A 41,360-nucleotide genomic window follows, 5' to 3' on the forward strand; every position below is an offset into this window, starting at 1 on the left:
CAATGCTTCCATCAAGCTGTGGGTAGCCCTGACTAATTCAACTACCTTCCTAGAGTACCAACGGAAATATATATGTATCTTTACGTAAACACTCTCAAACTTTACAACCACAAGCAAATGTTGAGGCTTTGTTGGGAGTAAATAGAAATGTCCGGTTTAGTCGCTAATTAATTGTCCGCTTTTTTTGTCCTGCCTGGAAACGGCCGATGCGAAGCGGATTTACGCCGCCCCTTCGGTATCATACGTCGCCAACTTACGTGGCCCGTGAAAAATAGCCAAGCTACCGTCCTGATAGCAAGGTAGCCCGTATGAAGTGCAACGTAATACGGTACATCGAAGCCATGAAACCCTGGATTCTGCAAGCTTTTCCAGGCTACTCATCGCAACAATTCATCAACCTTATCAAGCGCAGAAAATTCAAGCTCATACCCAGAATATTTACGGAGATTAATCACCCCGGTATCCAACAACAAATACTGCCCTTTAATGCCTTCCAGAATGCCTGATACTTCTGGGTTAGTATCCAAATTGAAGGATTTGACCTTATCGGGATAACGATTGACGGGATAATGAATATCAACTGATTGTTCATCAGGCAAGCATTCAATGGCTTGCGCCCCAAAGCGTTGGGTAATGTCGGCTAATTCAGTTTTGCAAGTTGCCATCAATTCATCCCGCTTTGCGACCAAATCAAGTGTTTCAACATTATTTTTCAGCATTTGTTGCCAACTAGTTTTATCGCTGATGTGTTTGGCGATGGCGACTTCAACCAAGCCCGAAATATAACGAGATTGCACTTTAAAAATGGGCAAAGCCTGCACTGCGCCCTGGTCTATCCAACGGGTTGGAATCTGGTTCTCACGGGTAATGCCGACTTTGATGCCAGTGGAGTTCGCCAAATAAACGTAATGGGTTTGCATGCAAAACGCCTCACCCCAAGCTGGTTCGCGGCAGGTTCCGGCGGCGTAATGGCAAGTCTCCGGCTTCATGATACACATATCGCATTGTGCTAGCGAAATAAAGCAGGGATAGCAATAGCCTTGATTAAAACTTTTTTTCGTGGATCGTCCGCAATGGACACAAAAGATTTTGCCAGTGTAAGTCAGCTTGATAGACTTGCCGATTACGGGATTCAACGGGATAGCCTGATCGCTTAACAGCAATTCGTACTGCACTGGCTTGTCCAGCTTGACACGCATTTTTCGTAAATGTCCTTGCATTCGGATTCTCTTGTGGGTTGGTGGTGATTGCTTATAGGGGATCTCTAAGAATTCAAAAACCTCCTTTTCCCTCAGGGAGAAGGTCGGGATGATGGATTTATAATCAATCATTTACAACCCTCACCCTAGCCCCCTCGGCAACTGCTCCTGCGTTGCTCTACTATCTACATCCATGTAGGTATCCCTGAGGGAGAGGGAGTTTTTAGAGGGTTCCTATGTATGAAAGTCGAGTTATGTCAAAGATGATTCTTATTTTTACTGCCTTGCTGCGGAGGCTCTGATCACATTTTTTGGTAACCATCGGTATTCTTTTCCACCCAACGCGTTTGACCTGTAGTCAATACCTCTTTTTTCCAAAACGGTGCGGTCGATTTCAAGGCTTCCATGATAGCCCGATTAGCATCGAATGCATCGCCACGATGTGATGTCCAAACTGCAACCAAAACTATCGTCTCATCAGGCTGAATTTCCCCCACTCGGTGGACGATGTAAGCATCAATGATTTGCCAATATTCCCCCGCATCCGTAAGAATTTTCTCCAATTGCTTTTCCGTCATGCCAGGGTAGTAATCCAAAGCCATACTTTGCACAGTTACACCTTCGTTGTAATCCCGCATAGTACCGATGAAAATGCTGGTTGCGCCAAACTTAGGTGAGCCTTCTGTTAAGTTGGCTTGATAATCTTGTATTTCTTGCCAGGGATTGAATGCTTCTGGACAAATCTTAACCTTCACCTCAACCTCCGGTCACGGGTGGAAAGAATGCCACTTCATCGCCATCTTGTACTTGGACATCAAGACCGGCATATTCCATATTGACTGCTGCCAATAGATTTTCAGGAAAAGGCTTTCCTGATGTGTCGAGCTGCCAAACATCCCTTACCGTTAGGTCTTGGACAAAATCAAGATCGCTCTCCGTCTGACCCACACGTTCACCCAAACTTGCAAAATAACGGACTTTAATTGACATAAACATTCCCTCAACCACACAATAACCGCCTAAGTAAATGATGGCTTAACTGTACCAACCCTTAATTCTACCCATAAATGACTTACACACCACATTTTAATCAGGCAGGTGAGGCCCATATTGTCGATATAAGCGAGAAATCGGTTACCCAGCGTATCGCAATCACTGAAGGTTATATTGAGATGCAGCCTGAAACGCTGAGACTCATTACAGACATGGGGCATAAAAAAGGCGATGTCCTTGCCATAGCCCGAATTGCTGGAATTATGGCCTGTAAGAAAACAGCGGAACTGATCCCGCTTTGTCATCCAATTTTTATAACCCATGTCGAGATTGATCTGACCCCGGAACTTGAGAATAACAGGGTTCGATGCCAAGCGACGGTCAAAACCACCGGACAGACGGGCGTAGAAATGGAAGCGTTGACCGCCACCCAAATCGCCCTGCTGACTATTTACGATATGTGCAAGGGTGTGGATCGCGGCATGGTGATTCAATCTGTCCGACTATTGGAAAAAGAGGGCGGTAAGTCAGGTCACTGGTTGAATGTGTAATGGCTTATTTCTCGGATGCACTTTCTATGAGTGAATTACGTTACGTCCCAGTGCAGGTATCATTACCGGATTCGGATGTGCCATTGCCGAAGCGCACAGCTATGATGCTTGGCGGTAACATCCAAGAAGCCAAGCATCCATGCGTCATAGCAAAGGGGAAAGGTAGTTTTGAATTGGGTTTAGCCTTGGGTATTCTGCCTTTGCCGATTGCATTGACTGTCAATCTGTTATTCCACTTGCTGAAAAACAAACCTGAATACTAGACCAAGTCTAGTCTGGATATTTGCTAACCTACGAAAAAATAACAACAGAGGACCCTATGCCAATTACACTAAAAGAACTCGCTGCCTTATGTGATGCTCGCATTGAGGGTGGCGACCCCTCTGCTATCATAAATTCTGCGGCAGACATCACCAGTGCCCAACAAGGCCAAGTCACGCAACTTACTAACGCAAAATACGCTCGGTATATCAAAGGCTCAACCGCAACAGCTTGTTTTGTGGCAGAAGGTTTCCATGTTGACGATATTCCAGAACACATGGCCTTGTTGATTTGCGCCGATCCGGAAATGAGCTTCATTAAAGCCGTCGAACGATTACACCCGGCTAAGGCATATAGCAGCAAGATTGCCAACCAAGCAATTATCGACGATACCGCAACATTAGGTAATGAACTGTTTATTGGCCCTTACGCTGTCATTGGCGAATGCACAACTATCGGCGATAAAACGGTGATATTGGCTGGTGCTTACGTTGGTAGCAATGTGACCATTGGTAGAAATTGCCAAATTCACCCTTATGCGGTGATCTACAACGATACCATTATCGGCGACAACGTTATCATCCATTCCGGAGCGATTATAGGCGCTGATGGTTTTGGCTATAAGTTCAGGAACAATGCCCACATTAAAGTACCTCAAGTTGGCAACGTGGTGATTGAAGACAATGTTGAAGTGGGTGCCAATACCTGTATCGACAGGGGCGCATTGGGCAGTACCGTCATAGGCATGGGTAGCAAAATAGATAATCTTGTGCAAATTGGCCACAACAACAAAGTTGGCAAGCATGTCATTATGTGCGGATTAACCGGTGTTTCCGGTTCCTGTATTATCGAGGATTATGCGATTCTGGCGGGTAGTTCAGGTGTTGCCGATCACGTTACTATCGGGCAAGGCGCAGTTGTTTTGGCTAGATCAGGAGTGGCTGGAGATGTCCAGGCTGGCACTCAGGTTTTTGGCAGTCCTGCTAAAGACAAGAAAACGGCATACAAAGAACAAATCGCCATCAGCAAATTGCCTGAATTGATTAAAAGAGTAAAGGCATTGGAAGAAGAGAGTCGTCGGCTTCAAAGCTAAAACTAGCCAACTTAAGAATATCTAGTATTTTAATAATTACTTCATTCCCAAGGTTCAAAAAAATATACTGCCCTTCAGGTTAAAAACCGACGAAGGGCAGCACTAAACCTCAAAGCTTTATTTGGCGGTGTTGTTGGCGCCTAAGAGAGAGTGTTTTTTTGTTAAGTTAGCATCAACTTCAGCGTTACTAGCTGCAACAGCACCACTTTGTAAATGCTTAGTTTCATCTTTCTTCAGCATTACAACCAACAAAATGATACATGCGATCGCGAAACCAACCCATATCCAGGTGTTATCTTTTTCTTGTGCTTCAGCCATTTTAAAATCCTCTATAGTTATTAATATTTTTTTATCCCCCTCTTTCGAGGGTACAACTCAACAAGTTCTGTGAGTAGGTTGTCGAAGTATTTTCAACGAGGTAATTTTTAACACGAGACAAGGGGTTGTGTCAAAACTATCTATAAAAAAACCAATGAGGAAATGATTTTTTTGTAAAAATTTCCGACATGACCTGCTCACATCTATTAGTAACAGGGTTAACCTTATGAAACATAAAGCTCGTAAACTTAACTTTTACAAACGGCTTTCTTACGGAATAAGCGCAACGCATTCAAATCACCTATCGTTTAATAATCACATTTTCAAAGCCCTAAAATCGTATCAGCTATTGTATTTAGTTCATAATCGCATCATGCGAGCAAACAACTTCTTATATTAAGCAAGTCTGCACTTTCATATTATTGATATTCGGATAAAATAGCGTGTAAACAATTTGTCGATTTCCCGTTTGGACATTACCAAGCTTAATAGTATGATTTTCCGAGGCAATCCTATGCAACAAAAACTTCTCGCCGCTTTATGGGGTATTGTTCTGCTGCTTATCCATCCTATGAGTTTTGCAGCCACCGACTTACCTCCCTCGGCTAAGGTTGACATAGGTCCCGTGGAAGATGTCTGCTCCAACTTTATGTCGCCAGAAGCACGTAAAGAACAGGTTATCGACGGTGTTAAAATCCAGGAATCGCTCTTGTGTGACCCTGATGTGCCCGAGGACATAGCGGCTTTTGTCAAAGGCACCAACAATATTTCCATGGAGACCCTGATGGCAACCCAGTTGGCTTCAGATGCGATAACCATGTCTGATGACATGGATCACGACGGCGACCCCGACAAAATTATCATCAAATTGGAAGTCGTAGAGATCAACGGCCATTCACCTGACGTTAAAGAGCCTATCACGACGTTTGACATTGCCCCCGGCATACAGCCTACTTTTTGGGTATTTGCGCCGAAGACCCGTGATATGTCCACCCGCAGCCTTTATGAGCCGATAGCCAACCGTCTGTTACGGGCGCCATCCCCAGTGATTCGAGTTGAACAAGATGATGTCGTCTGGATTGTTTTGGAAAACACCCACTATTTGCCTCACTCCATTCACTTGCACGGCATTGACCATCCGTTTATGGATCATAGTGGCACGGGTAACGATGGCGTTGGACAAACTAGTAACATGGATACGATGCCAGGCGAAAGTAAAACCTATGTAATCAAGCCTCGCCAGCCCGGAACGATGTATTACCACTGCCATGTGCAGCCGCATACCCACATTCCTATGGGGTTGCAGGGAATTTTTGTTGTTGAGGAAAACAGGGCTAACAACTGGGTACAAACTTTTAATGTCGGCGGTGGACAAGTCCGCCATCCTTCAGTCGCCGTCTTGGAAAAATACACCAGGGAATATGACCTGCACTACCAATCCGTCGATAAGGAATTGCATGAGGTAGTCGCAAGATCAGCCAATGATCCACGTCTAATTGCGAAGCACATGAACATGGAATATGACACCACCGATGCAACCGATGATTATTTCATGCTCAATGGACGTTCCTTTCCGTATACCCTACGTGAGTCGCTCATTCATATGGTCAAGGATGAAAAGGTCAAATTACGGGTTCTGAATGGGCATACCGAATCCCTTGCCATGCATATCCATGGACATAAACCTACCATCACCCATTATGATGGTGTCGATAACGGCCCAAGCTCTTATATCACTCGTGATGTCCACGGTATGGTGCCGGCGCAGCGTATGGACTTGGAACTCAGCGGCGTTGACGACGGCTTACACAGTTTTGGTCAAGGCATCTGGATGTTTCATGATCACGTTGAAAAAGCTTTTACCACCAATGGTGTTGGTGAAGGCGGTGATATCAGCTTAGTGGTTTATAAAGGTTTTGTTGACGATAAGGGCATTCCTGCCTCCCACGGCATGAGCCTTGCGCCTTATTTCACCAAAAACTTCTGGAAGAGCAAGTATCCCATCTGGCAAGATTATGATGCTTGGCGCAGCTTGGGTCTCCCAGACTTAAATGCCGAGGTTGAACCTGCCAAGGTGGCTGTACAAAAAGCGGTCGTTGCACCTTCGGCAGGTGGCGCAATGGCTAATCAACAAGATACCCCAACGGTTAAGTTTTTTTACGGCCTATTGCTCGGACTAATCTGTTATTTTGTCGTTATGAAGTGGAAGTCGATTTTCGCTATTGGTAAATTGCTATTCGAAAAATTGGTTTCCTTAATGCCAAAACAAAGAAGCTAATGGGGATCACTCCTTGTTTATTTAATATCCGATGAAGTGATACCAAAACAATCAGGATGATCAATGCCATTAAGTTAAGCGATTGAGTATCTTCTCCCTTGAGGGAGAAGATAGCGATGAAGAAGAATTTAAAAGCAGTACCCTTTTTATTTTCCTCACGCCAATCCTCTTTGCACACCGCCACGCTGCGACTTTGTTGCCTTATCTTCTGCATACTCGCCGTCGTCCCGTAATTAGAAGTTGCCACCTTAATCTAACAACATTGTCATGATGACGCTTAAACGCCCTGCTATTTTGTCATTTTCCGGTCACGACCCTAGCGGCGGCGCGGGTGTTCAAGCAGATATTGAAACATTCGTTAGCCATCATTGCCATGCTGTTAGCATTATTACGGCGTTGACAGAACAAGATACGCTGAACGTAAAGAAACTGTTTCCCCAAACTCCCGATAATATTATCAACCAAGCGACGACCTTATTGGCCGACATCCCTGTAAAGGTTATCAAAATCGGCTTACTAGGCCATCCCGATACTGCCTTGGCAGTACACCGCATTCTCAAGCAACATCCTCACATTCCGGTTATTTTCGATCCGGTTCTCGCCGCTGGTGGTGGTACAGACTTATCGGGTGATGGCTTAATCAGCGCGATCAACGAGTTGCTTTTGCCGTATACAACCGTATTGACACCCAACAGCGAGGAAGCCCGTAGACTGACCGGATTGACTGACCTTACCGAATGCGGTTTGAAACTACTGGAAAAAGGTTGTAAGTATGTATTGATTACCGGCTCCCATGAAACAACACCAGAAGTCAGCAATCAACTTTTTCACGGCGGACGTAGTGTCGAAACTTATTCCTGGAATCGTTTGCCTTACAGTTATCACGGCTCTGGTTGCACCTTAGCCGCCAGCATAGCGGCTTTACTGGCGCAAGGTTTGGATATATCGGATGCTATTTCCGAAGCTCAGGAATATACCTGGAATTCATTAAGCGCAGCCTACCAGTCCGGCAAAGGCCAACACAATCCTAACCGTTTTTTCTGGGTGGATGATGAATGAAGCCATTTCCAGCCCGTGGCCTTTATGCCATCACCCAATCCCAGAACAACCCAAATAAGCTTAAATCAGTCGATGCTCTTTTTGAAGCGGTGGCTGCTGCTATTCGTGGAGGGGCTTCCGTTATCCAGTATCGGGACAAAAAACCAGTAGATGCACCTTATGTTGCCCGTGAGCTGGTTAAGATCTGCCACCAAAGCGAAGTGCCGCTTATCATCAATGATGATATAGAGCTTGCGATTATATCAAAAGCCGATGGCGTACATCTTGGCAAAGACGATGGCGAAATTATTGAAGCCAGAAAACATTTAGGAACTACAGCTATCATCGGCGTATCCTGCTACAACTCAATCGAACGGGCTTTGACCGCTCAAGCTTTAGGTGCAACTTACGTTGCTTTTGGCCGATTCTTTCCCTCGTCATCCAAACCTTTAGCAGCCCCGGCTGACATTGATACCTTACGCCAAGCAAAAGCAGCATTGAATCTTCCGATAGTTGCTATCGGCGGAATCCTGCCGGAAAATGGCGGTCAACTGCTGGTGGCAGGCGCTGATCTACTAGCCGTTATTGGGGGTGTATTTGACTATGAACCGGAACAATCAACATTGGCTTATCAGCATTTATTTGACGATTGAGCTTTGACGATGCAAGTTATCTTTAAACTAGCCATTTTGCTGCTTGTATCCTGCACCACCACGATGCCAACAACAAAACCAACATCAGACGCAGGCAAACAAATTGCTTTTAGCCGCGAAAAAGGCAATTGCTTGGCCTGCCATGAAATCGAAAACGGCGAATTTCCTGGCAATATTGGCCCTGCACTGAAAAACGTACCATCCCGATTCAAAAATAAACAACAACTGCGCGAACAAATCTGGGATGCCACCCACAACAACCCAGAAACCAGCATGCCGCCTTTTGGAAAAAATAAGATTCTTAGCGAAGATGAAATCGACCTACTCGTTGACTATCTTTGGGGGTTAAAATGAACCCTCGACACCCATAAGAAGAATGGTTATGAAAGCTAGCCGTAGAAAATTTCTGATAACAACTATTGCATTCAGCGCAGCAGGTATAGCCTTGTTCAAATCATCCCTGGCAAATGCGGAATGGCTTTCGGCAGACTTTGAGCCTGGCTCATTTGATGCGACTATGAAGCAATTGCTTAAAGGCAAACCCATTGTTGAAACCGATAAAATTGACCTGAACATCCCTGAGATTGCGGAAAATGGCGCATTAGTCCCAATCACAGTGACCAGCAGCCTGAAAGACATCAAAAACCTTGCCATCGTAGTCGAACAAAACCCCATACCACTCGCTATCGAAGCAGTGCTAATGCCAGAGCTTGAACCTTTTCTGTCAGCTCGCTTAAAGCTTGCCAGCACATCATTTGTATTCGCAATCGCCGAAACTGAAAAAGTCTGCTACAGCGTCAAGAAAAAAGTCAAAGTCACCATCGGCGGCTGCGGGGGTTAACATGTCGAGTATAAAAATACGTACCAAACGGCTGGACGGCAACACCCAAATCCGCACCTTAATTTCGCACCCAATGGAGCATGGCAGGAACAAGGACAAGACGACTAACAAACTGATTCCTGCCCATTACATCCAGGTATTGACCGTTACCCATAATGGCAAACCCATCGCCATTTGCAACATGGGTGCGGGCATTTCCAAAGATCCTTACTTTGCATTTCTGCTGAAAGGAGGCAGCCCGGGGGATCAAATCACCATCGACTGGGTTGATAACTTGGGGAATAAGGATTCTGAAAAGCATACAATTACTTAATACTGCTTTATCAGATATGTTGATCACTGTTTTCCAAATGCTTACTTACCCCAAAAAACTTGCCAGATTAATTATTAGTATTCCTTTGCTGGGCAAACTATCATTCATCATTAGCTTTTTAATTGCCCTTCCCTTATACGCCGCCCCCGAACAAGACCAAGCTGCATTCAGGAAACATTACCAAGAGCGTTTTCCCCAATTAAAACTAACCGACTACGCCAACGGGGTTTACGCAATTGACAGCATAGCCAAACAATCCTGGTTAGCTATTGAAGAATTTCCGCCTTATGAAACTGCAATCGACCAAGGCAAAAAACTTTTTATGACCGCTTTCACAAATGGTAAACATTATGCCGATTGCTTTCCGAAAGGTTCGGCTGTAGCTAACGAATACCCTAAATGGGGCAAAATCCAGGGTGAAGTGATTACCTTAGCCAAAGCAATTAACGACTGTCGGGTTAGCCAACACGAACCTACCCTGCCCTACGAAAAAGGCGAAATGATTAGCCTCTTGGCCTATCTGGCATTCACTTCTCGCGACAAACCTATCGGTATTGCTATCCCTAAAGACGACCCACGCGCCTTGGCCGCTTATGAACAAGGCAAAGCGTTTTATTATCAACGCCACGGCCAGTTAAATTTTTCCTGCGCCACCTGTCATGTACAAAATGCCGGGAAAAAATTACGTTCGGAAATCCTGAGTGCATCACTGGGGCATACCAGCAACTGGCCGACATATCGTTTAAAATGGGGTGAAATGGGCGGCTTACACCGCCGTTTTTCGGAATGTTTGACGCAGACAAAAGCCGAACCTTTTGCCGAACAAAGCGTTGAATTCCGTAACCTGGAATATTTTTTAAGCTATATGGGTAATGGCGTGCCCATCTCTGGGCCAAGTACGCGTAAATGATCAACCGATAGCACAGCAATCCAAGAAATACCTTCTCGTATGCTGTACTGAACCGCCATTTTTACCTAGCAAGGATATCGCTAGGTAAGCTTATGATGACCTTCAAGAAAGGCTCTCATGGATGAAATGGAGCACCATAAGGAGTGTGCCGATGTCATTTGCAATGTGGATTGTCTCGTTTGAGTTTGGTACGTTGATATTCGTGTAGCCTTCTGCGTCGAAAGTAAAACCGCCAAATTCAACCTGTTTGGGTTCTGGAAAGTTTTTCTTGATATAACATTTTACGTTTCCGATTAGATTTCCGCTATTTTCCAGCGATGAAGTGAATACAAAGGATACGGTTCGACCGGCAAATGTCGTCGTAAACAATCCCTGGTCAAGGTGTAATGCAGCGGTAATGCTATGGTTAGCAATTGACGGTGTCTGGATGCAATCTTTAACGAAATTTGCGAATTCATCAAATACTGAGGTAAGTGCTGTATGTTGGTCTGAGGCTTTATCAAGGTTATCATGAAGTTGAGTCAAATAGGGCATGTTATTTTTCCAGTTAAAGTGGTTTTAGCAAGTTGTTTTTTGACTACATAGGTTATTGGTTTAAGGTTAGCTAAAATCAACACTAATAAAATTTATAAGCCAGCTTTTCCTTTTTTTGTTCCTTTTCGATTCAATCAAGAACGATCTGCAACAATTACAATGACTGGTAATTAATACTATTTTTTGTCTCAACAATGAGATTTTTTAAGTTTTAATGCCAGATCCATGATTAAAAAATTGCCCTAGTAGCAACGGCGATTTTAACAACTTTTTTCAAATTGGATATTATGTGTTCCTTAAAGGTAGGGTTGTTATTTTAATTTTCTTTTTTGATTTGGTAGCTCGGCCTTTAGCTTGTTTATTCAACGCTCACTTCGATACCTAAGGCGAGAGTTCAACCTGTTAGGAAATGTTGTTAATCAAATAATATACCAATCCCAATAAGTTCTCATTGATACTTTCTCCAAAAGGAGACGCTTCAGGATGAAGGGATTTCATATAACAACTTATTCGAATTGGTGTAACCATCAGATGCCGAAATGATAAAACCATATCAGCATTTATAAATTTTGTGGGGTGGACATCTCCAGTATCTGGATGTCTCCGACTATCCTCATGGGTCAAGCGATAACGGGTTGAAGGAAAAGATTATGCTACTATGTGGCTTTTGTTCACTTCACATTCATCTTAGCCAGTGTAGTCTTAGAGCCAAGACCTTTTTCTTCTAAAACCATGCCATCAAAACTCATACCGCTTGCTTCTACAGCATTGTTTTATTGCTTATTTTACTTAATCAGTACGTTTAAGTTTGATGTGCAGATAAAGCCACAAGCTGTGCCGTTGGATTTTTTCCTACAGCTATTAGTCGCTTATTTTCTCTATGCCTTATCGAAGAAGGTGTCGGTTTTTTTGGTAATCCAAGCCTTAGTGATGGGGATTTTATATATTGGCAATGCCATAAAAATCGCTTTTTTTGGCGGGCCCATCATGCCGGACGATGTTTTTGCCCTGCGCTCACTCATGTTAATTTTGGAGGGCTGGCGTTTTTTTGCGGCGGCGATTCCTTTGGCGGGTATCGCCAGTTTGCTGTTGTTCAACTTTACCATGCGGCACTGGAGCGCTTACCTTGCGACGTTGGCGGCTGTATTGTTAGGCATTACGGTTGTTTATAAGCCCGCCATGATTGTGGAGCTGATAGACAAAAATACCGGTAATTCCGTGTGGGATCAACGCTCAAATTACATATGGCACGGTGCAACCTTGTATACCCTGCAAGAAGGTTCGCGTTATTTCGCGTTGGCAGACACCGCACCGGATATGGATGTCGCCCAAGAATCTGCCCAAAAGCTATTGGCGGCTATTCCTGCGGAAAAACCCGCCGAAGCTGAGAAAACGTTTATCCCACGTAATATCCATTTGGTGTTGTTGGAATCGTTCTGGGACCCTAATCGCTTAAAAAAAGCCGGATACAACCAGAATCCCTTGACACCAGAATTCCGTAAGCTATGGAAAAGTACAGATTATTCAACAGCAATGCCACCTGTATTTGGCGGTTACACGGCGAATTCAGAATTTGAAGTACTATGTGGATTCCCGGTTACCAAAGACAACGTTAAATTTGAACGGCAGCTTAAGAATTCCGTGCCTTGTCTGCCGCATATCCTCGCCGAAAAAGGTTATCGCACCGTTGCTTCGCACCCGAATGTGCCGGTGTTCTGGAATCGCGTCAACGCCTACCGGAATATCGGGTTTCAGACTTACTGGTCGATTGCGGATTTTGTCCAAGATGACATGAACCGCGAATTTATGGCGGATGCCACTTTGTATCGCCAGGTACAGGAAAAAATCTCAGATTCCTTGGATAAGAAAGAGCCGATTCTGGATTATATCGTGACTTATTTCGGTCACTGGAACTATCCATTGGGCGCAACGCGGGCAAGTAAAATTACCGCAAAATCTAAAGTTGAAGAAGTCGAGACTTACGCCAACACGACTTACTACAAATCAAAGGAGTTGATGGTTTTTATTGACCAGATGCGACAGCGTGACCCCGACAGTATAATCGCGGTATTTGGCGATCACCTGCCGTTTTTGGGCGAAAATTTTGCCGGTTATGTAGATTCGGGTGTACTCGCCGCCAACCGCAGCGACTTTTCCCCAGCGATGTTCAAGTTTTATGTCAGTACCCCGATGATTATTATTGATGGTAAAAAAGGGCCGTTAAAGATTGGCAGTTTGCCGCTTTATCAAGTGCCGAAACTGTTGCTGGATTTGCTGGATGACAAGGAAACCACTATCCTGGATTACAGCCATCCCTTACCGGAAATGCGGGTGCGGCCTTTGCCCGGCTTGCATTTCAATGTGCTGAAAGACGGCAAGATTGATGTTTGTAAAGAACCACCTTTTTCGGAATCTTGCCTAAAGTCCACGCATTGGTTAGGTGATGTAACTACGGTAAGCAATGATTTGTTTATCGGTCAGCAATTTACCCGAATTAAGCATTCGGTTGATGAGATTGTGAAGACTGAATCACCTGAACAAGCCACGGTTGAAAATACAGATAAGCAAGGCAAGCAAACACCGGATAGCGGCGCAAAAAAATAATCCGCATCGTTAACATTAGGAGCAAATACGTGAACAAATATTTTCTAACTTTGGCGATTGGCCTGCTTGCTGGGATTGCAAAAACGGGTGCTGCTGATCCATACAGTTTACCTATCCAATTGGATTACGGCTTAATCAAAAAAGCGGTAGTCAGCCAGCTTTTCACAGGGCAGGGCGGTGCTGCGGAAGTCTGGAATGATAAGCACAACTGTAGTTTTCTAAAATTGTACAATCCCAGAATTTCCGGTGAAGGTGGACAAATCAAGCTAATGAATGATGTTCAGGCGCAACTTGGCAAGTCTTTTGCTGGGCAGTGTATTCCCTTTTTGGCTTGGAATGGTGCGTTGGAAACGTATCAAAAACCGACAATTAGCGCAGACCAGTCGGTTCTCAGTATACCGGTCACCAAGGCGAATGCTTACGATAAGGAAGGCCGTCAATTAGCGATTGCACAATTGCAAGATTTGATATTAAAAGTGGCTGCACCAAAACTGGCTGAAGTTAAGCTGGACTTAAACAAGTCTCGCGGCGATATGGAACGCACCTTGACGGGGTTTTTACCCAAAGAAAACGCAGGTGAAATCAAAAAAATATTGTCTAGCTTAAAGTTTAGTGGTGCGGAAGCTAATGATGCAGGCGTGAACATTAAATTGGCTTTTGATGCGCCCTTAAAAAAAGTGACTCCCAAACCTGAAGCACCGTTTACCGAAGCGGAACAAAAACAGTGGCAAGCGAACTGGCAAGAGTGGGATGGGTTTTTGAGCAAAGCCATCAACCAAGCCGCCAGCGAAACGCAATCGCCAGAACTGCGCGATACCTTGACGGAAATTTTGTTGGAATCACGCAGCGCATTTCAAGCCGGATTGAAAGCGCAAAGCCCAGAAAGCGGCGATCCTGTGAGAGTATTTTTTACCCAAACCTGGCAGAAACTTGCACCGCAACTGCGGACATTGGCAAAACAATTGCCCGAAGTTGAAGGTTTGCGTTATTTGACGTTCATCGCTGCCACTGATGTGATGTACGAGCTGGAAAACGTTGGCGCACCGTTCGGGTTGGAAATTTCATCGGACGGCTTACGACGCCTGGCGCGGATGGTGATGGCTGGGAAACAACAGGCTAAGGCGAAATAATCGTTTTGAACTCGCTTATTCATACAAATTGTAAGGAGATTAAATTATGAAACACTGGAAATATAGCTCAATTCTGTTGATGATTTTGTCTTTATCGGCTAATGCTGAAGTGTTTAAGTGTAAAAACGGTGCAGGGAAAATTATCTATCAACCGGTTGCTTGCTCGCCTGGGGCGGCAATGCAGGGTGTTATCAAAGTACAGGAAATGACCCAAGAGCAAACCGAGGAGGCTAAAGCAAAATTGGAAGCGTGGAAGCGGCAGCAAGCTGTAGATGATGCGGCAAAGCTTGAAGCGGAAAAACAACGGCAAGCAGAGCTGGAAAAGCAAGAAAGCATAGAGTTACAAAGGCGTGGCGTTGTCGCACAAGAAAAACAGGCGATTGCGGAACAACAGCGCCAAAACCCGCCGATCATAGTCGCGCCTCCTTATGGTGGCGGTCGCTATTGGAACAATGGTGGGTTTCCGCCTGATAGTTCATATGATCCGTATATGATGCAGCACCATCCGCACCATCACCACGAGCGAGGGGAGTAGTCTGTGCCGCCGCTATCTTCTCCACCACCTAGTGCATTTGATGTGATGTACGAGCTGGAAAACGTTGGCGCACCGTTCGGGTTGGAAGTTTCATCGGATGGTTTACGACGTTTGGCGCGGATGGTGATGGCTGGGAAACAAGAGGCTGAGGCAAAATAATCGTTTTGAACTCGCTTATTTATACAAATTGTAAGGAGATTAAATTATGAAACACTGGAAATATAGTTCAATTCTGTTGATGGTTTTGTCTTTATCGGCTAATGCAGAAGTGTTCAAATGTAAGAATGCTAAAGGTAAAATTATCTATCAGCCTGCGCCGTGTTCATCTGAAGCAGCGACGCAGGGTGTTGTGAAAGTAAAGGTATTGGATCCACAGAAAGATGAAGAAGCTAGAGCAAAATTAAATGCTTGGCAAGGGGATTTAGCCGCTAAAGATGCGGCAAAACAGGAAGCAGAAAAACAACGGCAAGCAGAATTGGAAAAGCAAGAAAGCCTTGAATTACAACGGCGTAGTATTATAGCGCAAGAGAAACAGGCGGAAGAAAGCTTGGACTTACAAAGACGTAGCGTTATAGCGCAAGAGCAACAGGCGATTGCGGAACAACAGCGCCAAAACCCGCCGATCATAGTCGCGCCTCCTTATGGTGGCGGTCGCTATTGGAACAATGGTGGGTTTCCGCCTGATAGTTCATATGATCCGAATATGATGCAGCACCATCCGCACCACCACCATGAGCAAGGGGAGCAGTCTGTGCCGCCGCCTCAATCACCATCTAACCTATCCCCTCCTCACCTATCCCGATAAGCTGAGATTTGGATTGACTCAGGTAATTAAAATAATCGAAGCCGACTTAATTGCATTTAGCACTTCTTATAATTGACTATGGATGAACACAATGCCTTTAAATACCGATATTGTTAGAGACAGTCCAGGTTTTCTGGCAAAAGAGCGGACGATTGCACCTTCCGGGTTTAATCGGTGGTTGGTGCCGCCTGCCGCTCTGGCAATTCATTTGTGTATAGGCATGGCGTATGGTTTTTCCGTATTCTGGTTGCCACTTTCCAAAGCTGTAGGGATTAAAGAATCTATTGAGTGCGGTTCTGAAATAGGATTTTTACAGGAGCTGACGGTAACTCATTGCGACTGGAAAATATCAACCTTAGGCTGGATGTACACGTTGTTTTTTGTCTTCCTGGGTTCGTCTGCCGCTTTATGGGGCGGCTGGCTCGAGCATGTCGGGCCACGCAAAGCGGCGGTTGTCAGTGCTTTTTGCTGGTGTGGTGGCATGTTGTTTTCCGCTGTGGGAATTTATTATCACCAATTTTGGATGATGTTGTTGGGTTCTGGCGTGATTGGCGGCATCGGTTTGGGCTTGGGTTATATCTCCCCCGTATCGACCTTGATTAAGTGGTTTCCAGACCGTCGTGGTATGGCGACGGGCATGGCGATTATGGGTTTTGGTGGCGGTGCGATGATAGGCTCGCCCTTAGCGGCGGCACTGATGAAATTTTTCGAGAGCGATGCCGATGTGGGCGTTATGCCCACGCTTATAGTGATGGCGACGGTTTATTTTGTGTTTATGATGGCGGGGGCGCTGGGTTATCGCATACCTACGACTGGCTGGCTACCAGTGGGCTGGAATCCTCCTGAGGTCAGCAAAGCCAGCAAAATGATTACCCAAAAACACGTACACGTAAAAAATGTATTTAAGATTAAGCAGTTTTGGTTGTTGTGGGGCGTGTTATGTATGAACGTCAGCGCAGGTATTGGCATCATCGGTATGTCTTCGCCCATGTTGCAGGAAGTTTTTGGCGGTCAGCTTATAGGCATTAGCAAACTGTATGCGGATTTGGATAAAGACCAATTAGCCGCAATTGCCGCTGTTGCCGCTGGATTTACGGCTTTGTTGAGCTTATTCAATATCGGCGGGCGATTTCTATGGGCAAGTTTGTCTGATAAGCTAGGTCGTAAAACCACCTACATGGTATTTTTTTTGCTGGGTAGTTTGTTATATCTCAGCATTCCTCAAAGCGCTAATACTGGAAATACACTGCTTTTTGTGGGCGCGTTCTGCATCATCTTAAGTATGTATGGCGGCGGCTTTGCGACTGTTCCTGCTTATCTGGCTGATTTGTTTGGCACTCAAATGGTAGGAGCCATTCACGGGCGTTTGCTTACGGCATGGGCAACGGCTGGCATTCTAGGGCCGGTAATCGTCAATTACATGCGCGAATATCAACTTGCTCTAGGTATTCCGCGTGAGCAGGTTTACAATCAAACGATGATGATTCTGGCGGGTCTGTTGATGATTGGCTTAGCGTGTAACCTGTTTATCCGACCCGTAGCAGATAAATGGTTTATGACAGACAGCGAGCTGGCTGAAGAAAAACACCTTGCACATGAAACAGTCGATATCGGCCAGACAGGAAACGAAACCAACATTGCAAAGCCTACTCGTCTTATAACTGTATTATTGGCTTGGTTAGCGGTTTTACTGCCCTTGGGTTGGGGAATTTACAAGACATTATTGAATGTCAGCAAGTTTTTTTCCTAAACACAAGAGCGTAGCAGTAATAATTTAGTCTGTCATTGAAGCAAGAAAAGGCTCATTAAGGTGTGAATCAATCGAATATGGCAGACCCCAAGTCTTTACTGGTTTCCAATCCTTTAAGCAGGGATTTATCTTTGACACCTGAAAAACGAGTTCCGGTTAATGTGCTGCCATTAAAATTGGTATCCGTCAGATTACAACCCGATAAATCCGCGCCAGATAAATCAGCATTCGAAAAATCAGCTCCTGACAGATCGGCGCTAACTAAGATGGTATCACGTAGTATGCTACTGCTCAGATTGGCATGTCGCAATAATGCCCGATTAAGATTAGCATTGGTTAAATTTGCGTGCGATAAGTCAACATTATTTAAACTGACACGCATCAGACCCATGGGTTGGTTTTTCATATCGACACCCCAGTCAGCCTCGCTAAGATTGGCATGACTCAGGTTGGAGCGATCCAGGTTGGCAATAAACCGGCTGTGGGTAAGATTGGCATTGCTAAGATTAGCGCCTATCATACTGACACCAAAAATGCTGGTATTGGACAGGTTAGCGCCGGACAGATTGATTTTTGTCATGACCGTTAAATCCAGATTTAAGCCGGATAAGTTACTTTTACTAAGATTTGTCCTACGTAAATCGGAACCCCATAAGTCAGCGTGGGTAAAATCGAGTTCCGATAAATCCAGATCGGTTAGGTTTTTGCGGCGTAGATCGGCGGGTTTGTTGCCGTTGGTTGCGGCAAGAAGATTCTCTACAGAGGCGCGATCAAGGTCTGCTGCAACACTGGAAATGCAGAGAAATAGCGCTAAACCACCCAAAAAATATTGAATTTTCATAAATATATGTACCTTGTTATGCTTAAGACGTGTATGCATTATTGCATGAGGCAACCCTCACTCTTGAAACCGGCAAAATAGAGGAATCAGTACTTACCGTTTTTATAAAAGCAAAAGCTGGGTTATTTTATAGCTAGCTGATCGGTAAGTTGTCGATCAGGACAATAATTTATTATAAGCAGAAGATATGGCATAATTCCATCCTATATAGCGAGGCGTACACGGGAGCGGAATCGAACGAGCAGCTCGCAATCAACCAGTTAGAATATTAATAATGTTTTCTCGCTCACAACTTTCGGACAACAAATCATTGAACAGGTTTCTTTTCTCGGTAACGGACGTAATCTGCTTAATTTTAAGGTAGCTTATTCCCTCAATCATTCATTAAAGTAATGTCTTATATTATTCTATTCTTAGCGATGATTTTTCCCCAGATTTCAGCTCATGCAAATGAATTTGAGGAACCTATCGTTGTACAGAATCATTCATCCCAAGCAGTTTTAGAATTAACACCGGATGAACAAAAATGGTTAGCTAAACACAAAACTATTCGCATTGCTTACGATGGTAGTTTGCCGCCCTATAGCTTCGTGAATGACACGGGTAAAATTGACGGAATTGCAGTCGAATTGATGGCACTTTTGAGTCAACGGTTGGGTATTAATTTTACGATCCATCCCGACTCCAATTGGAATACTCTGTATAGAGCAGCGGCCAGACGAAAAGTTGACTTGGTTGCAACGATGGTCAATCGGCCAGATCGTACTGAATGGTTTAGCTTCACTAAGCCCTACCTAACAAAATCTCTGGTCATAGTCACCAAGCAGGGCGGTACGGCAATCAACAATCGTGATGAGCTGGGCGATAAAAAAGTCACAGTGGTCAAGGGCTACCAATATGGAGAGCAAGTCGGCAATGAATTTCCTACTGCCAAGCGAATCAAAGTTAGCAGTATGTTGGATGGCCTAAAAGAAGTTGATAACGGACGGGTCGATGCTGCCATACTTTTTTTGGGTACTGCAAATTATTTGCAAGCCAAATATCAATTGAATAATCTCAAAATTGCTGCTTTTTATGATCGTAACAGTGCTAATGAAAGTATCGCTGTTCGCAAAGATTGGCCAATATTGGTGGGGATTCTACAAAAAGGCCTCGACTCCTTGACTGAAGCAGAAGTTCAGAAAGTTTTTGCCAAGTGGGTGGTCGGTGAAGCGATACCGGCAACTGAAGCAGTGACTCCAAAGCCGCAGCCGACAATAGTGCCTCTCCCCAAGCCCACGGCCATTACACCCGTTGAGATTGAGGAGAAACCCGCTGCTACGGTTAGTGTTCAAGAAACAAAGGTTGATCCCACAGCAGATACCTTGAGAATGGGTAAAATAGTTATTACTTATCTGATAATATTGGCACTTTTTTTGTTATGGTTTTTGCTTGTCCGAAAACAAAAAAAGCTGCAACTGAAGGTAAAGAATGAAATGATGACCTCTGTCAGAAATTTGCAGTCAATGCATAATGATGCCATGCATTTAACGATAGAGGCTCCTGTTGAAATAAGCAACGAAGCGCTTGCAACGGAATTACCAGAGCAACAATCTGAGTACCCAATCAATGAATATGTTTATTATCAACAGGATTGTGAAGGACGATTTAGTTATGTGAGTCCCTCGGTCACTAGCTTACTGGGTTACTCTGAAGCTGATTTTATGGCAAATTATCGAGACTATTTGACCGATAATCCCATCAATCGCCACATAGGGGATTACCTTGATGCGCACATACAAGGTCAGCCAAACGAACCTTATGAGATAGAAATTTATGATGCAGCACTAGCCATACACTGGATGGAGGTCATGGATTCGCCCGTCTATGATGGCCAGGGGCATTGTATCGGCGTTGATGGAGTTATGCACGACATTACCGTGCAAAAGCTTCCTGAACAGTCATCAAATCTGGAAGAAACACCCGTTGAATCCAGTGATCCGCAATTGTTGCAGGAACATTTACAACAAGCTATGCACCAAGCGAATCAAAACCAACGATCTTTTGCACTGATTTACCTGTTGTTTGATCGCTTAAGATTTCTCGATGGTAATTTAGAGCCGCCTAAAGATGAGGTGCTTATTGAAGCAAACAAACGGCTTCAAACTACTTTGCGCGATACAGATACAGTGGTCCAGTTGGATGTTAATGAATTCGCTTTGATACTGCCTGAAACGGATGCCGAGGAGGTTGAACTGATTGTTGAAAAAATAAGAAAAATTCTACAGGTACCGTACCTTGTTGGTATGCAGTCAATTATCCTCGATGCAAATATGGGAATTGCCGTTTATCCTGGCAATGGTAGTGATCCTGAATCCTTAATCAGTGAAGCGCAACAAAAGTTGTCATCCGGTAGTGAATCCCAATTAGTAGAAGTATCCCCGCTTGTTGGCGATAGCTTGCAAGAAGCTGAGGAGCTTAATTTAAGGCTTCAACATGATTTGGTTGTTGTCCTCGATGAATGTAAGTTGTCGTTAAGGGGTTCGAGTTCGCAAAATATCAATGCGCTTGATCGACACAGCCAATTTTCCGTTTACTATCAAAGCAGACATAATCTGGAAGATTACGATATTACTGGGTTTGAGGCACTGATTAGATGGCAGCATCCCCAATTAGGATTATTATTACCGAATGATTTTGTAGGCTTAGTAACGGATATTGGGTTGCTTGATGTCATGACTTATTGGATTATCCAACAAGTCAGTTTTCAATCGGTGGCTTGGGAAAAGCAAGGTATACGTCCAAAGCTGATGACCATTAACCTTGACGATCTTACAATCAAGCAAGCAGTTGAGGTCAGTAAAATTATTGCTATTATTAATGAAACCGGAGCTAAACCGGAATGGTTGGGGTTTTCGGTACCTGAAAGTGAAGTCGCCAAAAACCCAGATTTGGTTATTTCCATCATTAAACAACTAGTGGCTGCGGGTTCGGTTGTATCAATAGATAATTTTGGCTCAGATAGTTCTGTCTTGGCCTTATTGAAGACCATACCTGCACAAATCATAGAGATTGATCCGGCGTTCATCCGATACCTTCCAAACAATACTGCTGACGCTGAAATCATTACCTATAGTATTGCCATGCTGCATGAGATGGGTAAAACGGTAATCGCTAAAGAGGTTGAGACAGAACAGCAACTAGAGTTTCTTAAAACAAGCGGATGTGACGTGATACAAGGCCGTTTGCTAAGTGGGCCTTTACCAGCAAAAGACGCTAAGGTGTTGATGGAAACGCTGCCTGATTTTGCCTGGTACTTTCAGCAAAAATGATTAATTTGGGCAAAAATACTTTACCTAACTATCAATAAAACACAGGTTAGTTAATCCAATTTAAAATAATTACAAAGTGTTCGCTGTAATAAGCCCCACTCAACCTGCAGTTTGTTCATAGGCATGATATTTTATAAGTCAGGTTGTTAGCAAGATGCATTCCTGATTGTTGCCCCATACTGAGTAGGAACAGGCCTTTTGCCAGCCCCTGTATTGGTGGGTACGTACTGTTCGGGCAACTCGTAGCGCGCCGGTTTCACACCCGCCGCTGCACTTTCACCACCTTTTGATGGTCATAGGGATGGGGATTGCCCCTGTGGTGTCGAGTAAGTATTAAATCCCAGCAATATTTTTTGCTAAATTTTCATGTTTTGTTTGAAACGATGAAAGCACTGTTCAAAAAGCTAGCCTTATTGTTGTTTGTTGCCTTGAGTGGTTGTATGCCTATGATTCATTCCCCGGGTTTAAAAAATAACGCAGCGCATCTCACCGATAATCTTTATAGCGCTCAGGACGGAGCTAATCTGCCGCTACGTCAATGGCTACCTAAAATGGACGCTAAGGCAGTGATAATAGCATTGCACGGGTTTAACGACTACAGTAATTTTTTCGATAGCCCAGGCGCTTATTTCAGTGACCAAGGCATTGCTTGTTTTGCATATGACCAACGCGGTTTCGGGGCAGCGCCGAAACGAGGTTCATGGGCTGGAATTTCCGCATATACCGATGATTTGCGTGGATTAGTACATTTGATAAAGCAAAATTATCCCCACCAACCTCTTTATTTGCTCGGCGAAAGCATGGGTGGAGCCGTTATCATTACCGCAATGGGCGAAGCCAATATGCCGGAAGTCGATGGTGTCATTCTTGTTGCCCCTGCGCTGTGGGCGAGGCAAACCATGCCCTGGTATCAAACCAGTTTATTATGGACTTTAGCCCACACTTTCCCTTGGTTAGCACTGTCCGGTGATGGCGTGGGCGTGAAAGCGTCTGATAATATCGAAATGCTCAGGGCATTAGGCCGAGATCCTTTGATAATCAAGAAAACTCGGGTAGAGACTATCTACGGGTTGACTAATTTGATGGATGTTGCTTTTAACAGCGCTAATAAACTAAGTGGCAATACCTTGATTCTCTATGGTGAGAACGATGAGATTATTCCCAAAAAGCCGACGTATGATTTTTTGCAACGCTTTCTCAGTAATGATGGAGAGGGCAAAACCGTCGCATTTTATCAACAAGGCTACCACATGTTGCTGCGCGACCTGCAAGCATCCATTCCTTGGGATGATATATTAGCGTGGATCAACTTGGACACTAAAAAGCTACCTTCCGGTGCAGATCATAGGGCAAGGGAAGTTTTAATTTCTTTGCAAAGGTCTCACTGATCGGGTTGCTCGATTGCACATGGCTTGGGCGATCTGAGGTGTTATCACGGATTTTTTGGGGTGAACTTTCATTAACTTACTGAATAATAAAAAAGATAATTATTATTTAGTCTAAGCTTAACTGTCGTTTAGTGATCGTACTTCTCGTCATCAGCCTCAAAATGGAACTTATGCAGTAGGCGATGCACCAACGGACTAAAGAAAAGCCCTGCTGCCACCAAAAACATTAAACCAGAAAACAGCGCATACAAGCCTGCAAATAGCTTACCTGCCTGCGTATGAAGCACATCAACCGGCCCCATGCCACCCAGAATCATGGATGCATTAAGAAATGAATCTAACCAACTCATAGATTCAAATTCATGATAACCGATTACACCGATACCTAGACCAAAGGCTAATAGCAAGAAAGCGGACAATAAATACTTAGCTTGCCTAATTAAAAAAGCACTAAGAGGAATTGGTTTTTGGCATCGATGTTCAAAGGTGTGGCGCATGTTCTTTGTTTTATCTTTGTTGATTCGACGTACCATTATGGTGATATGGTCTTTGCCCGGTGATGATTACCTAGCCTGGAGGCCAGGCCATTTGACGGCCACCCAAAAGATGTAAATGTAAATGGTAGACAGCTTGACCACCATTGTCGTTACAATTAAATACAGTACGGTAACCTTCCTCAGCAATACCTTGTTGTTTTGCTAAAGTCGTTGCCACCTGTAGGATTTTTCCACCCAGTTGGGCATCATCGAGATCATTCAAGGTTGTGATATGGCGCTTGGGTATAACGAGGATGTGGACGGGCGCTTGCGGGTTGATGTCATTGAACGCTAGGATATGGTCATCTTCAAATACGACATCCGGCTCAATGTCTCCGGCAACCATTTTGCAAAAAAGACAATCAGTCATTATTACCTCCTAGGTAAGGATTTGAGTCAACTCAATGACGGGATATGGTAGAGGCAAATGATTATTTGCCCCTACCCGTTGAATCCTCACGTCATATGTCATAGCACATTACGCCCATTAAATGCATGAGCCAATGTGCCGCTGTCGATAAACTCTAACTCACCCCCCATCGGCACACCGTGGGCGATTCGGCTGGCTTGCACCTTGTGCTTTTTTGCCAACTCACCAATAAAATAAGCGGTGGCTTCGCCTTCCACGGTTGAATTGGTGGCGAGGATAAGCTCTTTGATTGTCCCCGCTGACATGCGTTGTTCCAAAACGTCAAGACCAAGCTCGTCGGGGCCTATGCCATCCAGAGGTGATAACCGACCGTGCAGGACGAAATAATGCCCTTTAAAAACGGTGGCTTGGTCAATTATCCAAACATCGGCAGGGCTTTCAACGATGCAAATCAAGCCACTGTCCCTGGCCTTATCCGCGCAAATCTGGCAGATAGCTTGTTCGGTTAGGGTGCGGCAGACTTGGCAATGTCCAATTTTTGCCAAGGCTTCAATCAAGGTTTCGGCCAGTATTTTTGCGCCGTTGCGATCCCGTTGTAGCAAATGGAAGGACATGCGCTGGGCGGTTTTAGGGCCTACACCTGGTAGGCAACATAAAGTTTGCGTTAATTGTCCGAGCAAGCCTTTCCTTAGCATGTTAGAAAGGCATTTGGAATCCGGGAGGTATCGGCAGTCCGGCGGTAATTTCGGACATTTTTTCTTTTTTCATTTTGCCGACTTTGTTGACAGCATCGTTAATTGCCGCAGCCACCATATCTTCCAGCATGTCTTTATCTTCGCCAACTAACGACGGATCAATAGTCACTTTCCTGGCTTCACGTTTCCCAGTCATAACTATCGACACTAAACCACCGCCCGATTCACCAGTCACTTGCATCATTTCCAGTTCTTGTTGGGCTTTTTTTAAATCTTCCTGCATTTTTTGGGCTTGTTGCATAATGTTGCCCAGTGCATTTTTCATATTATTATCTCCACCTTGTTATATCGGCTCTATGGTGCCGGGCATTATCCTGGCACCAAAATGTTCTTTTAATGCCAAGACGTTAGCATCTGAATTAATGGCATCAACTGCTGCTTGTTGTCTGTCTTCTTGGTCTTTGGCGAATTGTACCGCAGGTGTTTCAAGCTGTGCCTGTTCTATTTTGATTGCCAGTTTTAATGGCGCATCTCGATAATCTTGTAACGCTTGTTGTAATTTTTTTTCTCGGCTGGAGGTCAATAATTGTTGATGACTGGCATCCAAATGCAATTTACAGATTTCGTCATCAATGTGTTCCAACACGCAGTTATTGGCTAACTCCTTAGTAAAACTCTCCAACTTCATGATTTCAATCATATCAGTCCAACTATGATTAGCAGGGCTTACATTACTTGAATAGAGTTGAATAACTTTTTCTGCAACGCGTTCCGATGGATTGATCTGTTCAACATTTATTGCCGATTGTGGCTTCGGAATTGAACTGGGTAGCGGTAGTTGCTTCGATTTTACTGGCGTGGACTCTACCGAAACAGGCTTAAATACCAGCATTCGCAGCATGACCATTTCAAAACCCATACGGGAATCAGGTGCCAAATCCAAGTCTTTTTGTCCGACCAGAGCGATTTGGTAATAAAGCTGCACATCCTCCGGCGTGAACCGTTGCGATAAGGTCGTAATCATCGCCTTATCAAACTCATGTTCGATAGCATTAGGCAACTGCTGCACCAAGGCAATGCGGTGTAAAACCTGCAAAATCTGCTGAAGTATCGCGCTGAAATCTGCGTGTATATTGGCGATTTCATCAATCTTGTTAAGAATAGCCTGTGCATCTGCATCAGCCAATGCTATTAGTATATTTTCAACGGGATGCTGTCCAACAGTGCCTAACATAGTGTTAACATCGTCAGCAGTAACCTTGCCAGCACCATAAACAATCGCTTGATCCAGCAAGCTCAAGCCATCGCGCATACTGCCATCGGCGGCTCTTGCTAATAGCTGCAAGGCTAACGGTTCAGATTCAATCTGCTCTTGTTTGAGGATGTCGCCCATTTGGGTGAAAATCTGCCCTGGCAACAACCGTTTGAGATTGAATTGCAGACAACGGGATAATACGGTAACGGGGATTTTCTGCGGGTCTGTGGTTGCCAACAAGAACTTGACATGAGGTGGTGGTTCTTCCAGCGTTTTGAGCAAAGCATTAAAACTATGCCCTGACAGCATGTGGACTTCGTCGATCAGATAGACTTTGTAACGTCCGAAATTAGGTGCGTATTGGGCATTGTCCAGCAAATCGCGGGTATCTTCGACTTTGGTGCGGGAAGCGGCATCGACTTCGATCAAATCCATGAACCGACCTTCGTCCAAAGCACGGCAAACATCACACAAACCGCACGGATTAAATTCTTGGAGATTTTGGCAATTGATGGCTTTTGCCAGAATCCTGGCTATAGTCGTCTTACCAACGCCACGGGTGCCGGTAAACAGATAAGCGTGGTGCAAGCGGTCATGTTGCAAAGCGTTCATCAACGATTTGACTACATGGTCTTGACCAACAACTTCGGTGAAATTTGAGGGTCGCCACTTTCTGGCGAGAACCTGGTAATTCATTGCAGGCTCGTGGTTATGGCTTAATGGGCGGCGACCGTGCCAGCCACATCCCGGCACACGAATCTGCTGCTACCGTTGCTCCCTTCCGGGCCTGGCGGGGTTTACAGCGTATCGTTGCGGGAGAACCAACACGATCACCATCATAATTCTCGGTCTCGTAGCTATTACTGACTCAAGACTTCCCATTATCGTTGAATCATCGTAATAAAACAACTTAATGATGTTAAGGGAATCTCTAAAAACTCAACAAACTCCTTCTCCCTCTGGGAGAAGGTTGGGATGAGGGATTTAAAATCAATCGCTTGCAACCCTAGCCCTTTCAGTGCCTTCGCAGTATGGTTCGGTTAAATTAGGATTAATAGATATCCCCTTAAATTATTGACCGTCTTTTTGAAAACCAGCGTTGCATTCCCCCAAGACCAGCCAAACCGATTCCTAGCAGCGGAAAAGCTGCTGGTAAAGGTACAGATGAAATTGAAGGATCTTCAAATTTAAAATTCACCATTGGATAAAGATCATATCCATAGTTATCGGTTGGAAAACTAAAGGAAGGAGCATACAGAAAAAGGCTAGCTAGAGGACTGATACTGATGGCAGGATTAGTTGTCAGCCCTAGAATGGTAGTACCAACATTACCGTAAGTGTAGCCATCCTGTCCGTTTGCTAGGCCTGCAATTATATAAGATTGTCCAGAAGTCAATGTAAATGAAGGTACAGCCGCATAGCGAAATTTTCCATCTAATGCCCCAGCCGTTCCAGATGACACCGAGGTTGAATTTAATAATGTTCCGTTTGTATCGAAAATGCCAACATCATGGGATGTGGTTAAACCGTCTTGATTATGGTCATAAAAGCCCAGGGCGTTTATAGTAAGGTTCGCATTTGCGGTAAATTGAAAGCCAACCGTTACATTTGCTTCACCAAAACGAATTGGCGCAGAATCAAAGTCATAAATAGGTGCCGCCTGTGCCGTTACTGATGTTGTACAAAATAAGAACCCAGCTATGAGTATATGCAGTAAATTTGTATTCATTAATAGTTCTCCGAAATTAGAAAGCTGACTGTAGTTTTTTAAATCTGGATTTACAATATCATGTAATTTATTAGGCGAATATAGGTGTAAATACCTAGGTGCACTCAAAATTGAAATGCAACATTTTTCAATGGAAAATGTTGCATGGAAATATACAAACAATTGAGCATACAAGAACGTAGTTTGATACAAATGCAGTTGACTTTGGGATTCAAGGTATCGTGGATTGCAGAGGGTTTGGGTCGTTCAGTATCCACGGCCACGCGGGAGTTATACTGTTCAATAAGTTCTCATTGATTTCTTCTCGAAATGGAGACGGTAGCGAATGCTCACGATTAACATGGATACAATCGGGATGAACACAAAGCTTTTTTGGCTCTATGTGAAATACAGTCGGTAATCAAACTTCTTTCCACAAAGGGGAAAAATCATATTCAATGAACACAATCCATGAAACGCGTTCGCCATTTCCGCCATTCACCCATGGGACGGCGACACAGAAAGTCCGTATGGCCGAAGATGGCTGGAACAATCGAGATCCCGAGCTCGTCGCCTTGGCTTATACCAGCGATAGCCAATGGCGAAACCGTGCTGAATTCCTCACAGGTAGGGAAGAAATAATGGTGTTCCTGAAACGAAAATGGGCAAAAGAACTGGAATATCGCTTGATAAAGGAGCTATGGGCTTTTGACGGCAACCGGATCGCAGTACGTTTTGCCTACGAGTGGCATAATGAAAGCAGCGAATGGTTTCGTTCTTATGGCAATGAGAATTGGGAGTTTAATGATGATGGCTTAATGCAGCGTCGTTATGCCAGCATCAATGATTTGTCGATTAAGGAATCAGAACGCAAATTTCGTTGGCCGCAAGGCCTACGTCCCAATGACCATCTAGGTTTGAGCGAACTAGGTCTGTGAATACCTGTGTAGACGACAATATTCCTATAAAGCCGAATAGCAGGTTTTTGCATTCCACACGCTTTGTGTAAGTGTTTCTTACCCAAATTTCCTTATCCGATTAAGCCTGTGTGTTATAAATCAGTGCTTACTCACTTTCTTCGGCTAGGGATTTTGGATAAGTTATGGAGAGTAATTCCGCGCAGCCTTTGTCCAATTGCGACCAGTCATCGGGCAAAATCAATCGTGCCAAAGCGGCTGTTGGGAACAGCTTTTTGACATCGGGCAATTCGGTTTCATTAACCAGATAGGTTATTAGGTCTTCAAGCTCAGGGTTGTGGCCTACCAACAACACTCGGCTAAAACTAGCCGGACAATCAGCCAGCACCGATTTCACTCGTACTAAGCCTTCATCATATAGCCGTTTTTCCTGCTGGATATGCCGATGGTCTATACCAAATACCTCGCAAACTATTTTTGCCGTGGTAATTGCGCGGATAGCGGGGGAACTAATAACCACATCAGGTAACAACAAGCCCTCTTTCATCCATTCGCCTATGCGCGTGGCATCATGTTTTCCGCGTTTTTTTAAGGGCCGGTCGTAATCTTCGCTACTATCAAAGGGTTCTGCTTTGCCATGCCGCAGTATCCATAATTCTCTACTCATGTTGATGCTCGTGTTATGTTGATAATTACCTTTATATCTTAAACGAACGATATATTTATTATGTTGTCACAAAACATTAACACTAAAATATTACAGTTATGTGTAAACGACCACTATAAAAGGCATCCTATAGCATATTATGGCTACACACTATGAGTTACCCGCAAATTTATCGGCAGAAAAGCTGATTGCAACCTTAAGTGAAAAGGTTGAAATAGATCATTTCTCTAAACAGTATTTTTTGAAAACATTCTATGATAGTTTTGACTGGCGCTTATATAAACAGGGCTTAAGTTGTGAATTTAATCGGTCAAAACAAACCTCTTCTCTACAAATAACCAATAGAAAAAATGGCGATCTTGTCGCCAGCACCATACTTTTTGACGTTCCGTCATTCAGTAAACAATTTAATCCCGGCAAAGTGCGCCAGACGCTTGAAGCTACCCTGGAAATGCGGGCATTACTGGCAATTTGTACCCTGGAATGTGACGCGTATCATCTCAATATTGTTAATGAAGATGGAAAAATTGTACTGCACTTACTGATCGAAGAATTTGAGTTGCTCAAAAATCGCCTAACCCTTATTCCCGTTAAAGGCTATGACAAAATTGCCGAGCGCATTGCTGAAATGGTTACAGGACTGGGATTAACCGCCGTTGAAAAACCCGTTTTGTTAGAAGCCTTAAAGTTACAAGGCCGCCATCCCAAAGATTATTCATCCAAATTAGACATTCACCTTACTCCAGAGATGCGTGCTGACGTCGCCAGCAAATATATATTCAGCTACCTATTGCGGACGATCAGGGTGAATGAACAGGGAACGATTGCTGATATTGACAGTGAGTTTCTGCATGATTTTAGGGTGGCGATAAGAAGAACCCGTGTTGGGCTTAGTCAAATCAAAAACGTCTTGCCAGAAGACACCCTTGCCCGTTATAGGGAGTTTTTTTCCTGGCTGGGTCAGATAACTGGAGAAACAAGGGATTTAGACGTATATTTGTTGAATTTTGAACAATACAAAAAGAAATTACCTACTGTCATCCGGCAAAGCATCAATCCCCTGCAACATTTTTTGACGGCAAAAAAACTAAAATCGCACAAACAACTCGCCAGAAAACTGCGTTCCAGCAAATACTTATCCATTCTCGAAGAATGGGAAGACTATCTGTCCTCGACTCCGCCCCAAAATCCTACTGAAGCGGATGCCAAACTAACGATTAAAGAACTGGCAGACAAAAGGATATGGAAAATTTATAAACAAGTCATTAAAGAAGGCGAGATTATTGACCGACATTCGCCTCCGGAGGCCTTGCATAAACTCAGGAAAACCTGCAAAAAATTGCGCTATTTAATGGAATTTTTTCAGCATCTTTATCCTGAACGACGGGTTTATAAATTAATCAAACGGTTAAAAAACTTTCAGGATGTTCTGGGCGATTATCAAGATTACGCCACTCAGCAGGAAAGGCTCAAACAATTCAGCGAGGAAATGCAGTCTATCAATACACCCAGTAAAACCTTTATGGCGATGGGCGTGTTAATTCAAGATTTTGAAACCCGTAAGGCGAAAGCACGTGACTGCTTTAGTTCGCAATTTGCTGCGTTTAAAAGAGCTGAAAATCACACTGACTTTCATGCTCTGTTTGTGCCGAAAAAGCCATAAGGCTGCGCTTTAATTCCACGGGTGAGTGGATTTATAAATTTTATTAAACTGGGGTTGAAATGAAAGTATTGGCTTTATACAGCATTAAAGGTGGCGTTGGTAAAACCTCAAGCGCGGTCAATCTGGCGTTTAACGCTGCTCAGGCTGGTTATCGCACCCTGGTTTGGGATCTCGACCCGCAAGGTGCTAGTAGTTATTATTTCCGCATCAAGCCTAAAATCAAGGGCGGCAGTAAGGATTTGATGGCTGGGAAACGGGATTTGGACGAGCTGATTAAGGGTACTGATTTCGATAACCTGGATTTAATTCCCGCAGATTTTTCATTCAGGAATCTTGACTTGTTGTTGGATGACAAGAAAAAGCCGACTCGACAGCTAAAAAAACGTCTCAAACCCATGGCAAACGAGTACGATTTTGTATTTTTGGATTGTCCGCCAAATATTTCCTTATTATCCGAGGCCGTTTTTGAAGCCGCTGATCTGCTGTTATCGCCTATAATTCCAACGACTTTGTCGTTAAGGACATTAGCGCAGCTAACAAAATTTATCGAAGATCATGATTTGTCCAAACAAAACCTGATGCCTTTTTTTTCTATGGTTGATGGCCGAAAAAAACTGCATAAGGATATAATGCAGCAGGTGCTTGCCGATTATCCTGCAATGCTACATGCTGCTATACCTTATGCAAGTGATATTGAACGCATGGGATTGGAGCGCAAGCCACTGGCTGCTTACAGTGGCAAAAGCCGTTCTGCTGGCGCTTACCACGAACTTTGGCGGGAAATTTTGGCTCGTACTGTTTTGTAAAAGGTATAACGCTTTTTAAAATCAGGTATGATTGAAAGGAGCAAAATTAACCCAGTAAGTTGATGCAATATGGACTCCCACAACTCACTTGATTCCACTAATTTCCTGCAACAACAGCTACAGTCTGTCGTTGAGCTATTGGAAAAGCAAGAGCTGGAAAATTCGTTAGTCCATAAAAGTACTTCAAGCCATCACGACCTGGAAGAATCGCTGGTAAACAGACAGCATGACGTACGCATTCAGGAGAAGTTGTACGACTTACATCCAGCAGATATAGCCTTCATTCTCGAATCTCTACCGTTGGATCATCGTCAGACAGTATGGAACGCCATCAAGTCCGATCATGATGGGCAGATATTGTTGGAAGTGTCTGATGCCGTGAGACAAACCTTGATTTCAGGCATGACACCGGAAGAATTGGCTATTTTCGCCAGCAATTTGGACGCGGATGAAATTGCTGATCTTGCCGCCGACATCCCTAAGCGGACGATGCTTAAGATCCTGCGGTCACTTAACAATGAGGAACGCAGCAACCTTAATGCGATCCTATCTTACGAAGACGACCAAGTCGGCGCACTTATGGATTTTGGGATGATCGCCATCAGAGGCGATCTGAATCTGCAAGCCATCATCGACTATATCCGCAAGCTGGGTAAGTTGCCGGGACATACCGATAAACTGTTTGTCGTAGATCAACATAATACTGTTAAAGGTATTTTGCCTTTGCAGCGGCTACTGACCCACGAACCTGCACAGCAAGTTGCCGAAGTCATGGTTACCGATTTTGTTAAATTCCAGATTGACCATGATACTGCTGATGCTTCACGGGCATTTGAACGCTATGACCTGATTTCTGCGCCGGTCGTTGATGAACAAGGGCGGCTACAAGGGCGACTGTGCGTCGATAGCATTTTGGATTTCATCCGTGAAAAAAGCGATGAAGATATGCTGACACAGGCTGGTGTTGGCGAGGACGAAGATTTGTTTTCCAGCGTATGGAAGTCTGCCAAAAACCGCTGGGGTTGGCTGTTGTTAAATATTGTTACGGCCTTCGCATCAACGCGGATCATCGGTTTTTTTGAAGATATTATCGTGCAACTGGTCGCCTTGGCTTCATTAATGCCTATAGTTGCTGCCATGGGTGGCAATACCGGCAACCAAACCAGTATGCTCATTATTAGGTCACTGGCTTTAGGGCAAATTAACTCGGACAATGTGCGCCGCCTGATAAAAAAAGAACTGACGCTTGCACTTATCAATGGGGCGTTTATCGGTATACTAATCGGTCTGTTGAGCTGGTTACTTTACCATGACATCGCCTTATCGCTAGTTATTGGTTCGGCAATATTGATGAACCTTTTGGTGGCCGTAATCGTCGGTCTTTGCATTCCATTGGGACGGTATAAGTACGGCAAAGACCCCGCCGTAGGCGCAAGTATAATGCTTACAGCAATTACCGATTCTATGGGGTTTTTTATATTCTTAGGTTTGGCGAGGATGTTTTTGATAGATAGGTAGTTAGTTTTTACCCCTTTGTAGCCGGAAGTAATAGCAACACCCTAATCCTTGGGTGGGGCTTTTGAAAAAATCAAGAACCCATTGATTCTGAGAGATTCTCCTTACCAAAGGAAGCGGTTGTGGGAGCATGACTATGAGGATATTGGGAAAGTGTGAAAGGCTCATTCATCGTCCTCGGAAAACACTCAATTACAAAATACCTCGTGCGATGTTTTTTGCCGGTTCTTTGCTAAAGGCCGCATGATAACTAGAATTGCATCTTCGGAGATGAATCCGCCAGATAAGATTGACTGCTGTCCCACAATTTAAAAAGAATATGGGTTAAATCACTTATTACTTCAATAAGTTGTTGAATTTTTTGTTTTTAACCAGTTGATTTAGGAGTCTTTTTTTGTATACTGTGGGACAGTAGTCGATAAGGCTCAATTGATTTTTTATTCGCCCACCAACTGCTCCGCCCGATAATGACCTTGCTGGTTTTCTCCTAATATTTCGGCTAACCAGGGCAAAACCGTTTGCATGTCGGCAAGCAACGTCCAGGGTGGATTGATGACGATTATGCCGCTTGCTGTCATTCCATGTTCCTCGCTATCAGGCAGTATCCCCAACTCGAACAACTGGATGTTTTTAATGCCACTGGTTTGTAAGGCACGTTCCATATATTGATTGCGCTTTCTGGCAACGACCGGATACCAAAGGCAATAACAGCCAGTGGCGAAACGTTTATGCATGGCTTTCAGTGCATCTACCACGGTTTGATACTCATGTTTGATCTCATAAGAGGGGTCAATCAGTATCAAACCGCGATTTTCTTTGGGCGGCAACAAGCCTAAGCTGTCTTTTAGGCCATCGGCACGAAATACTTTGATGCGCTTATCTTTTTTAACACAGTCGTTTAACAATCTGGATTCTGCCGTGTGCAGCTCGTAAAGAAACAAGCGGTCGTTCTCGCCTAGCAATTGACCGGCTATTAAGGGGGAGCCTGGATAATGGCTTAATTGCTCGGAATAGTTAAAATCTTTGACTAGATTTATGTAATAGGCCACGCAAGCAGGCAAATCATCACGTTGCCATAAGCTGCCAATACCACCTAGAAATTCTTGGTTTTTCTGGGCTTCGTTGCTATTTAGCTTGTAGTCGCCAGAGCCGGCGTGGGTATCAATGTAGCAAAGCGGCTTATCTTTCGCTTTCAGATATTTCAGCGATTGAATCAAAACGATATGCTTTAGAACATCGGCGTAGTTACCGGCATGGTAAGCGTGTTGGTAACTTAACATCTATGGGTTTATCAGGGGATCATGAGGGGTTAGAATACTTTATCGACGATAGTCATACCAATTTCAAAGGTAATCAAGCCGATGATTATCCATTCCAAGGTCAGGGAATGCCTATGCTTTTGCTCATCTGCCAACATTTCAAAGAGCTCATGGATGGTTTCCAGTTTTTTGGATAATACGTCGGTACGCGGTGTAACCTCCAAATATTTTGCGGCGGTAGTGTAGTAATCTTCATATTCTGGATACTCCCAAAAGAAATCCGGCTTATCCAACAAATCATAATTCAAGATAATATCGCTTTTGGTCAAAAACAACTGCCCACGTATTTTTGCGATTTCTTGACGGCTTAATTTGATTTTGCCATCCTGCGCCAAAGATTTTGGAATATAACTGGTATTGTTGATGGTGGTGATGGCATTAGTCTCAAACGAGGCCAGCTTGATAGATTGCGCCATACCTTGCGATAACGAAAACAGCACAATCGGGTCGGAGGATTCAATTTCAATATGATCCTCAATAATGCGTGTCTGCGGACAGTCTAGGGCAAAAGTAAAGTTGTCTTCTTCAACGACATTCAGCGGATTTTCATCATGATCCATCAGGAGATCGTGAATTTTATGCTGTTGTTCCGGGCTAATATTCCAGTGTACCACCGCACCGTAAGCAAAAATCATTGACCAAGCTTTATCATCCTCTATCAGTAACGCCCCTTTTATAATCCGTATCAGGCTGGTTTCCGATAGGATTTTAGACAGGGCGTTAATGTCAAAACTTTGTGCCAAGCAATAGGCAACGCAACGTTTGACTGCTTGAGATTCAGACATAGCTGACGATATTGCTAATATGATTGGACATTAGGGGGATCTCTAAAAATTCAAAAAGCTACTTCTCCCTCTGGAAGAAGGTTGGGATGAGGGATTTAAAATCAAGCATTTACAATCCTCACCCTAGCCCTCTCCCAGAGGGAGAGGGGATTTTTAGAGATTCCCATTAATTTTCGGAAATTTTGACCAGCCATCCCTGCGCCGCCTTACATGGATTATATTTGGCATCAATTTTGACATCAATACGTGCCGCTGTATTACGCAAAGAATCGGGGATTTTCCCTTTGACCACGTAGAAAGGGTCTTTAAATTCAGTTTCAATGTCTACCGGTTGCTTCTTGACCATGACAGAAACGACCTTCGGATTGTCGATATTGAACACCACAAAAGAAAATTCAGAACCAGGAGCAACCGTCGCCAAATGTGCGGGTTGAATTTTGTCTAGGCGTGGATGGATGCAGGTTACATCGCTACCGCCTCCGCCACCATGACCGCTGTGATCCATCGCGGCATTGGCATCAGTTAGAAGAAAAATAAACAAGGCGGTTAGTATGTGTATTTTCTTCATTTAAGTTACTCCTCTGGTTACGGGTTGGTGACAACATAGTCTGGTCTGGATTATACCTACGATGCACTAACAATGAAATTATCTATAACGAAGGTTGCTTACGCTAATGGGTTCACAGCACATTCGCGTAATCTTGCTCCAGTTGCTGAAAACTCATCGAGGTCATAAACCGGCTAAAACTTAGCCATGCTGAAAGCCCCATCAAATCGGTAAACTGCGGGGGTAAAAAGCGTGGCGCAATGACCGTGCCTTCTGCAACCAGATCCGCCAACACTTTCATGTCTTCAATCATGGTTTTGCCACAAAATAACAGCGGAATGCGATCTGGCTTGCCTTTGTTCACTGCAAGTCGCATGTAGTTATAAGTCAACACGAAACCTTTGATGTAGGTCAGGTCTTTGGTAAACGGCAAGCCTTCAGGCGTACTGCCCCTAAAAACACGGCTGCTGATCATATAGCTTTCTTCCTTATCTAAGCCTTTCTCAAGAAAAAAATTGAAGATATCAACAAAATTAGCGCCTTCTTCTGCCAGGGTTATCGCACGAACGCGATGAATTAAGCGCATGAGCCGATTGGGGGTGGAGCTGAAAGTTAAGATTTCCATCAATACCGCCAAACCTTCTTGGGTAACGGTTGCCGAAGGCGGCCCTTTACCGAGAAACGTGCAATAAGGCTGTGCCAAGCCATTCAAAGTTGTACCTAAATGCACCCAAATTTCATGGACTTCCAAAACCCGTAAGTCCCGCGCATTAAATAAGGCATCCGCACGTAGTTTGATGTAATCGGTACCGGCAGCAGCATCTGCGATAATGCCGTCACTCAGCATTGCCCGTAAGCCATTGCCAGGTAGCGCCGCTTCGATTTTTTCATTTAGAATGGCTACTGCGTCTGTTGCAGTGATGGTTTTAGGTTCTTCCATTAGAAAATCCAGCTTTAACAATTGTGCTAAGGTTTCTTCCATCATACTGCCAAGCCCAGCAATAGTGGGGTCGCCGACATGGAAAACATCCTGCGATGAACCGTACAATTCTTGCGAAATATTGGCAAAGTTAACCTTTCCCCTGGATTCAAGCATTGTCACCACATCCTGATATTCCCGGCAAATCCGCCTCATAATCACACTGAGTGGATTAAGCTGTCCAAGCTTACGGACTAAATCCCGTTCGATTTGATAAAACTCCTGTTTTTTATCCTCTGGGTCGAAGCCTAATGACCGTCCCTGGTAGTATTCTGGGGTAATTTCCGGCAAATTTTTACAGCGACTGGCAAAAAAAGCCTGCTTGATACTATCATCCCATTTAATCGCATCGAGAATACGAATAGGCTGTTGTGCTTTGACGATTCGGTCGGAAAGCGTTTTGACTTCGGTCAGGTAAGCTGATGGCGGCAGTATTATGCGGGTATTCTTGGCGTGCATTTATTATCCAAGGTTAGGCAAAGTTACGATAATCTATTGTAACCACACGCGGCAATAAAATGCACACTATCAAAATGACTTTTTATTCACCATTTATTCCCATCCCATTAATTTATTTGATCTTTCAGTACAAGCGCTTGATTGGTCAGCAAGGTGGCTTTGGATGTTGTTGTATGTTTTTAGGTTTTATAGTATTTTGTAGCAAGTGCTAGGCTATCACCGTAAATCGAGTGCCTAGCTACTATCACTAATATTGTTTGGTCAGTGTAGGCACACAAAGGGGATAAACATGGCGGAAATCGCGGTCAAGCCGATACTTAATTACATCATCGACTGGGTGCAAGCACGGGTTAATGAACGGACTTCTTGGGATGGAGTTACCATCATTATCATTAGTATCGTAGCCTTAATCGCAACACCTTTAGTTAAATATGCGGGGTGGATAGGTTTGTGCTACGGCGTTTGGACATTGTGGAAAAGAGAAAAAATATAATATCAGTTTTTATTAACCTTATTGCGTTCCCATTGTGGGTGGCGCGAGTTTAACCTTGGAGGTCATAATCATGGCAACAAAAGAAGAATATTTAGCAAAACTGAAAACCCAAATGGATAGCTGGCAGGTAGAAGTGGATGCATTGGAAGCCAAAGCAAGCGATGCAATGGATGATATGAAGCCAGAAATAGATGCACAAATTACCAATTTAAAAGTTAAGTTTGCAGAAGGTGAAGGCAAATTCAACGAATTGGCGGATGCCACTGAAGAAGCTTGGGAAGAATTGAAAGTTGACGCAGAAGCGATGTTCGACAATCTAATTGGTGATTTCAAAGAAGATGTTCAAGTAGCCATGGGTGAAGCTCAGGGCTTGTTCGCAAAAGTTAAATCTTTATTTAAGTAAATCTCAAAAAAAACGGCTACTGTTTAGTATTCGTTACTAAGATAAGCAGGGTTTCTCTGCTTGGTTCAAGTATCTAAAGCACATAAAGGATGGTTTATATCCAGCCTTTGTGTTGCTCTTAGGTTAATCGTTAATTCCTTTAGCGTCCCATTTTTTGGGTAAGCTTCAAAAATCGCTCATACCGTGTCATGGCTATGCTGCCATCTTCTGCTGCCGCACGCACCGCACAACCTTTGTCTTGGTCGTGGCTGCAGTCGCTGAACTGGCACACATCTGAAAAAGGCCGAAATTCTCGGTAGCCTTGCGCTAATTGTTGCCTGTTTAAGTCAGCCAGCCCAAAAATAGCCACACCGGGGCTGTCTATCAAATCGCCACCATTTTCAATGTGATAAAGCGTTGCTGCGGTTGTCGTATGCCGCCCATGTTTTGTAGTTTCAGAAAGGGTGTTGGTCTTAAGGTTTCTATCAGGAACTATTATGTTAGTGATAGAAGATTTTCCGACTCCAGACTGCCCCGTCAGTAAGCTGACTTGATTGTGTAATGCGAGTTTTAACTCAACCAAACCATGTCCTAATAAAGTACTTACTCTATGAATCGGATAGCCAAGATTTTGGTAAATTTGTAACTCGTTTTCAAGCTGTTCTGGGAGAGCAAGGTCTGTTTTATTTAATATCAATCCGGCATTGATATCATTGTTCTCACAAACCGCCAGATATTGGTCAATGAGCAAGAAATCACAATAGGGTTCGACGGCAATGACGACGAATACCGTATCAATATTGGCAGCAACTGGGCGGACTTTGTTGTTTCTGGCCGGTCTAGCGAGCAGCGAACGTCGTGGCAGTATGGACTCAATACGACCTTGATCTGGCGCGGATAGTGACCATAACACTCGATCGCCAACCGCTACCGTTTCCAGCTTTCTCAGCGTTTGGCAAAGGATGATTTTATTGTCATATTCAACTGCGATGCCTTGCCCTAAATGTGCAATGACCAAGCCTTCCTCACATAACGAGGGCGCGGGACTTTCCTTAGAAACGATCACGCGCCCTTGTTTGCTCATGGCTTACGCGGACTGCATTTTTGTTTCTAAATGGGCTATGCGGATGGCAGCGGGTGGATGGCTGTAATGGAATGCAGAATACAAAGGATCGGGTGTCAACGTGCTGGCGTTTTCTTCATACAGCTTCACTAGGCCGCTAATCATTTTGGTGGCTTTGGCATTGCTGGCTGCAAAATCGTCGGCCTCAAATTCAAATTTACGCTGGAAATACGCGCTGATAGGCTGCATAAAAAACGTGAAAACGGGCGATACCAGCATGAACAATAACAGCGCGGCAGCATTTGATGGCTGTTCTACGCCTAAGCCATTATAAAACCACGGTTCATTAATCAACCAGCCCAGGATTGCCAAGCTAATCAAGGTTATAACCGATGTTGCAACCAGCATTTTGATGACGTGTTTGCGTTTGAAATGCCCCAGTTCATGTGCCAAAACCGCTTCAAGTTCTTCTTCATCAAGCGAATTTACTAAAGTATCGAAAAATACGATGCGCTTGTTGTTGCCGAGTCCCGTGAAATACGCATTGCCATGACCAGACCGTTTGGAGCCATCCATGATGAAAATGCCTTGGCTATTAAAACCGCAACGGGCAAGCAAACCCTGAATCCGGTCTTTCAATGAACCTTCCTGCATCGGCGTAAATTTGTTGAACAAAGGTGCGATTACAGTAGGGAACAGCCAACTCATCAGTAGTGAAAAGCTTATGATAATAGCCCAAGCCCACAACCACCATGTCGATCCCACGCTATCCATCACCCACAGTATCAAGGCTAATATTGGAAAGCCAATGGCTGCACCAAGACCTAATTGCAAAAGCATATCTTTGATAAATTGCTTCGGAGTGCTTTTATTGAAACCATATTTCTCTTCAATAACAAAGGTTTGGTATAAGCTGGTGGGGATGTCGATTAAAGTCATCACCAGAAAAATCGTCGCTAATGCGGTAATACCAGCAAGCATAGGCGAAGCAATGTGACCAGCCCAGAATACGAATGCAGCATTGATGCCACCGCCTAATGTCATCAACAGCAAAACGACGATGCCGATAATGCTATCTATGGTGCCTAATTTGCCTTTCTCGATGGTGTAATCTGCCGCTTTTTGGTGCGCTTCTAAAGAAACACGGTCTTTGAACGCATCTGGCACCGCAGAACGATGACTAGCAACATGGTCTGACTGGCGTTTTGCCAGCCAGAATTGAACGGTGTAACAGATAAGCAATGCGAGCAAAAAAATAAGTGTAAAGCTGTTCATGAGTTAAAATCTTCAGGTTAAGAACTAGGTGTCGATATAGGCAAATGCTACACTAACTACTGTCCAATTAATATAACGGAAAAATCAAATGGCACAAGATGCCCAAAATCTGATCTGGATCGACTTGGAAATGACCGGGCTAAACCCCGAAACTGATTTGATTATCGAAATCGCTACGATAATCACCGACAAAAACCTAAATATACTCGCCGAAGGGCCAGCCATTGCCGTGCGTCAACCAGATGCTGCCTTGTTAGCGATGGATGACTGGAACCAAAAACACCACGGCGAATCGGGCTTGATTGACCGCGTCAAGGCTTCCAAGATCAATGCGGAAGCAGCCGAAGCAATGACTATTGCATTTTTAGAGAATTGGGTGGCAGGACGGGTTTCCCCCATGTGCGGCAACACCATCGGGCAAGACCGACGCTTCTTGGTCAAGTACATGCCCAAGTTGGAAGCTTATTTCCATTACCGCAGCATTGATGTCTCGACATTAAAGGAATTGGCGGCGCGGTGGGCACCGAACCTGAAAGACGGGTTCAAAAAAGAAACCAAGCATGAAGCCTTGGCGGATATT

Annotated in this window: 45 protein-coding genes and 1 other RNA gene; 25 read left to right on the forward strand and 21 right to left on the reverse strand. The window is 44.2% G+C overall.

Annotation, left to right across the window (positions count from 1 at the left end; translation table 11 throughout):
- Positions 1-219: 219 nt before the first annotated feature.
- The 4 genes from ABL924_RS07270 to ABL924_RS07285 form a co-directional block, all read right to left on the reverse strand.
- Positions 220-381, reverse strand: a complete 162-nt coding sequence (locus ABL924_RS07270; RefSeq protein ID WP_349026413.1) for a hypothetical protein — start codon at positions 379-381, stop codon at positions 220-222.
- Entirely contained in the window at positions 378-1,220 is an 843-nt protein-coding gene (locus ABL924_RS07275; protein ID WP_349026414.1) for a DUF2797 domain-containing protein, read from the reverse strand. The genes ABL924_RS07270 and ABL924_RS07275 overlap by 4 nt, the downstream gene beginning before the upstream one ends.
- A 281-nt stretch (positions 1,221-1,501) precedes the next feature.
- Positions 1,502-1,954 carry a molybdenum cofactor biosynthesis protein MoaE gene (locus tag ABL924_RS07280; RefSeq protein ID WP_349026415.1) on the reverse strand — a complete coding sequence of 151 codons (453 nt, stop codon included), beginning with the start codon at positions 1,952-1,954 and terminating at the stop codon, positions 1,502-1,504.
- A 1-nt stretch (position 1,955) separates the two neighbouring features.
- Entirely contained in the window at positions 1,956-2,189 is a 234-nt protein-coding gene (locus tag ABL924_RS07285) for a MoaD/ThiS family protein (RefSeq protein WP_349026416.1), read from the reverse strand.
- A 77-nt stretch (positions 2,190-2,266) separates the two neighbouring features.
- On the opposite strand from ABL924_RS07285, the gene moaC reads away from it, so the two are divergent.
- Genes moaC through lpxD form a run of 3 tightly spaced genes read left to right on the forward strand, consistent with a single transcriptional unit; the run spans position 2,267 to position 4,097 of the window.
- Positions 2,267-2,743, forward strand: a complete 477-nt coding sequence (moaC, locus tag ABL924_RS07290; RefSeq protein WP_349026417.1) for a cyclic pyranopterin monophosphate synthase MoaC — start codon at positions 2,267-2,269, stop codon at positions 2,741-2,743.
- Positions 2,744-2,769: 26 nt separating this feature from the next.
- Positions 2,770-3,006: a hypothetical protein gene (locus ABL924_RS07295; RefSeq protein WP_349026418.1), complete on the forward strand. Its 237-nt coding sequence runs from the start codon at positions 2,770-2,772 to the stop codon at positions 3,004-3,006.
- 56 nt (positions 3,007-3,062) lie between these two features.
- Positions 3,063-4,097 carry a UDP-3-O-(3-hydroxymyristoyl)glucosamine N-acyltransferase gene (lpxD, locus tag ABL924_RS07300; protein WP_349026419.1) on the forward strand — a complete coding sequence of 345 codons (1,035 nt, stop codon included), beginning with the start codon at positions 3,063-3,065 and terminating at the stop codon, positions 4,095-4,097.
- Positions 4,098-4,214: 117 nt separating this feature from the next.
- Here lpxD and ABL924_RS07305 read toward each other — a convergent pair whose 3' ends face one another.
- On the reverse strand, positions 4,215-4,415 hold the full coding sequence (locus ABL924_RS07305; RefSeq protein ID WP_349026420.1) for a hypothetical protein: 201 nt from the start codon (positions 4,413-4,415) through the stop codon (positions 4,215-4,217).
- 514 nt (positions 4,416-4,929) lie between these two features.
- On the opposite strand from ABL924_RS07305, the gene ABL924_RS07310 reads away from it, so the two are divergent.
- The 7 genes from ABL924_RS07310 (at position 4,930) to soxA (ending at position 10,448) form a co-directional block, all read left to right on the forward strand.
- Positions 4,930-6,693 (forward strand): multicopper oxidase domain-containing protein, encoded by a 1,764-nt coding sequence (locus tag ABL924_RS07310; RefSeq protein ID WP_349026421.1) that lies wholly within the window; start codon positions 4,930-4,932, stop codon positions 6,691-6,693.
- A gap of 270 nt (positions 6,694-6,963) precedes the next feature.
- On the forward strand, positions 6,964-7,752 hold the full coding sequence (locus ABL924_RS07315; protein ID WP_349026457.1) for a hydroxymethylpyrimidine/phosphomethylpyrimidine kinase: 789 nt from the start codon (positions 6,964-6,966) through the stop codon (positions 7,750-7,752).
- Entirely contained in the window at positions 7,749-8,384 is a 636-nt protein-coding gene (gene thiE / locus ABL924_RS07320) for a thiamine phosphate synthase (protein ID WP_349026422.1), read from the forward strand. Before ABL924_RS07315 ends, thiE begins: the two co-directional genes overlap by 4 nt.
- 63 nt (positions 8,385-8,447) lie before the next feature.
- Positions 8,448-8,738: a sulfur oxidation c-type cytochrome SoxX gene (gene soxX, locus ABL924_RS07325; RefSeq protein ID WP_349026423.1), complete on the forward strand. Its 291-nt coding sequence runs from the start codon at positions 8,448-8,450 to the stop codon at positions 8,736-8,738.
- 28 nt (positions 8,739-8,766) lie between these two features.
- A complete protein-coding gene (gene soxY / locus ABL924_RS07330) occupies positions 8,767-9,225 on the forward strand; it encodes a thiosulfate oxidation carrier protein SoxY (RefSeq protein WP_349026424.1) in 459 nt (152 codons plus the stop codon).
- Position 9,226: 1 nt separating this feature from the next.
- Complete coding sequence (gene soxZ / locus ABL924_RS07335) at positions 9,227-9,538, forward strand: thiosulfate oxidation carrier complex protein SoxZ (RefSeq protein WP_349026425.1); 312 nt, start codon at positions 9,227-9,229, stop codon at positions 9,536-9,538.
- Between the two features lie 16 nt (positions 9,539-9,554).
- Positions 9,555-10,448 carry a sulfur oxidation c-type cytochrome SoxA gene (soxA, locus tag ABL924_RS07340; RefSeq protein ID WP_349026426.1) on the forward strand — a complete coding sequence of 298 codons (894 nt, stop codon included), beginning with the start codon at positions 9,555-9,557 and terminating at the stop codon, positions 10,446-10,448.
- Between the two features lie 102 nt (positions 10,449-10,550).
- On the opposite strand, the gene ABL924_RS07345 is transcribed toward soxA, so the two are convergent.
- Positions 10,551-10,982 (reverse strand): hypothetical protein, encoded by a 432-nt coding sequence (locus ABL924_RS07345; protein WP_349026427.1) that lies wholly within the window; start codon positions 10,980-10,982, stop codon positions 10,551-10,553.
- Between the two features lie 732 nt (positions 10,983-11,714).
- Here ABL924_RS07345 and ABL924_RS07350 point away from each other — a divergent pair.
- From ABL924_RS07350 to ABL924_RS07375, 6 genes are all read left to right on the forward strand, one after another.
- Positions 11,715-13,586 carry an LTA synthase family protein gene (locus ABL924_RS07350; RefSeq protein WP_349026428.1) on the forward strand — a complete coding sequence of 624 codons (1,872 nt, stop codon included), beginning with the start codon at positions 11,715-11,717 and terminating at the stop codon, positions 13,584-13,586.
- Between the two features lie 29 nt (positions 13,587-13,615).
- Complete coding sequence (locus ABL924_RS07355; RefSeq protein WP_349026429.1) at positions 13,616-14,716, forward strand: hypothetical protein; 1,101 nt, start codon at positions 13,616-13,618, stop codon at positions 14,714-14,716.
- Positions 14,717-14,762: 46 nt separating this feature from the next.
- Entirely contained in the window at positions 14,763-15,251 is a 489-nt protein-coding gene (locus tag ABL924_RS07360; protein ID WP_349026430.1) for a hypothetical protein, read from the forward strand.
- Between the two features lie 3 nt (positions 15,252-15,254).
- On the forward strand, positions 15,255-15,410 hold the full coding sequence (locus ABL924_RS07365) for a hypothetical protein (RefSeq protein WP_349026431.1): 156 nt from the start codon (positions 15,255-15,257) through the stop codon (positions 15,408-15,410).
- Positions 15,411-15,456: 46 nt separating this feature from the next.
- Positions 15,457-16,056, forward strand: a complete 600-nt coding sequence (locus tag ABL924_RS07370; RefSeq protein WP_349026432.1) for a DUF4124 domain-containing protein — start codon at positions 15,457-15,459, stop codon at positions 16,054-16,056.
- Positions 16,057-16,147: 91 nt separating this feature from the next.
- Positions 16,148-17,806, forward strand: a complete 1,659-nt coding sequence (locus tag ABL924_RS07375; RefSeq protein ID WP_349026433.1) for an OFA family MFS transporter — start codon at positions 16,148-16,150, stop codon at positions 17,804-17,806.
- Between the two features lie 67 nt (positions 17,807-17,873).
- Here the strand turns inward: ABL924_RS07375 and ABL924_RS07380 are convergent, their stop codons facing one another.
- On the reverse strand, positions 17,874-18,647 hold the full coding sequence (locus ABL924_RS07380; protein ID WP_349026434.1) for a pentapeptide repeat-containing protein: 774 nt from the start codon (positions 18,645-18,647) through the stop codon (positions 17,874-17,876).
- Positions 18,648-19,039: 392 nt separating this feature from the next.
- Here ABL924_RS07380 and ABL924_RS07385 point away from each other — a divergent pair, with 392 nt between their 5' ends.
- Both ABL924_RS07385 and ABL924_RS07390 read left to right on the forward strand, forming a co-directional pair.
- On the forward strand, positions 19,040-21,958 hold the full coding sequence (locus ABL924_RS07385; RefSeq protein WP_349026435.1) for an EAL domain-containing protein: 2,919 nt from the start codon (positions 19,040-19,042) through the stop codon (positions 21,956-21,958).
- 383 nt (positions 21,959-22,341) lie between these two features.
- Positions 22,342-23,346: a lysophospholipase gene (locus ABL924_RS07390; RefSeq protein ID WP_349026436.1), complete on the forward strand. Its 1,005-nt coding sequence runs from the start codon at positions 22,342-22,344 to the stop codon at positions 23,344-23,346.
- A gap of 128 nt (positions 23,347-23,474) precedes the next feature.
- On the opposite strand, the gene ABL924_RS07395 is transcribed toward ABL924_RS07390, so the two are convergent.
- From ABL924_RS07395 to ABL924_RS07425, 7 genes are all read right to left on the reverse strand, one after another.
- Positions 23,475-23,879 (reverse strand): hypothetical protein, encoded by a 405-nt coding sequence (locus ABL924_RS07395; RefSeq protein ID WP_349026437.1) that lies wholly within the window; start codon positions 23,877-23,879, stop codon positions 23,475-23,477.
- A gap of 34 nt (positions 23,880-23,913) precedes the next feature.
- Positions 23,914-24,252 (reverse strand): histidine triad nucleotide-binding protein, encoded by a 339-nt coding sequence (locus ABL924_RS07400; protein WP_349026438.1) that lies wholly within the window; start codon positions 24,250-24,252, stop codon positions 23,914-23,916.
- A gap of 98 nt (positions 24,253-24,350) precedes the next feature.
- Entirely contained in the window at positions 24,351-24,947 is a 597-nt protein-coding gene (recR, locus tag ABL924_RS07405) for a recombination mediator RecR (RefSeq protein ID WP_349026439.1), read from the reverse strand.
- Position 24,948: 1 nt separating this feature from the next.
- Positions 24,949-25,272: a YbaB/EbfC family nucleoid-associated protein gene (locus tag ABL924_RS07410; protein ID WP_349026440.1), complete on the reverse strand. Its 324-nt coding sequence runs from the start codon at positions 25,270-25,272 to the stop codon at positions 24,949-24,951.
- 18 nt (positions 25,273-25,290) lie between these two features.
- On the reverse strand, positions 25,291-26,898 hold the full coding sequence (dnaX, locus tag ABL924_RS07415; protein WP_349026441.1) for a DNA polymerase III subunit gamma/tau: 1,608 nt from the start codon (positions 26,896-26,898) through the stop codon (positions 25,291-25,293).
- A 34-nt stretch (positions 26,899-26,932) separates the two neighbouring features.
- An RNA gene (gene ffs, locus ABL924_RS07420) (signal recognition particle sRNA small type) lies at positions 26,933-27,029 on the reverse strand.
- Positions 27,030-27,268: 239 nt separating this feature from the next.
- Positions 27,269-27,931 (reverse strand): DUF4082 domain-containing protein, encoded by a 663-nt coding sequence (locus ABL924_RS07425; protein ID WP_349026442.1) that lies wholly within the window; start codon positions 27,929-27,931, stop codon positions 27,269-27,271.
- A 437-nt stretch (positions 27,932-28,368) separates the two neighbouring features.
- On the opposite strand from ABL924_RS07425, the gene ABL924_RS07430 reads away from it, so the two are divergent.
- On the forward strand, positions 28,369-28,848 hold the full coding sequence (locus ABL924_RS07430) for a nuclear transport factor 2 family protein (RefSeq protein ID WP_349026443.1): 480 nt from the start codon (positions 28,369-28,371) through the stop codon (positions 28,846-28,848).
- Between the two features lie 127 nt (positions 28,849-28,975).
- Here the strand turns inward: ABL924_RS07430 and ABL924_RS07435 are convergent, their stop codons facing one another.
- Entirely contained in the window at positions 28,976-29,494 is a 519-nt protein-coding gene (locus ABL924_RS07435) for a histidine phosphatase family protein (protein ID WP_349026444.1), read from the reverse strand.
- Between the two features lie 139 nt (positions 29,495-29,633).
- Between ABL924_RS07435 and ABL924_RS07440 the strand changes: the two genes are divergently transcribed.
- From ABL924_RS07440 to mgtE, 3 genes are all read left to right on the forward strand, one after another.
- Positions 29,634-31,157 carry a CHAD domain-containing protein gene (locus ABL924_RS07440; protein WP_349026445.1) on the forward strand — a complete coding sequence of 508 codons (1,524 nt, stop codon included), beginning with the start codon at positions 29,634-29,636 and terminating at the stop codon, positions 31,155-31,157.
- 59 nt (positions 31,158-31,216) lie between these two features.
- Entirely contained in the window at positions 31,217-31,963 is a 747-nt protein-coding gene (locus tag ABL924_RS07445) for an AAA family ATPase (protein WP_349026446.1), read from the forward strand.
- 69 nt (positions 31,964-32,032) lie between these two features.
- A complete protein-coding gene (mgtE, locus tag ABL924_RS07450) occupies positions 32,033-33,481 on the forward strand; it encodes a magnesium transporter (protein ID WP_349026447.1) in 1,449 nt (482 codons plus the stop codon).
- A gap of 434 nt (positions 33,482-33,915) precedes the next feature.
- On the opposite strand, the gene rlmJ is transcribed toward mgtE, so the two are convergent.
- The 4 genes from rlmJ to ABL924_RS07470 form a co-directional block, all read right to left on the reverse strand.
- Positions 33,916-34,758 carry a 23S rRNA (adenine(2030)-N(6))-methyltransferase RlmJ gene (rlmJ, locus tag ABL924_RS07455; RefSeq protein WP_349026448.1) on the reverse strand — a complete coding sequence of 281 codons (843 nt, stop codon included), beginning with the start codon at positions 34,756-34,758 and terminating at the stop codon, positions 33,916-33,918.
- A 29-nt stretch (positions 34,759-34,787) separates the two neighbouring features.
- The gene (locus ABL924_RS07460) at positions 34,788-35,582 is read right to left on the reverse strand and encodes an RMD1 family protein (RefSeq protein WP_349026449.1); all 795 of its coding nucleotides are present in this window, start codon (positions 35,580-35,582) and stop codon (positions 34,788-34,790) included.
- 166 nt (positions 35,583-35,748) lie between these two features.
- Positions 35,749-36,150: a hypothetical protein gene (locus tag ABL924_RS07465; protein ID WP_349026450.1), complete on the reverse strand. Its 402-nt coding sequence runs from the start codon at positions 36,148-36,150 to the stop codon at positions 35,749-35,751.
- 112 nt (positions 36,151-36,262) lie between these two features.
- Entirely contained in the window at positions 36,263-37,567 is a 1,305-nt protein-coding gene (locus ABL924_RS07470) for a flavohemoglobin expression-modulating QEGLA motif protein (RefSeq protein WP_349026451.1), read from the reverse strand.
- Positions 37,568-37,856: 289 nt separating this feature from the next.
- On the opposite strand from ABL924_RS07470, the gene ABL924_RS07475 reads away from it, so the two are divergent.
- Both ABL924_RS07475 and ABL924_RS07480 read left to right on the forward strand, forming a co-directional pair.
- A complete protein-coding gene (locus tag ABL924_RS07475) occupies positions 37,857-38,060 on the forward strand; it encodes a hypothetical protein (protein ID WP_349026452.1) in 204 nt (67 codons plus the stop codon).
- Positions 38,061-38,130: 70 nt separating this feature from the next.
- Positions 38,131-38,463 carry a hypothetical protein gene (locus tag ABL924_RS07480; protein WP_349026453.1) on the forward strand — a complete coding sequence of 111 codons (333 nt, stop codon included), beginning with the start codon at positions 38,131-38,133 and terminating at the stop codon, positions 38,461-38,463.
- A 139-nt stretch (positions 38,464-38,602) separates the two neighbouring features.
- Here ABL924_RS07480 and rsgA read toward each other — a convergent pair whose 3' ends face one another.
- Both rsgA and ABL924_RS07490 read right to left on the reverse strand, forming a co-directional pair.
- The gene (rsgA, locus tag ABL924_RS07485) at positions 38,603-39,526 is read right to left on the reverse strand and encodes a ribosome small subunit-dependent GTPase A (protein WP_349026454.1); all 924 of its coding nucleotides are present in this window, start codon (positions 39,524-39,526) and stop codon (positions 38,603-38,605) included.
- A 3-nt stretch (positions 39,527-39,529) separates the two neighbouring features.
- Positions 39,530-40,780 (reverse strand): M48 family metallopeptidase, encoded by a 1,251-nt coding sequence (locus ABL924_RS07490; RefSeq protein ID WP_349026455.1) that lies wholly within the window; start codon positions 40,778-40,780, stop codon positions 39,530-39,532.
- An 88-nt stretch (positions 40,781-40,868) separates the two neighbouring features.
- On the opposite strand from ABL924_RS07490, the gene orn reads away from it, so the two are divergent.
- A partial coding sequence (orn, locus tag ABL924_RS07495; protein WP_349026456.1) for an oligoribonuclease occupies positions 40,869-41,360 on the forward strand: 492 nt, incomplete at its 3' end.

Origin of the sequence: Methyloglobulus sp., assembly GCF_040079455.1 — a bacterium.
Taxonomy (GTDB): Bacteria; Pseudomonadota; Gammaproteobacteria; order Methylococcales; family Methylomonadaceae; genus Methyloglobulus.

Coding starts and splice junctions, on each gene's coding strand:
- ABL924_RS07270 (WP_349026413.1), bottom strand. CDS start 381: ATGAGTAGCCTGGAAAAGCTTGCAGAATCCAGGGTTTCATGGCTTCGA.
- ABL924_RS07275 (WP_349026414.1), bottom strand. CDS start 1,220: ATGCAAGGACATTTACGAAAAATGCGTGTCAAGCTGGACAAGCCAGTG.
- ABL924_RS07285 (WP_349026416.1), bottom strand. CDS start 2,189: ATGTCAATTAAAGTCCGTTATTTTGCAAGTTTGGGTGAACGTGTGGGT.
- moaC (WP_349026417.1), top strand. CDS start 2,267: ATGACTTACACACCACATTTTAATCAGGCAGGTGAGGCCCATATTGTC.
- ABL924_RS07295 (WP_349026418.1), top strand. CDS start 2,770: ATGAGTGAATTACGTTACGTCCCAGTGCAGGTATCATTACCGGATTCG.
- lpxD (WP_349026419.1), top strand. CDS start 3,063: ATGCCAATTACACTAAAAGAACTCGCTGCCTTATGTGATGCTCGCATT.
- ABL924_RS07305 (WP_349026420.1), bottom strand. CDS start 4,415: ATGGCTGAAGCACAAGAAAAAGATAACACCTGGATATGGGTTGGTTTC.
- ABL924_RS07310 (WP_349026421.1), top strand. CDS start 4,930: ATGCAACAAAAACTTCTCGCCGCTTTATGGGGTATTGTTCTGCTGCTT.
- ABL924_RS07315 (WP_349026457.1), top strand. CDS start 6,964: ATGACGCTTAAACGCCCTGCTATTTTGTCATTTTCCGGTCACGACCCT.
- thiE (WP_349026422.1), top strand. CDS start 7,749: ATGAAGCCATTTCCAGCCCGTGGCCTTTATGCCATCACCCAATCCCAG.
- soxX (WP_349026423.1), top strand. CDS start 8,448: ATGCCAACAACAAAACCAACATCAGACGCAGGCAAACAAATTGCTTTT.
- soxY (WP_349026424.1), top strand. CDS start 8,767: ATGAAAGCTAGCCGTAGAAAATTTCTGATAACAACTATTGCATTCAGC.
- soxZ (WP_349026425.1), top strand. CDS start 9,227: ATGTCGAGTATAAAAATACGTACCAAACGGCTGGACGGCAACACCCAA.
- soxA (WP_349026426.1), top strand. CDS start 9,555: ATGTTGATCACTGTTTTCCAAATGCTTACTTACCCCAAAAAACTTGCC.
- ABL924_RS07345 (WP_349026427.1), bottom strand. CDS start 10,982: ATGCCCTATTTGACTCAACTTCATGATAACCTTGATAAAGCCTCAGAC.
- ABL924_RS07350 (WP_349026428.1), top strand. CDS start 11,715: ATGCCATCAAAACTCATACCGCTTGCTTCTACAGCATTGTTTTATTGC.
- ABL924_RS07360 (WP_349026430.1), top strand. CDS start 14,763: ATGAAACACTGGAAATATAGCTCAATTCTGTTGATGATTTTGTCTTTA.
- ABL924_RS07370 (WP_349026432.1), top strand. CDS start 15,457: ATGAAACACTGGAAATATAGTTCAATTCTGTTGATGGTTTTGTCTTTA.
- ABL924_RS07375 (WP_349026433.1), top strand. CDS start 16,148: ATGCCTTTAAATACCGATATTGTTAGAGACAGTCCAGGTTTTCTGGCA.
- ABL924_RS07380 (WP_349026434.1), bottom strand. CDS start 18,647: ATGAAAATTCAATATTTTTTGGGTGGTTTAGCGCTATTTCTCTGCATT.
- ABL924_RS07385 (WP_349026435.1), top strand. CDS start 19,040: ATGTCTTATATTATTCTATTCTTAGCGATGATTTTTCCCCAGATTTCA.
- ABL924_RS07390 (WP_349026436.1), top strand. CDS start 22,342: ATGAAAGCACTGTTCAAAAAGCTAGCCTTATTGTTGTTTGTTGCCTTG.
- ABL924_RS07395 (WP_349026437.1), bottom strand. CDS start 23,879: ATGGTACGTCGAATCAACAAAGATAAAACAAAGAACATGCGCCACACC.
- ABL924_RS07400 (WP_349026438.1), bottom strand. CDS start 24,252: ATGACTGATTGTCTTTTTTGCAAAATGGTTGCCGGAGACATTGAGCCG.
- recR (WP_349026439.1), bottom strand. CDS start 24,947: ATGCTAAGGAAAGGCTTGCTCGGACAATTAACGCAAACTTTATGTTGC.
- ABL924_RS07410 (WP_349026440.1), bottom strand. CDS start 25,272: ATGAAAAATGCACTGGGCAACATTATGCAACAAGCCCAAAAAATGCAG.
- dnaX (WP_349026441.1), bottom strand. CDS start 26,898: ATGAATTACCAGGTTCTCGCCAGAAAGTGGCGACCCTCAAATTTCACC.
- ABL924_RS07425 (WP_349026442.1), bottom strand. CDS start 27,931: ATGAATACAAATTTACTGCATATACTCATAGCTGGGTTCTTATTTTGT.
- ABL924_RS07430 (WP_349026443.1), top strand. CDS start 28,369: ATGAACACAATCCATGAAACGCGTTCGCCATTTCCGCCATTCACCCAT.
- ABL924_RS07435 (WP_349026444.1), bottom strand. CDS start 29,494: ATGAGTAGAGAATTATGGATACTGCGGCATGGCAAAGCAGAACCCTTT.
- ABL924_RS07440 (WP_349026445.1), top strand. CDS start 29,634: ATGGCTACACACTATGAGTTACCCGCAAATTTATCGGCAGAAAAGCTG.
- ABL924_RS07445 (WP_349026446.1), top strand. CDS start 31,217: ATGAAAGTATTGGCTTTATACAGCATTAAAGGTGGCGTTGGTAAAACC.
- mgtE (WP_349026447.1), top strand. CDS start 32,033: ATGGACTCCCACAACTCACTTGATTCCACTAATTTCCTGCAACAACAG.
- rlmJ (WP_349026448.1), bottom strand. CDS start 34,758: ATGTTAAGTTACCAACACGCTTACCATGCCGGTAACTACGCCGATGTT.
- ABL924_RS07460 (WP_349026449.1), bottom strand. CDS start 35,582: ATGTCTGAATCTCAAGCAGTCAAACGTTGCGTTGCCTATTGCTTGGCA.
- ABL924_RS07465 (WP_349026450.1), bottom strand. CDS start 36,150: ATGAAGAAAATACACATACTAACCGCCTTGTTTATTTTTCTTCTAACT.
- ABL924_RS07470 (WP_349026451.1), bottom strand. CDS start 37,567: ATGCACGCCAAGAATACCCGCATAATACTGCCGCCATCAGCTTACCTG.
- ABL924_RS07475 (WP_349026452.1), top strand. CDS start 37,857: ATGGCGGAAATCGCGGTCAAGCCGATACTTAATTACATCATCGACTGG.
- ABL924_RS07480 (WP_349026453.1), top strand. CDS start 38,131: ATGGCAACAAAAGAAGAATATTTAGCAAAACTGAAAACCCAAATGGAT.
- rsgA (WP_349026454.1), bottom strand. CDS start 39,526: ATGAGCAAACAAGGGCGCGTGATCGTTTCTAAGGAAAGTCCCGCGCCC.
- ABL924_RS07490 (WP_349026455.1), bottom strand. CDS start 40,780: ATGAACAGCTTTACACTTATTTTTTTGCTCGCATTGCTTATCTGTTAC.